The 42,688-nt window shown below is 58.1% G+C and carries 35 protein-coding genes and 1 riboswitch; of the genes, 25 read left to right on the top strand and 10 right to left on the bottom strand.

Annotated features, from left to right (window positions below):
• The first annotated feature begins 50 nt into the window (after window positions 1-50).
• From AC5RE1_RS01075 to AC5RE1_RS01100, 6 genes are all read left to right on the top strand, one after another.
• The gene (locus AC5RE1_RS01075; protein WP_006680547.1) at window positions 51-524 is read left to right on the top strand and encodes an SRPBCC family protein; all 474 of its coding nucleotides are present in this window, start codon (window positions 51-53) and stop codon (window positions 522-524) included.
• A gap of 345 nt (window positions 525-869) precedes the next feature.
• Window positions 870-2,318, top strand: coding sequence for an amino acid permease (locus tag AC5RE1_RS01080; protein ID WP_179370312.1), 1,449 nt, complete (start codon window positions 870-872; stop codon window positions 2,316-2,318).
• 125 nt (window positions 2,319-2,443) lie between these two features.
• A riboswitch (TPP riboswitch) is annotated at window positions 2,444-2,556 on the top strand.
• A 32-nt stretch (window positions 2,557-2,588) separates the two neighbouring features.
• A complete protein-coding gene (locus AC5RE1_RS01085; RefSeq protein WP_101628070.1) occupies window positions 2,589-3,194 on the top strand; it encodes an ECF transporter S component in 606 nt (201 codons plus the stop codon).
• A 95-nt stretch (window positions 3,195-3,289) separates the two neighbouring features.
• Entirely contained in the window at window positions 3,290-5,725 is a 2,436-nt protein-coding gene (locus AC5RE1_RS01090) for an ATP-binding cassette domain-containing protein (protein ID WP_179370061.1), read from the top strand.
• A gap of 2 nt (window positions 5,726-5,727) precedes the next feature.
• A complete protein-coding gene (locus AC5RE1_RS01095; RefSeq protein ID WP_101628068.1) occupies window positions 5,728-6,339 on the top strand; it encodes a nucleoside/nucleotide kinase family protein in 612 nt (203 codons plus the stop codon).
• Between the two features lie 83 nt (window positions 6,340-6,422).
• Window positions 6,423-7,211, top strand: coding sequence for a class I SAM-dependent methyltransferase (locus tag AC5RE1_RS01100; protein ID WP_101628067.1), 789 nt, complete (start codon window positions 6,423-6,425; stop codon window positions 7,209-7,211).
• Window positions 7,212-7,292: 81 nt separating this feature from the next.
• Here AC5RE1_RS01100 and AC5RE1_RS01105 read toward each other — a convergent pair whose 3' ends face one another.
• Together AC5RE1_RS01105 and AC5RE1_RS01110 are read right to left on the bottom strand one after the other, a co-directional pair.
• The gene (locus AC5RE1_RS01105) at window positions 7,293-8,378 is read right to left on the bottom strand and encodes a Gfo/Idh/MocA family protein (protein WP_179370060.1); all 1,086 of its coding nucleotides are present in this window, start codon (window positions 8,376-8,378) and stop codon (window positions 7,293-7,295) included.
• A gap of 67 nt (window positions 8,379-8,445) precedes the next feature.
• Window positions 8,446-11,139: a lysylphosphatidylglycerol synthase domain-containing protein gene (locus AC5RE1_RS01110; RefSeq protein WP_179370059.1), complete on the bottom strand. Its 2,694-nt coding sequence runs from the start codon at window positions 11,137-11,139 to the stop codon at window positions 8,446-8,448.
• 163 nt (window positions 11,140-11,302) lie between these two features.
• Here AC5RE1_RS01110 and AC5RE1_RS01115 point away from each other — a divergent pair, with 163 nt between their 5' ends.
• Genes AC5RE1_RS01115 through pheA form a run of 3 tightly spaced genes read left to right on the top strand, consistent with a single transcriptional unit; the run spans window position 11,303 to window position 15,316 of the window.
• The gene (locus tag AC5RE1_RS01115) at window positions 11,303-11,986 is read left to right on the top strand and encodes a DedA family protein (protein WP_050998781.1); all 684 of its coding nucleotides are present in this window, start codon (window positions 11,303-11,305) and stop codon (window positions 11,984-11,986) included.
• A 3-nt stretch (window positions 11,987-11,989) separates the two neighbouring features.
• Window positions 11,990-14,326: a DUF6541 family protein gene (locus AC5RE1_RS01120; protein WP_179370058.1), complete on the top strand. Its 2,337-nt coding sequence runs from the start codon at window positions 11,990-11,992 to the stop codon at window positions 14,324-14,326.
• Window positions 14,327-14,338: 12 nt separating this feature from the next.
• Complete coding sequence (gene pheA, locus AC5RE1_RS01125) at window positions 14,339-15,316, top strand: prephenate dehydratase (protein ID WP_179370057.1); 978 nt, start codon at window positions 14,339-14,341, stop codon at window positions 15,314-15,316.
• 17 nt (window positions 15,317-15,333) lie between these two features.
• Here the strand turns inward: pheA and AC5RE1_RS01130 are convergent, their stop codons facing one another.
• Entirely contained in the window at window positions 15,334-16,674 is a 1,341-nt protein-coding gene (locus AC5RE1_RS01130) for a diacylglycerol/lipid kinase family protein (protein WP_493938218.1), read from the bottom strand.
• Between the two features lie 186 nt (window positions 16,675-16,860).
• On the opposite strand from AC5RE1_RS01130, the gene serS reads away from it, so the two are divergent.
• The 4 genes from serS (at window position 16,861) to AC5RE1_RS01150 (ending at window position 21,816) form a co-directional block, all read left to right on the top strand.
• Window positions 16,861-18,135: a serine--tRNA ligase gene (gene serS, locus AC5RE1_RS01135; protein WP_179370055.1), complete on the top strand. Its 1,275-nt coding sequence runs from the start codon at window positions 16,861-16,863 to the stop codon at window positions 18,133-18,135.
• A 6-nt stretch (window positions 18,136-18,141) separates the two neighbouring features.
• Window positions 18,142-19,089: an HAD hydrolase family protein gene (locus AC5RE1_RS01140; protein WP_006680534.1), complete on the top strand. Its 948-nt coding sequence runs from the start codon at window positions 18,142-18,144 to the stop codon at window positions 19,087-19,089.
• 76 nt (window positions 19,090-19,165) lie between these two features.
• Entirely contained in the window at window positions 19,166-20,758 is a 1,593-nt protein-coding gene (locus tag AC5RE1_RS01145) for a xylulokinase (RefSeq protein WP_006680533.1), read from the top strand.
• A gap of 176 nt (window positions 20,759-20,934) precedes the next feature.
• On the top strand, window positions 20,935-21,816 hold the full coding sequence (locus tag AC5RE1_RS01150; RefSeq protein ID WP_179370054.1) for a DUF5926 family protein: 882 nt from the start codon (window positions 20,935-20,937) through the stop codon (window positions 21,814-21,816).
• 93 nt (window positions 21,817-21,909) lie between these two features.
• Here the strand turns inward: AC5RE1_RS01150 and AC5RE1_RS01155 are convergent, their stop codons facing one another.
• From AC5RE1_RS01155 to AC5RE1_RS01170, 4 genes are all read right to left on the bottom strand, one after another.
• The gene (locus tag AC5RE1_RS01155) at window positions 21,910-22,743 is read right to left on the bottom strand and encodes a glycosyltransferase (protein ID WP_493938219.1); all 834 of its coding nucleotides are present in this window, start codon (window positions 22,741-22,743) and stop codon (window positions 21,910-21,912) included.
• Window positions 22,744-22,801: 58 nt separating this feature from the next.
• Complete coding sequence (locus tag AC5RE1_RS01160; RefSeq protein WP_179370053.1) at window positions 22,802-25,354, bottom strand: heavy metal translocating P-type ATPase; 2,553 nt, start codon at window positions 25,352-25,354, stop codon at window positions 22,802-22,804.
• Between the two features lie 204 nt (window positions 25,355-25,558).
• Window positions 25,559-25,804 (bottom strand): heavy-metal-associated domain-containing protein, encoded by a 246-nt coding sequence (locus AC5RE1_RS01165; RefSeq protein WP_179370052.1) that lies wholly within the window; start codon window positions 25,802-25,804, stop codon window positions 25,559-25,561.
• Window positions 25,805-25,852: 48 nt separating this feature from the next.
• Window positions 25,853-26,137: a metal-sensitive transcriptional regulator gene (locus tag AC5RE1_RS01170; protein WP_006680528.1), complete on the bottom strand. Its 285-nt coding sequence runs from the start codon at window positions 26,135-26,137 to the stop codon at window positions 25,853-25,855.
• 190 nt (window positions 26,138-26,327) lie between these two features.
• Between AC5RE1_RS01170 and AC5RE1_RS01175 the strand changes: the two genes are divergently transcribed.
• The 4 genes from AC5RE1_RS01175 (at window position 26,328) to AC5RE1_RS01190 (ending at window position 30,906) form a co-directional block, all read left to right on the top strand.
• Window positions 26,328-27,824, top strand: a complete 1,497-nt coding sequence (locus tag AC5RE1_RS01175; protein WP_179370051.1) for an alpha/beta hydrolase family protein — start codon at window positions 26,328-26,330, stop codon at window positions 27,822-27,824.
• On the top strand, window positions 27,814-28,506 hold the full coding sequence (locus AC5RE1_RS01180) for a hypothetical protein (RefSeq protein WP_179370050.1): 693 nt from the start codon (window positions 27,814-27,816) through the stop codon (window positions 28,504-28,506). Before AC5RE1_RS01175 ends, AC5RE1_RS01180 begins: the two co-directional genes overlap by 11 nt.
• Window positions 28,507-28,589: 83 nt before the next feature.
• Window positions 28,590-30,311, top strand: coding sequence for a glycoside hydrolase family 13 protein (locus AC5RE1_RS01185; RefSeq protein ID WP_218840344.1), 1,722 nt, complete (start codon window positions 28,590-28,592; stop codon window positions 30,309-30,311).
• A gap of 58 nt (window positions 30,312-30,369) precedes the next feature.
• On the top strand, window positions 30,370-30,906 hold the full coding sequence (locus AC5RE1_RS01190; RefSeq protein ID WP_285067635.1) for a 3'-5' exonuclease: 537 nt from the start codon (window positions 30,370-30,372) through the stop codon (window positions 30,904-30,906).
• Window positions 30,907-30,930: 24 nt separating this feature from the next.
• On the opposite strand, the gene AC5RE1_RS01195 is transcribed toward AC5RE1_RS01190, so the two are convergent.
• Entirely contained in the window at window positions 30,931-31,509 is a 579-nt protein-coding gene (locus AC5RE1_RS01195) for a hypothetical protein (protein ID WP_131367599.1), read from the bottom strand.
• A gap of 276 nt (window positions 31,510-31,785) precedes the next feature.
• Here AC5RE1_RS01195 and AC5RE1_RS01200 point away from each other — a divergent pair, with 276 nt between their 5' ends.
• A complete protein-coding gene (locus AC5RE1_RS01200) occupies window positions 31,786-32,694 on the top strand; it encodes a DMT family transporter (RefSeq protein WP_179370047.1) in 909 nt (302 codons plus the stop codon).
• 107 nt (window positions 32,695-32,801) lie between these two features.
• On the opposite strand, the gene purB is transcribed toward AC5RE1_RS01200, so the two are convergent.
• The gene (gene purB, locus AC5RE1_RS01205) at window positions 32,802-34,271 is read right to left on the bottom strand and encodes an adenylosuccinate lyase (protein WP_006680520.1); all 1,470 of its coding nucleotides are present in this window, start codon (window positions 34,269-34,271) and stop codon (window positions 32,802-32,804) included.
• A gap of 214 nt (window positions 34,272-34,485) precedes the next feature.
• Here purB and AC5RE1_RS01210 point away from each other — a divergent pair, with 214 nt between their 5' ends.
• Window positions 34,486-36,570, top strand: coding sequence for an acyltransferase family protein (locus AC5RE1_RS01210; protein ID WP_179370046.1), 2,085 nt, complete (start codon window positions 34,486-34,488; stop codon window positions 36,568-36,570).
• Between the two features lie 46 nt (window positions 36,571-36,616).
• Here AC5RE1_RS01210 and AC5RE1_RS01215 read toward each other — a convergent pair whose 3' ends face one another.
• The gene (locus tag AC5RE1_RS01215; RefSeq protein WP_179370045.1) at window positions 36,617-37,387 is read right to left on the bottom strand and encodes a fructosamine kinase family protein; all 771 of its coding nucleotides are present in this window, start codon (window positions 37,385-37,387) and stop codon (window positions 36,617-36,619) included.
• Between the two features lie 140 nt (window positions 37,388-37,527).
• Here AC5RE1_RS01215 and AC5RE1_RS01220 point away from each other — a divergent pair, with 140 nt between their 5' ends.
• The 6 genes from AC5RE1_RS01220 to AC5RE1_RS01245 all read left to right on the top strand — a co-directional run bounded on the left by AC5RE1_RS01220 (window position 37,528) and on the right by AC5RE1_RS01245 (window position 42,648).
• Complete coding sequence (locus tag AC5RE1_RS01220) at window positions 37,528-37,872, top strand: hypothetical protein (RefSeq protein ID WP_006680517.1); 345 nt, start codon at window positions 37,528-37,530, stop codon at window positions 37,870-37,872.
• A gap of 1 nt (window position 37,873) precedes the next feature.
• On the top strand, window positions 37,874-39,544 hold the full coding sequence (locus tag AC5RE1_RS01225; RefSeq protein WP_179370044.1) for a hypothetical protein: 1,671 nt from the start codon (window positions 37,874-37,876) through the stop codon (window positions 39,542-39,544).
• A gap of 147 nt (window positions 39,545-39,691) precedes the next feature.
• The gene (thiM, locus tag AC5RE1_RS01230) at window positions 39,692-40,495 is read left to right on the top strand and encodes a hydroxyethylthiazole kinase (protein WP_103632922.1); all 804 of its coding nucleotides are present in this window, start codon (window positions 39,692-39,694) and stop codon (window positions 40,493-40,495) included.
• The gene (gene thiE / locus AC5RE1_RS01235) at window positions 40,492-41,187 is read left to right on the top strand and encodes a thiamine phosphate synthase (protein WP_006680514.1); all 696 of its coding nucleotides are present in this window, start codon (window positions 40,492-40,494) and stop codon (window positions 41,185-41,187) included. Before thiM ends, thiE begins: the two co-directional genes overlap by 4 nt.
• Window positions 41,184-42,014 carry a bifunctional hydroxymethylpyrimidine kinase/phosphomethylpyrimidine kinase gene (thiD, locus tag AC5RE1_RS01240; RefSeq protein ID WP_103632923.1) on the top strand — a complete coding sequence of 277 codons (831 nt, stop codon included), beginning with the start codon at window positions 41,184-41,186 and terminating at the stop codon, window positions 42,012-42,014. The genes thiE and thiD overlap by 4 nt, the downstream gene beginning before the upstream one ends.
• Window positions 42,001-42,648, top strand: coding sequence for a TenA family protein (locus AC5RE1_RS01245; protein ID WP_257878447.1), 648 nt, complete (start codon window positions 42,001-42,003; stop codon window positions 42,646-42,648). The genes thiD and AC5RE1_RS01245 overlap by 14 nt, the downstream gene beginning before the upstream one ends.
• Window positions 42,649-42,688 lie beyond the last annotated feature (40 nt).

Below are 42,688 nucleotides of genomic sequence, written 5' to 3' on the forward strand. Positions count from 1 at the left end.
ATATTCGCGTTCATCTAGTGACGTGGGAAGATTCCGGTTACCGTTGAGGTATGAATTTCTTCGATGATGATGAGAACACCCCGGAAGAGGACTTCGACCGCGTCGAAGTTGACTGTGGAATTGCCACCTCTGTTGAAAACGTGTGGGCAGTTGTCAGCGAACCCGGCTGGTGGGTTAATGACGGTCCGGTCGACGACCACGAGGTCGCCCTTGATGATGAGGGCATCTACCACGTGACTGACCCTGAAGCGGGCGAGTGGCTGGTTGAAAAAGCAGACGAGGATCCGATGGATGTCGTCGCCTTCCGCTGGTATCCGATCGCGTCCGATGAGCTCCCCGACGAATACGCGACTCGCGTCGAAATCTCCCTCTCTGAAGAGGGCGACTCGGTGAACGTTCACATCGAAGAGTCCGGCCTCTCGTCAGTCAGCGACGATGAAGACGAGGCCCGCCAAATGTGGGATGACGAAGCGGGGATGTGGGCTGAAGCGCTTGATGCGATCAAAGCTCACCTCGAAGCCTGAACCTTTCTTCAGACCGCCCACGCTGCAAGCCCTGGTGCTTTGTGGTGTGGGCGGCCTCGTGATTGAGGAAGAGAAAACGCGAAGGTGCAAGATCGTGTAAATCGACACGTCTGCGCCGGTGGGGCACGGTTGAGTGAATGCGAGGTGACTCGTTTGCCATGTGTCGCGCATGAAAAGGTAACGCGAAGGTGAAGTATCGTAAACAGTTATTGGGGCACTGTTAGCGAATGACGGACCTTGCACAGCAGCAGTGCTCGGCTTACCCGTAGTGTCGGCGTCATCACCGCCGACACACACGTTCGGCGATATCGTCGACGCGGAAGGAGTCTGATGAGTAGTCACGGCATGAGCGCGACCGGAACACCTGCGCCTAGCGCAGGAGCCGACACCGGCGAAAGTGGTCACCTGCAACGCAATCTGCAAAACCGCCACGTCCAGCTCATCGCAATCGGTGGCGCAATTGGCACCGGCCTGTTCATGGGCTCCGGCAAGACGATCGCCACAGCAGGCCCTTCGATCCTGCTGGTCTACATCATTATCGGCGCGATCCTGTTCATGTTCATGCGCGCGATGGGTGAGTTACTTCTGTCGGACTCGCGCTATCACACGTTCGCTGACATCGCCCGCGACCTCATCGGTCCCTGGGCCGGGTTCGTCACCGGCTGGACGTACTGGATGTGCTGGGTCGTCACCGGCGTCGCCGACGTGATCGCCATCACCGGATACGTCAGATTCTGGTGGCCACAAACGCCCGCGTGGATCCCGATTGTCATTACGACAGTCCTGCTGTTCTCCCTGAACGCGATGACCGTGAAGGCGTTTGGTGAAACAGAATTCTGGTTCGCGCTGGTCAAGATCGTTGCGATTCTTGCGCTGGTCGTCGTTGGTTTCATCATGGTCGCCATGCACACCACCTCCGAAGCTGGCACGACCGCTGCGGTATCAAACCTCTGGTCGCACGGCGGTGTTTTCCCGAAGGGCTTCATCGGATTCTTGGGTGGCTTCCAGATTGCTCTCTTCGCATTCGTCGGCATCGAACTGGTCGGCACGACGACCGCGGAAACCGCCGACCCGGAAAAGACTCTGCCCAAGGCGATTAACTCCATCCCCGTGCGCATCATGCTGTTCTACGTCGCGGCTCTCGCCGCGATCATGATGGTGACCCCGTGGGACCAGGTTGACCCCGAGCGTTCACCGTTCGTCACCATGTTCTCCATGACCGGCCTAGCGGCGGCCGCGACGATCGTGAACATTGTCGTTCTGACCTCTGCTGCATCGTCGGCGAACTCCGGCATCTACTCAACGTCGCGTATGCTGTTCGGCCTGGCGTCGCGCGGAGACGCCCCCAAGATCTTTGCCCGCCTGTCTCGCCGTCACGTCCCGAAGAACGCCCTGTTCCTGTCGTGTGTCTGCCTGCTGTCCGGCATTATCGTCATGGCGTCCGGCGGGTCGATCTCCGCGGCGTTCACGCTGGTCACATCCATGTCGGCAACCCTGTTCATGGGCGTGTGGGTCGTCATCATCGTCTCGTACCTGATTTACCTGCGTCGCTACCCTGAGCGCCACGAAGCCTCCGTCTTCAAGGCTCCGTGGGGCGCAGCATCCGCGTGGATCGTCTTCATCTTCATGCTGGCGATGGTCGCCGTCCTCATCCTGTTTGAGGACACGCGTCAGGGCTTGTTCACGTCCCTCGTGTGGATTGTCTTTATCGTCGGTGTTGCGCTGATCAATCGCCATCGCATGTTGAAACGCGCAGAGGAAGGCACCCTCGATCACGCGGTCGCCGATGTTTGACGCACAGGCGCGACTTCTCGCCCCTGTTGTCGACACATCCGGCATCTCCGTATCGCACGTCCTTTCATTTTCTGAAATATCGACCGCCTGAATTCGCAATCTGTGTATCCGCTGATTAGGCTTTACTTCAGTGCCACGGGAACCCGCACGCGTGCTGGGTTGAGAGGAAGGCAAAGTGCCTTCGACCGTCGAACCTGAACCGGATAATGCCGGCGTAGGGAGGCTTCCTACTCGTGAGCACCATGCTGTACACGAGAGGAGTTCTTCAGCATGAGTGACAACGTTGCATCCGCACCCCGCCTGAATTGGCGCGTCGTTGACATGGTGACCACCGCGATTCTTGGTGTTGCATGTGGTTTGCTGTTCCTGATCTGGAACCAGGTTGGTGGCTTGGGCTACGACGTTCTGGATGCAGTGACCCCCGGTTTCGGTGGTCTGATTACCGGTATTTGGCTGATCGGTGGCCCGATTGGTGGATTGATCGTCCGCAAGCCGGGTGCTGCAATCCTGGTTGAAGTCATTGCTGCTTCGGTTTCCGCTGCGCTGGGTTCACAGTGGGGTATTTCGACGCTGTACTCGGGTCTTGCTCAGGGTCTGGGCGCCGATATCATCTTCGCTCTCTTCGTTTACCGTCGCTTCAGCCTGACGGTTGCCGCCCTTTCGGGTGCCGGTGCCGGTGTGGGCGCGTGGATCCTTGAGTTCCTGGCGTTCGGCAACATGGCGAAGTCCTTCGGCTTCAACATCACGTACTTCATCACACTGATCATTTCGGGTGCGATTGCGGGCCTGCTGGCATGGCTGCTGGTTCGCGGTCTTGCGCAGACTGGCGCGCTGGATCGTTTCGCGGCCGGTCGCGAGGTTCGGACTCGCGTCTGATGAATTGACGAGGCCTGGACCCGCTGGCGAAGGCACAAGCCACCGCCAGCGGGTCCAGGCTTTATCGGTCTCTACTCTTTCTGGGGCGTTGCACTATGAGCACTAATCTGCCTGATCCCGGTATTCCTGCTTCTCACTCTGACTCGTTACGTGGGGAGGATGCCAAGGCACCTCGTACCCCCGCGTCGGTAGTGATCGAAGACTGGGGTTGGCGTCATGGCGGTCGTCTGAAGTGGACGCTCGATGGGGTGAATCTGCAGATTAACCCGGGTGAGCGCGTTCTGGTTTTAGGCCCAAGTGGCTCAGGTAAGTCGACGTTGATGGCAGGTTTGGCTGGCCTGCTCGGTGGGGAAGATGAGGGTGAAGCGCGAGGCTCCCTATTGGTCGAGGGCGAAAAGCCGGAGAATCTTCGCGGTCGCATCGGCTTGATGATGCAAGATCCTGAGGCTCAGGTTGTGCTTGCGCGTGTCGGTGATGACGTGGCGTTCGGCATGGAGAACCTCGGGGTTGTGCGCGAAGAGATTTGGCCGCGCGTTGATGCCGCTTTGGAAGCGGTTGGCCTGAATGTCAGCCGTGATCGCAATACGTCGATGCTGTCGGGCGGTCAGAAACAGCGCCTCGCACTCGCGTCGATTTTGGCGATGCAGCCCGGTCTTCTGCTTCTTGATGAGCCGACCGCAAACCTTGATCCGGAAGGCGTTGCGGGGGTTCGCGACGCGGTTGAGCGTGTCCTTGCTGTGAGTGGCGCAACGATGGTCGTTATTGAGCATCGCGTGGATGTGTGGGCATCGCTCGTTGATCGTGTGATCGTGATCCTCGATGGCGCCGTTGCAGCTGATGGTCCGATTGAGCAGGTGCTTGCCGAGCAGGGTGAGACGCTGAAACAGCGTGGCATCTGGCTTCCCGTCGACGATGTTGTTGCCGCGCTCGGAGCTAGCGAAGGAGAGAATCAGGCTCTCGATAACGGAGGGCAGACAGACTCCACTCCCATCCTGTCAGTTCGTGACCTGACGATCGGCTACTCACCGGAGCATCCTGTCCGCACCGGTATCAGCCTCGATATTCCGCGAGGCCAATCGACGTGCCTCGTTGGTGCGAACGGTGCGGGTAAGACGACTCTCGCTCTGACGCTCGCCGGCCTGTTACCGCAGATTGAAGGCACAATCAGAGCCGCTCCGAAGGATGGTCTTCCCAGCGAATCCGCTGACCCGCACGAGTGGCGTTCGAAAGACCTCCTAGGCCGAATCTCTATGGTCTTCCAGGAACCCGAGTATCAGTTCGTCTCTACAACTGTGCGCGGTGAGCTTGAGATCGGCCCTCGTCAAGAGGGAATCGATGGAGACGAATTGGTCGGCCTCGTTGATGAGCACCTGGCCGCACTGGGCCTAGCCGCACTTGCTGACGCGAACCCGATGACCCTGTCGGGTGGCGAAAAGCGCCGACTTTCTGTTGCGAGCGCGCTGATCAGCGCACCCGAACTGCTGATTCTCGATGAACCGACGTTCGGTCAGGATCGCACAACGTGGCTTGAGTTGGTCAGATTGCTTCGCCGTGCGCAGGCTCTCGGTACGACGCTCGTCTCGATTACGCACGACCCCGCCTTCGTCGAAGCGATGGGGCAGAACGTCATTGACCTCGGTAGCGTCGGCGTTGCGCCAGCGGGTGCGAATTCGTCGCTTGCGCCCTCGATCCCAACGGACGAGGCCGACCATGCTTCATCAGACGCCACCTTGGAAGAGAAGGCCGAGCATTCCGCCACGGAGCCGACGCGCCCCAAGCGTTTTATCGAATTGGTGAACCCGGTGACGCAGGTGCTGTCCCTGATTCTGATGACGACGCCGTTAATCCTGTCGATCGACGTCGTATCCGCCGGCATCGCGCTGGTACTGGAACTTTTGCTTCTGCCGGTGACGCATATTCGCGCTCGGACGATTGCGTTCCGCATGATCCCACTGTTCCTCGCAGCGCCTTTGGCTGCTCTGTCGATGTTGCTGTACGCGAACCCCGCGGGCGAAATCTTCTGGTCATTCGGTCCCGCAATCATCTCGGAGCGCTCGGTGTGGATGGCAGCCGGAATCTTTCTGCGCGTCCTGGCAATCGGCATGCCGGCAATCGTGTTGCTGTCACGGATTGATCCGACCGACATGGCGGATGGTCTGGCGCAGATCCTGCACGTTCCCGCCCGTCCCGTGCTGGCAACCTTAGCGGCGGCCCGCATGACCGGGCTGATGACCGCTGACTGGAAGGGCTTGGAGCAGGCGCGTCGGATCCGAGGAATCGGGGACGCTCACAAGGTCGTGTCACTGGCACGCGGTTCGTTCTCACTGCTCGTGTTCGCTTTGCGCCGTAGCGCGAAACTGTCTCTGACGATGGAAGCACGAGGCTTCGGCGCAACCGGACCTCGCACGTGGGCGCGCCAGTCCTCCATGGGCGTTCGAGACATCATCATGCTGATCGTCTCGATTCTGGTGCCGATCATCGCGTTGAGTGCTGCCGTCTATTTCGGTTACTTTGCCTTAATTGGGCGCTGATGATGACGAACAAACAGGCTGAACAACGTCGGTTTTCATCCGCTCTGGGTCAGCCGTTACCCGCCGACCTTGTCGAAGCGACGCTGACCCACGCGCACGCCTCAGCCAGCGAAACCCCGATCATTCTGGTTGACGGGCTGTCGGGCGCAGGCAAATCCACGTTTGCGCTCGCTCTTCGTGATGCCCTGAATGGCATGGCTGGCGGAGACAAGTGGCGAATCATTGGCCCCGACGAGTGGTATCGCGGTTGGCAGGGCCTCGCCGGTGCACAATCCATCACTGAAACGGTGATGGCTGACCTTCGTGCGGGTCGCATCGCCATCTATCGCCCCTGGGATTGGGAAGCATCCACTGAACGTGACCCAAAGCAGGTTCTTCCCGGTGTTCCCACGATCGTCGAAGGGTGCGGGGTGCTGACTGAGCGTAGTTGTGCGCTCGCGGACTACATTATCTGGATTGAAGCTGAGGGTGGCGAACCCGTCCGCTACGACCGCGCGATTGCCCGCGATGGAGACACATATCGGCCACATTGGCGCACCTGGGCCGAGCAAGATGATGCTCGCCTTCTGGTCGATCATCCACAAGAGCTCGCTGACGCGATCGTTCTGACCTGACGTTGCGTGAGCCTATTCGTTACCCAACGCATTCGTCTGTCCCATCCTCGCTTGAGCGTTCGCAGTGACTAGACTTCTCGCTGATGAATCCTTTCGACATTGCCTCCCCCGAGTATGCCTCGGTGCGTCCGGCATACCCAGTTTCGGTCGTTGACCAGCTTGTCGAAATGACGAGGCGAGGCTTGGCAGATCATTCCGCTGGCAAGAGTGATCTCGCTGGCGAGCAGTGCCCCCGCATTGCTGATATTGGTGCTGGAACAGGAAAAATGAGCGCGCTTATTGCCGAGCGTGGCATATGCGTGGAGGCTGTTGAACCATCAGAAGCAATGCGCCAGCAGATGAGTGAAGCACTCGAAGAGCGCTCACCGTGCTGGCGTCACCTCATCGCGATTCACGATGGAACCGCAGAAGATACCGGTTTGCCGACCGGCAGTGTCGACCTCGTTGTCTATGCGCAATCGTGGCACTGGGTCGACGAAGAGCTCGCGAGTCACGAAGCAAGCCGAATCTTGAAGGATCGCGGTGGGATTGGAGTGGTGTGGAACCAAATGGATGTTTCCATCCCCTGGGTTCATCGCCTGACCAGAATTATGAGGTCCGGTGACGTGCACCGACCCGACAAGCCACCGAGCTTTTCCAGCCAATTCACTGAGCCGGTGCTCGGCCTCGTGAACTTCGAAGAGTGCATCACCCCTGAGGACATTCTTCGCTTGGGCACCACGCGATCGTCCTACCTGCGTCAAAACGAAACCGGAAGGGCGCGGATGCAGGACAATCTGCGCTGGTACCTCTACGAACACCTCGCCTACGAGCCTGGAAAACCGGTGACCATTCCGTATATGACGCTCATGTGGACGGCCCATAAGCGCTGAAACACACTGAAAGAAGCGGCCCCGCTTTCCCAAAGAGGAAAACGAGGCCACTCAAACGTGTGAAGTCAGGAAAGCTGACGCTCACTTCTCCCATGGGTAAACGATGTTCGTCTGAGCGCGCATCTCGTCCAGAAGTTCCATCACGCGCAGGGTCGCTGACCTGGGCATCGTGTCGGATTCTTTCTTGCCGGCGGTCAAGCAACGAGCGACCTCGGCCGCCTGGTACTGGAAGCCGCCGGGGACGATGCCCGACCATTCAACGGTCTCACCATTTTCGGGCTTGCCTTCACCGAAAGTGCGCAGGCGCAGAGTCGAGGGACGGTAGAACTGCTCTTCCATCTCAATAGCGCCGCGTTCGAAAACAACTTCGCCGTAGGTCGCGGATCGGCCGTTGAAGTTCGAGGCCGCCATTGCCACCGCGGTGTCGGTCTTCAATAGGGCGGCGGACTGGACGTCGACCCCCAGATCGGTGAGGTTTGCGGTTGCTCCCACAAGCTTCACGTCCGGAAGAATCTGGTGGACGAAAGACATTGAGTAGACGCCAAGATCCATCAGAGCGCCACCACCGAGCTCGGGATCCCACGTGCGACGAATGTGATCCAGCTTTTGGCCGTGATCAGCGTGAACGGTCGAAACTGCACCGAGACCACCATTGGCGACAATCTGGCTGAGTACCTTCTGGTGTGGCAGGTGACGCGTCCACATGGCTTCCATGCAGAACAGGTCCTTTTCCTTCGCCAGATCCAGGACGCGCTTCGCGGAAACGGCATCCATGGTGAAACACTTTTCCACCAAGACCGGCTTGCCGGCGTTGAGGGCGAGGGTCGCCAGTTTCTCGTGCTGCGGGTGGATGGCGGCGACGTAGACGGCGTCAATATCATCGGCTGCAACGAGGTCCTCGTAGGAGTCGTAGGCCTTTTCGACGTTGTAGGTTGCGGCGAACTCTTGGGCGCGCTTCGGATCGCGAGCTGCGATACCTGCCATCACACCGGACGAGTAGGCGGCGACGTCATGAGCAAAAACTGCTGCAATTCCGCCAGCACCGAGGATGCCCCAGCGAATTGCGGGCGCTTCCATCGGATCAAGGAGTTCCACGCCTGCGGCCAGTTCGGCCAGGGGAGCGGGTAGAGGGGCAAGGGCTGTATGAGGATTCGACTGCGTTGTCATACCCTTATTGTTTCATAGCGAACGAAAATCGTCGCGTGGTCGAACAAGAGTACTCACGCACTGAGAATCAGAGCAGGTCCTTGCGCTCCATGTACTTCATCGCCAGCCAACCGAAGGGGATACGACCGTAGAACGTTACCAGACGGTAGAGGACCGCGGTGGGCAGGCCGATTGATAGGGGAACGCCGGCAACCTGAAGACCGGCGGTGAGGGTAGCTTCGACAGGACCAATACCGCCGGGCGAGGGGATGACAGAACCCAGAGAGTTCGAAGCCAAGTAGGTCAAAGCCAGTGACAGGAGGTTCATGGAGCCACCCATCGCGGCAAGGGCCGCCCAGAAAGCTCCGATGAAACCGACGTTCATCAGAACATTTCCGCCAAGAATGGCAAGCAGACGTTGAGGCTGTCCAACAATCCAGATCAGACGGGGGTGCACCTGAGTCCATGTCGGCTCGATCTTCGACCACACCCACTTTCTGAACTGCGGAATCGACAAGAGAGCTGCAATCACTGCAATGACAACGACAACGACCGCAAGGATCGTGCCATACGGCAACTGGACGGAGAAAGAACTGCCGTTGAGTACCATCGCGATCAGCAAGAACAACAGGATGAACGCCAACTGGATCAACTGTTGCAAGGTGACCGTGGTGGCAGCGACAACCGTGCCAACCTTCTTCTTTTTCAATAGTCGCAGGTTGACGACCGCGGGACCGACGCCGGCGGGGGCAACGATCGTCGCGATCGATGCGCCGATCTGGGCGGTGAGAGCCTCCCAGAAGCGCAGTTTCACGGGGCTGAGTGCCATCAGTGGAATTGCGCCACCAACCCATGTCAAGCATGCGAGTCCAAACGAGAGCACCATCCACCACGGGTTCGCCTGCGTCACCGCTGTCGTAATGTCTTCGAAGTTCATCGAGCCCAAAACAACGACGAGCGCCGTGAAAAGAACCGCCACCATGATTACGGTGCGCGGGCGGAAACGCTGAAGATCCGTCAGCTCCACTTCATCGTCAGATTCAACGCCCATCAACTGCGCGCGCAGATTTTCCGTCAGGTCAGTTCGGCGCACGTTTTGTCGGACGCTCGTCGGCAACACCGGTTCCTGTAACACGGCTGCGCACGAGGTCAAAATTTCGGGCGCCACCGTTCTGCGGGCCGATTCCAAAGCTCGTTCACTGCCGGCGGCAAGCGAGAGCAAGACAAGCATCTGGGCAATGTCGATACGGCGGTTGAGCTCAGTGGTTGCGACCTCGCCCTTTTGCCAATCGACAATCCACAGTTCCCCCCTATCGTCTAAGAGCACGGCATCCTGGGAAAGATCCCGGTGGCTAATACCGCTTCGATGGGCGGCACGAAGCTGCGTCCACGCCTCATCGAGCATCGCGTCACTGATCTGGTCAGCCTCGAATGACGTGAGCGGAGCCGTCGGTGGAAGCGCCTGCGATACGGAAATAAACGACTCGCCAGCCTGAGCGATTCCAGCAACGTCGGGGGTGTGAACACCAGCTTTACGGGCTGTAAGGGAAGTCAGCGTAGCGCGTTCCGTTGTTGCCTTCAGAGACGGGGAAATCCATCGCGAAATTCCGCGCAAGCGCACGTTGTTCCACACGTCAACAAGCGTTCCGACAATCTCGCGACCGGGATCCAACGCCACCACTTCATACAGCTGATCATCAACCGTCCACACCTGATAATGACGATTTTCGTCAACGTCAGGCCGACGATTCACCGTGTATTCGACAGTCTGCACGTCACGACTTTGAATGTGGAGCCGGCCTCGTGAATCTTCGATAATCGACCAAGCCGAAAGTGGTTCGCTTGATGTATCCAAATCGGTACGCACCACGCGAACTGGCACCAGACCCAAGTCCAAAAGAGCGGAAACGATATCCGTACCCGAGGCACGACGGTCCTCGAAGCCGAAAAACCACCGCGCAATTGAACCAACGATCCGCCCGATGAACACGGAAATGAACGCGCTTGGCAGAGTCATCGACGAACGCATCACGCCAAGGAAAACAATCACCCACAGGCCGATCCACGCCCAACGGACGGTTCGCATATTCTGCATCTCGCCCGCGACAGTGAACATTGCGCAGAGCGTGATCACGATCAGGTTGATCCCCAGCGCCGTTGACGTCGTATTGCCCAGCAGCGCGACAGCCTTCGCCACGCGAAGAGGAGCCGTGATGTCATCAGGTAGCAGTGAAGTCGCCCAGAGGAGCGCCCACCCCACCAGTACCGCGACGATCGCCGTGCCCACAGAATGAGCGATCGCGGAAATACGCCGACGCAAGGCCAGCGCAACCACAATCGCAATCGGAGCGATCAGGACAACGCTGCCCTCGACCAACGTGATCGGAAGAAGCAGAATTTCACGGATGAAACGAAAACGAAGAACATCCTCTGTCACACCCTGCGTAGTCGCGTTCGCAAAAACGCCGATTGCCCACGTGGCAGCGATTCCGAAAACACAGAAAAGTGCTTGAAACAAGTCCTCGCGACGTCGCCTGCGCGGAGTCTGCCTATCCGCATAGTGAACGGGGACGGGCAGACGGCCAGGTGTGTGGGGTTTCGCTTCATCATCCACGCCGTCGTCCGCCACGTCAGTTTCGGTATCCGCGGTGTCAGCCAGCGCTTCAGATTCCGCATAATTCTGCGGGTCTTCAGTGGTCTCGTGATCTGCGAGGGCAGAATCAGTCTGAGAGGAAACGTCACCGGAACCTGCGGGTGTGACGTCATCCTCTGTGTACTCCATGCTCTCAATCCTAACTGCGAGCGCGTGACGGGTAGGGTGTGAAGCGCGGGAATATGCCGAGCGCTATGTCCCGCCAACGCGCGAGAAAAGCTCGCACGAGTATCAAGGAGACTGAGTGATCATTTCGACCCTCGCCACCGACCTTCTGCCGGCGCTTTCGCCGATGGCCGATTCAAACTGGCTGAGCACGTTCATCGGTTGGTTCCATGATCCGGAGGGCTTGCTTCTAGCAATGGGCCCGTGGGTTTTGTGGGGCACACTTGCGATCGTGCTGATCGAGTCGGGCGTCTTGTTCCCGGTTCTTCCTGGCGATTCCTTGCTGTTCACAGCGGGTCTTCTGCACGACCGTCTGGGTTTGCACCTGCCAACTCTGGTCATCCTGACCTTCATCGCCGCATTCATCGGTGCGCAGATCGGCTATTGGCTGGGTGCGCGCTATGGCCGTCGCCTGTTCTCTGACGATGCGCGCTTCTTGAAAACCGAGCATCTGCACAAAGCGGAGAGCTACTTCCTGAACTACGGCGGTCGCGCGCTGGTGATTGGTCGATTCATCCCCTTCGTGCGTACTTTCATTCCGCTTGCTGCGGGCATTGCACGCTACCCCTACCCGAAGTTCTTGGCGTTTAACTCGCTCGGCTCGTTGCTCTGGGGCGCAGGCATCACCTACCTGGGTTCGGTCTTGGGTGGCGTCGACTTCGTTCACGATCACCTGTCGATAATTATTTTGGCGATCGTGTTCGTGTCTCTGATCCCGATGATCGTTGAGTTCATCCTTCACCGTTCGCACAAGGACCAGGCCGAACCCGCTGTAGACGCTGTAGACGCAGACACGCTTCCGCAGGAGTAAAACGTGTGTGGACAGTGGTGGGCCGCCGGACCGATCTTGGTGGAGATGGTGATGGCGCTGATTCTGCCGGGAGTCTTCTGGGTGCGCTCCTGGGTGCGCTCTTCCGTTATTGCGGTTGGCATTGCTCCTGCGATCACGCTTGGCTTCCTGACCATCCTGTCCGTTGTTTTTGATCGTAGCGATGTCACGTGGTCTCGTGAAAAAGTATTTCCCCTGCTCGGGATCGCTTTCGTTGTGGGATGCGTGAACTGGCTGTTTGCTAGCGCTCGCCGTGCTGGTGGAGGGCGCCTACAGCCGGGAAGCTTGCTGTCACACATTGGACCACGCCAGCCTCTGGGCGCTGAGCAGGCTCGACTACGAGCCTCAATGTGGATAATGATCACCGTCGGTACGTTCGTGGCAGCCCTTCCGATGCTGTTGCACGCAAGCCCGAGAAATCCTGTCCAGCAGTGGGATTCAACATTCCATTTGAATGGCGTATGGACGATTGTGCGAACCGGGAACGCTTCACCCTTCGGCGGTCTTTCTGACCTCTACGGTGGTCGAGACGTTTTCTATCCGACCACGTGGCACGCTTTCACCGCCCTGTTCGCAACCCCGAAGACAGTTGTTCTGACCGCGAATGTGACATCGCTGGTTCTGATGCTGATCTGGATTATTGGTGCGACCGCGATGACCAGCGTCATTACGCGTAAACGTGGAGCGATTCTTGCAGCCCCTGTTCTGGCAGGCGCTCTGTTGGATATGCCTGCGGACAATCTGACGATGTACAACCAGTGGCCACTGGCGACCGGTCTTGCTCTGATCCCAGGCGTTGTTGCGCTCGCGGTGATCGTCGGTCGGCGCTTGTTGGATGCGCGTCGGGTGGGTGTGGGCGCGCTTGCTCATCAGATCCCGTTGACGATCCTGCTACTGGCAGGAATGTTTGGTGCGTCGGTTGCTCACCCGAGTTCTGCGTTCACGATCTACGTCATGCTGATCGCTGCGTTCCTTTCGGGTGTCGGTGGGGGCGCGATTCGCGCCTACCGTCGAGGCTCTCGATCCCTTGCTTTCGTCGGGGGACTTGTCTGCGTGGCGAGCCTCGTCACCCCCTTCTTGCTTTTGACGACGGGCAAAATTCGCGCGATGGGCAACTATCCACGTGCTGGAATTTCGTGGGAGTACGCGTTTAGCCACACGTTCACGCCCGCGCCACCGTTCTCGCAAACGACCGCGATGACAATGCTGATCGCCGTCCAAGTTGTCCTACTGCTGGTCGGCATTGCGGTGAGCGTTGACGCCTTCAGCGTTTTCCGCATCGACGAGGCCGGGCCTGCTCAACATGCCGATACCTCCGATTGGGAGCCCGGTGCGATTTGGCCGATCGTCTCTTACCTGCTGTTCTGCTTCCTGACTTTCTTGGCGTACGCGCCGATCGGGGAATTCCGCACATTCCTTTTGGCCCCCTGGTACTTGGATCCGCGACGGATCATGGGAGGGCATGGGCTGACAATGGTGCCATTGATGGCGATCGGTTTCGAGCGGATTTCCTTCCTCGTTTTTGAGTGGGTAGCCCGCGTTTCACAGGGTGCGACCGCGCAGCTCACCCACGAAGATGACGGCGGAACCGAAGAGATAGCGCATGTCTTGAGAACCGAAGAAGTGGCGCAACCCGGCGGAGCTCAAGAGGGGGTGCAAGCCGGTGAAGCTGAAGAATCAGAATTCTTCGGAGCCAGCGAAACCGACGAACTGGTGGGCGCCAACATGGGTGAAGAACACCTGCCCGCACTGTTCCCACGCTGGTTGATCGACGTTGTTATCGGCGTCCTGCTTCTGCTACTCACCGGCGGAGGTGCTTTGGATGCGCGCCTTCGCGCCACCGACTACGTCTACGACCCAGAAAACCTGGGGAAGCCGGGCATGGCTGACACCGCTGAGCTCGCAATGATTCGTCGAATGCAACTGCTGATTCCCGGAGATTCGCTTGTCCTGGGTGATCCGATTGCGGGCGCGGCGTACACGGAAGTTCTTGGACAGCATGACGCGGTTTTCCCTCAGCTGTCGACCACCAATAACGAGGAACGCTGGCAACAGGTTCTGGTGAAACACTTCAACGAGATCCACGACAATCCCGAAGTGTGCGAGGTCGTCAATCAGATGGGGATCACGCACTACTACGCCGATGAAGACGGAAAGTATTACAACTTCCTGCGTTCGTCTCGATTCCCGGGCCTGTACAACGTTGATACCTCGTATGGCTTTGAATTAGTGGATCAAGGCGGAACCGCGAAGCTCTACAGGATCACGGCATGTGGCGCCGTATCTGAGAACGCCGACTCTGCGTCTGCGGAAAACAAATAACGAAGGACATCAATGTCATTGCGAATCGCATTCCTTGGACCGTTCGGAACGTTCACCGAGCAGGCCGTGCGCCAAGTCGCGCCAGTCGACGCGACACTGATGCCGATGACCAGTGCACCGCAGGCTCTGGCCGCTGTTCGCCAGGGCAAAGCCGACCGCGCGGTTGTGCCGATCGAGAATTCAATTGAGGGTGGCGTGAACGCGACTCTTGATTCACTCTCCCGAGGTGAGCCACTGGTGATCGTTGCTGAAATGGTTGTCCAAGTGGTGTTCCAGCTGGCTGTTCGTCCGGGAACCCAGCCCGAAGATGTTCGTCGCATTGGTACGCACCCGCACGCGTGGGCTCAGTGTCGTGGATGGGTTGAAGCCACTTTCCCGGGCGCTGTTCACGTGCCTGCCACTTCCACGGCAGCCGGGGCAGAAATCCTTTCCGGTGGTGACGCCCCGTTTGATGCGGCTCTCTGCAACGAGGTTTCGGTTCAGACCTATGGTCTTGAAGCGATTTACAAGGACGTCGCTGATAATCCAGGTGCTGTGACGCGTTTCGTCCTGGTGTCGAAGCCGGGTCAGATCCCCGCGCCAACGGGTGCGGATAAGACGACGATCCAGGTTGCTCTTCCGGTGAACGAGTCCGGTGCATTGCTGACCCTGTTGGAGCAGTTCGCTGTCCGCGGTGTCGACCTTTCGCGTATTGAGTCTCGCCCAAGCGGTGACGGTTTGGGTGATTACACGTTCAGCATCGACATTGTTGGACACATTTCCGAAGAACGTGTTCAAGCCGCTCTTGTTGGTCTGCATCGCTATTCGCCCGAGGTTCGTTTTATGGGGTCATACCCGCGCGTTGACGGAGTGGAAGCACATGTTCTGCGTGGAACCAGCGATGAGGATTTCCACGCGGGTCGCGCCTGGGTTGCGTCAATTCTTCAGGGTGGAAATGGCGTTGACGTTCCGGATTACCCGGTTGTGCCGTCGTGGCCGTTGAACGGCTGACTGCTTATTTCCCGGTTTCAGTTTTCGAGGCCGGGAACTGCAATATCTAGAGCCTGTGGATCAAGCCGGACGTGAACGGTTCGCGCAGTTCCGATCGCGTCACCATCAACCTGAATCACCTGGGGTGATTGAGCGGCGACGGATGCGCCCTTTGCCTGCCTGAACTGAATCTTGCCGGCGGAAACCGGAAGATTCATGGTCTTCACACCCAGTCCCTGTCCCATGATCTTCAAGGACAGGTCCGCCCAGCCCAGTACGCCAGCTTCCGTGTTGACGGCAATGACATCAATCAGCCCGTCATCGACGCGAGCACCCGGTGCCAAGGTGATGAATGGAAGTTCCCCGCAGTTCGCAAACATGACAGTGCGCGAATGAACCCACGTGAGAACTGATTCGGGCTGATCAGGGACGCTGACCCCGCTGATCGTTGCGGATTCGTCGACGACGCGAGAGTGCTCATCATCTCCGGGAGCGTCCCCGACAGGATCAGCGATCGGTTTCGGGTTGCGGAGCATCAAGCGAAGTTTTGTTCCTTCCTTCGCGATTGCTCCGAGGGCTGCTACCACATAGGCAACCCATCCAACCTTCTTCTTCAGTTCTGAATCGGTCGCAGCCATCGTTTCGCCGTCGAAGCCAAGACCGGCGATGACGACAAACGAATACTCGTCCGTTCCGGGCAGATTCTGAGCGCGGTGCGCCAGTGAGGAGTCCGCCTGATCGAGTGATGGCGGAGTATCAGTGTCAACTCTGTTCTTCGTCAGAGCCGCCCGCACCAGCATTCCCTCCGCGGGAATCTCGGAAGGCGTGTCGACGTTGTCGACGCGCAACCACCCGCAGTCAAGCGCCCGGTGGTTTTCTCCCAGAGCAATGCGCATTGCTTGAGCTGAATCGTCGATCGGAATTCCTAGGTTACGGGCCAGAATGTTGCCGGTGCCGGCGGGAATAATGCCCATACGTACACCCGACCCAGCAACGCCCGCGGCCACAGCGCGCACCGTGCCGTCACCACCGGAAGCAATGATGACGGATGCGCCCTGCGCCAAAGCGTCAATTGCTTGACCGGTGCCGGGGTCTTCCGCGGTTGTTTCACGCCAATGCACGTGGTCAATGCCCATCTGATGCGCAGCCTGATTGACTTCGGCTTTGAAAGCATCCACATCATCATGCTTGACCGGATTCACGATCACCCACGGACGTGGGCGACCGCGCTCGGGATCGAAAGCGGAACTGGGGGTGAGCATCGCATCTTTGCGCAGTTGCAAGCGTGCTTGACGCGTCTGATACCAACGCCAGAGCCACAGGCCACCAAAGAGAACGAACGCAAGCGTAAGAATGCCCACCACAATCCAGATCATCATGCATCCAAGACTATCCATCGAACGCTTTTCGCGTCCCGCCAGAAAACAAAATTGGTGGATAAATCAAATCCGCAATCCATCGCTGTGGAAACGCCTGTCCACATCCGGAGCCTGTTCACTTGCGTTATCCACACAAGCGCTGGTCGTGAATAACGCCAGGCCGAACCCTGCCCTAAGATTGGAAGCATGATTGATGTTCGCGCACTTCGTGAAAACCCTGAGCCCGCCCGTGCCTCCCAGCGCGCACGCGGTGGCGATGTTGAACTCGTCGACCGCATCCTTGAAGCTGATGCACTGCGTCGCACCAGCCTGCAGGATTTCGAGTCCCTTCGATCTACCCAGAAGGAAGTTTCCAAGTCGGTCGGTAAGGCATCCAAGGAAGAGCGCCCTGCGATTCTCGCTCGGGCGAAGGAACTTGCCGAACAGGTGAAGGCTCTCGAAGCCAAGGCGAACGAAGCAGACGCAGACGCTGACCGTCTTGCACGCCTGTTGCCGAACCTCGTCCTCGATGGTGTTCCGGTTGGTGGTGAAGAAGACTTTGTCGTCCTGCGCCACGAAGGCCCCAAGCCACGTGACTTCGCAGCCGAAGGCTTCGAACCCGCAGACCACCTGGCCATTGGTGAAGGCCTCGACGCGATCGACACCAAGCGTGGCGCAAAAGTCTCCGGCGCACGCTTCTACTACCTCAAGGGCATCGGCGCTCGCCTTGAACTCGCCATGATGACAATGGCACTCGACCAAGCCGTCAAGGCTGGTTTTGTCCCGATGATGACCCCGACCCTCGTGACCCCCGCAGTCATGGGCGGTACCGGCTTCCTCAACGAGCACTCGGACGAGATCTACTACCTGCCCGCCGACGACCTGTACCTGACCGGTACGTCCGAAGTGGCGCTCGCGGGCTATCACGCCGACGAGATCCTCGATCTGTCCGACGGTCCGAAGCGTTATCTAGGGTGGTCCACCTGCTACCGTCGCGAAGCCGGTTCTGCAGGCAAGGACACGCGTGGCATCATCCGCGTCCATCAGTTCAACAAGGCTGAAATGTTCTCCTACTGCCGCCCCGAGCAGGCTGAAGAAGAGCACCAGCGCTTCCTGGCATGGGAAGAAGAGATGCTCCGCAAGGTTGAGCTTCCCTACCGCGTCATTGACACGGCTGCCGGCGACCTCGGCACCTCGGCTGCACGCAAGTTCGACTGCGAAGCATGGTTGCCGACCCAGGAACGCTATATGGAGGTCACGTCGACCTCGAACTGCACCACTTTCCAGGCACGTCGCCTGGGCATTCGTGAGCGCCGCGAAGATGGCATGGCCGCAGTGGCAACGCTGAATGGCACTCTTGCCACCACTCGCTGGCTGGTTTCGATCCTCGAAAATCACCAGCAGGCAGACGGCTCGGTCTACGTTCCCGAAGCAATGCGTCCGTACCTAGGTGGTCTGGAAGTGCTCGAGCCTGTCAAGTGACATCGCATGGCTGAAACTTCCAACGCACCCATCGTTAACCTTGTGTCCCCGCCTCCATCGGGTGAGGCGCCGATCCAGTTTGAATCACTGGTCGAATCGGCATTTCAGGCGTTGCCTGAATCGATGCCGACGGATCCGAAGAAGATCCTGATCGGTCTTGACCTTGATGGAACGGTGCTCTTACCGACGGGGGCGTCGGCGCGTGTGCGCGCAGCAATCGGCGCTGCTGAAGATGCGGGGATGAACGTCGTTATTGCGACGGGGCGTTCGTTGGAAGCGACGCAGCCGGTGCTTGAGCAACTGGGGGATCCTCGTGCGTGGGCGCTCTGCTCGAACGGTGCTATCCGCGTTCACTTTTCTGACGCGTATGCTTCTGGCGTGTTGTCTGCTGGCATTTCCACTTTTGATCCGTCGATCTTGGTTGACCAGGTTGGTCAGGGGATGCCGAATGCTCTGATCGGTGTGGAAATTCCTGGAATGTTCCTCATCTCCGGCGTTTTTCCACCCGGGGAACTGATCGAAGAATTCGCCCTGAAACCGATCGAAGACCTCAAGGTAGCTGACGCGATCAAGGTTGTCATTCGTGAACCAGCGATGAACCGTGAAGAGTTTGAAACTGCTTTGACCAATGCGGGAGTTATTGGGAACTGGGAATGCTCGATCGGTTGGACCAGTTGGGCTGACGTTCTTCCCCTGGGAGTAACGAAAGCCAGCGGGCTTGAAACTCTGAGCGCCGACTTGGGTGTTCCCTTTGAAGGCACTGTCGCGATCGGTGATGGCACGAATGATGTTCCCATGATTGAGTGGGCAAACTTCGGCGTTGTCATGGGTGGCGCCGATGATAATGTGAAAAAATCCGGTGATTTTGTCACGGGAGCCGTCGAAAACGATGGTGCTGCGGCCATCATTTGTGCACTTCTTCGTCATTGTGGGCAAACCCTTACGGACATTTGAGTCAGTGATAGCGTGACGTCGATAACGCGTGAAACAATTTCGACACGTCAACGATGACAAGTGGAGGAATAAACGCATGAGCGCTGCAGTTCAAGAGCTGATTGAAAACGGCCAGACCGCGCTGGGCATCGAGCTCGGCTCAACTCGAATTAAGGCCGTTCTTATTGGCCCCGACCACGAGGTTCTGGCGACGGGTGGTCATTCGTGGGAGAACCAGATTGTCGACGGCCTCTGGTCATACAGTCTTTCCGCCGTCAAAGAAGGCTTGTGTGATGCCTATGCGACGCTGGTTGCGCAGGTGAAGGAACGCTACGGTGTTGTTCCTACGACCTACGGTTCGCTGGGTATTTCGGCGATGATGCATGGCTACCTTGCGTTTGATGCCGATGGCAAGCAGCTTGCTCCGTTTAGGACGTGGCGTAACACGAACACGGGTCGCGCCGCGGCCGAGCTGATCGATGCATTCCACTTCAACATTCCGCTTCGCTGGTCGATTGCTCATCTTCATCAGGCGGTCATTGATGAAGAGATGCACGTTCCTCAGATTGCGTCGATCAATACTCTGTCTGGTTGGGTGCATGAGCAACTGACTGGTCGTCATGTTCTGGGTATTGGTGACGCGTCGGGTATGTTCCCGATTGATTCGGTTGCCGGTGATTTTGATGCGTCGATGGTTGCTGCCTACGACGAGTTGGTTGCTCCGCGTCATCTGCCGTGGCGGTTATCCGACCTGCTTCCGACGGTTTTGAGTGCTGGCGAAGATGCGGGTGTCCTGACCGAGGAAGGCGCGCTGTTGCTTGACCCGACGGGCACACTCCGCCCGGGTATTGCGATGTGTCCGCCTGAAGGTGACGCCGGTACGGGCATGGTGGCGACGAATTCGGTGGCTCAGCGTACGGGTAACATTTCATGTGGCACCTCCGTGTTCCTCATGATCGTGCTGGAGAAGGCGTTGAAACGCCTGCACACTGAGGTCGATATGGTGACGACTCCCGACGGTTCGCCCGTGGCGATGGTTCACTCGAACAACGGTTCGTCCGAGTTGGATGAGTGGGTTGGCATGTTCGTCGAGTTTGCGAAGCTTGCGGGCATGGATATGAAGGTTTCTGACGTGTATGACCTTCTGTATTTCAACGCGCTGAAGGGTGATGCTGATGGTGCGGGACTGCTGGCGTACAACACGCTGTCCGCAGAGCCGATCATGGGCTTGGAAGGCGGTCGCCCGCTGTTCACTCACACCCCGGATGCCACGTTCACCTTGGCGAATGTGTTCCGCGTTCAGCTGATGAGCGTCTTTGCGGCCGTCCGTATTGGACTCGACATTCTTGCCGATGAAGGGGTCGGGCTGGACAAGGTTTTCGCTCACGGTGGTCTGTTCAAGACGCCGGGTGTGGCGCAGAAGATCCTCGCGGATTCGCTGGGGATTGCGGCGTCCGTTGGTGAAACCGCTGGCGAGGGTGGCGCGTGGGGTATCGCGGTGCTCGCTCAGTTCATGAAGTCGCGCGGTGAAGGTGAGACTCTTCCCGAATATCTTGATTCCAAGGTGTTTGCGAACGTCCAGGCTACCGTCATCGACGCGGATCCCGATGATGCTCAGGCGTACGAGAAGTTCCTGGAACGCTTCAAGATAGCTCTTCCGGCTGTTCAGGCTGCCGCGGATAATAGCTGAGTTTTTCCGGGCACTTCCAGGTGCCAGTGTCGCTTGCGGCCCCGGCCTCGTGAATAATAATGACGAGGCCGGGATCATCTGCATTGTCGCACCGCGCTTGATTGTGCCCGATTGGACTAGCGCCGAACCGGACGCGGAATAACGCTGGCGGGCGTGCTACCGCTACGATTTGGACTATGGGTAAAGCAAGCCGCCGCAAGAAGGTAACAAATCCTGCCGCTCGTCCGGCATTCCGCGCTCCGATTCCGTTCGTTGCCCGCCCTTACGAGGGTCTCAAGGGTGAGGTTGAACTGGTCGCCATGCGCGAGATTCTCCCGTGCGCCATCATGAGCGCACGCACTAACGCTGAGCATGGCGCGGTCGAATTCGATTTCGTCACTCTGCTCCCGGACGGTCATCCCGCGATGGTGCGTGGCGATGGTCGAATTCTGGTTGCAGCTCAGACTCGTTTCAACTCGGCCGATCTGTCGCACGACGCTGGCGCTGCAATTCTCGCAGCGATTGCAGCCAAGGCTGACGGCGTCGAGGGCGTTATTGACATTGATGTGCGCGAACCTTCCGATCGTCTCCAGGACATCCTGGATCCGGAAGGCTTCGGCGAAATGAGCCTCGAAGAAAACTTCCACTTCTGGCTGAACCCGGAAGAGGAAATGGACGAGCAGACCACTCGTGCGCTTGAAGAAAACCGCGACGAGGTCATCCCAACCGTCGCAGTTCCTGGTGTTACCGGTATGTTCTGGTGCGAGATGAACCGTAACTTCGTGCGCTACGTGACCGACGTGGAAGAGTCCGCGCTGTTTACCGGCTTGGCTCGCCTGCAGGCGGCTGGCAAGGCTCGCATGGGCGAGGGCTCGCGCTTCGTAGGGGCGTTCCGTGCATGTGGCATCGCAATCCCGGTCTTCGAACTTGCCGAGGGTGCGACCGCTGATGACATCGCCGAAGACGCAGCAACCCTGGCAACTGAGCTTGAAAAGGCTCTTGCCGTGAAGGAGCCACTGACCGCTGATGAGCGTCGTGCTCGCCAGGGCATGGTCTCGCGTCAGGTGACGATCCGCTGATTGATGGTGTGAGTCGCTGACAAGCGTATGGTGCCCTGCTTGGGATCCTCCCAAGCAGGGCACCCAAGTTTTACGGTTGAAATCCTTGAACGGCTAGGCGTCAGTGAGTTCCCGATCACGTGCAACGCATGGGTAGGGGATTCCAACACCCTGGCGAGCATTCGCATACGGGTGCGGGTGATGGTGGCGCGCTTTTACGCGACCGAATACCGTGCGAATTGAAGCGATCGTCGTATCGGTGAAGCGCGTACGCGGGTTCAAATCGCCGAATGATTTATCGGCACCTGTGCGTTCGAAACTGCAGGGAATCTCAATGATCGACAAGCCCGCGTTGAGCACATCAATCGTCATCGCAATTTCCAAGCCGTACCCGTTCATAAAGGGCATAGCTGCCGTGATTCCCTCGCGTGTCACGCAACGCACGGACGCAAGCGGGTAAGCGGGTTCCCAGCCGGTTGCGCGTCGAATAACGCGACGCGCCAACCGCGCGGCCCGTCCCAATTTCGACGTGAGGCTCATTCCTACGGGAATAGAACACGCGCAGTCGGCTTCACCGTTCATCACGGACTCAACAAGCGCAGTAGCCTCAACCGCCGAATCTCCCAAGTCAGCGTTCAGAACAAGAAGAAGGCGCGCAGGCCAATCCGCCCGATCGCGCATCGCGGCCACTTTGACGCCAGTCTCGATGGCGGATGCGCGGCCTCGTTCCACAGAATGGCGGACGACGACTGCACCGGCGGCGCGGGCGGCAGCTCCCGTGTTGTCATCGGACCCATCGTCGACGACGATCAGCAGATCGACGCCGGGGATGGCTCGGCATGCGTGCACAGTACCGGCAACATCGTGGCCAACATTGTGGGCTGGGATGATGGCTGCCACTCGTTGAGGGGCGACGTTTGACCGTGCTGGCAGACTGGGAGGATTCACCCTTACAGTGTAAAACACTGGCAAAGTCTGTTAGGACAGTTGTTCACGTGGTGACCCGCTAGTGTGCTGAACGCAAACGCAACGAATTCAACACAACGAACACGGATGAGAACGCCATTGCAGCCGACGCAAGCATGGGGTTCAGCAGGCCGGCGATTGCCAGCGGAATCATTGCAACGTTGTAGGCACATGCCCAGAACAGATTGCCCTTAATGATGCGCAGGGTACGGCGCGAAATGCGGATGGCAGTGGCTGCGCTGGTCAAGTCGGAATTGACCAACGTAACGTCGGCGACCTCGATCGCAACATCGGTCCCTGATCCCATAGCGATCCCCAGGCCATGGGTGCCCGCCTGAGCAAGTGCCGCAGCGTCGTTTATGCCGTCGCCAACCATGGCGACAACGCGTCCCTCATCCTGCAATCCCTTGATGATGTCGAACTTCTTTTCCGGCATAACCTGCGAAATAACGCGCGAAATACCAACTTGCTGAGCAACATGTTGAGCGGCTGCCTCGTTGTCTCCGGTCAGTAGGATCGGCTCAATACCCAATCCCTTGAACTGCTCGATTGCGGTCTTAGACGTGTCCTTCACGGTGTCACGAACAACCAGAACACCGTACGCGTAGCCTTCAATACGCTCCGGCAGGATCCTCTGAGCGGAGGGCGTTTTCTCTTCGGTGTTCGCTGACATCGACGTCTCTGACGCAGATACGTCGGTTCGCCAAAGCACGGTTCCTTGGTATCCCGCGTTGTTGACGATGGTTTCGAGTTCTTCATCCGTGTGCGGTTCGGTCAGCGTGATCGTCGCGGACTCGGTCGCAAGGTTCACCGAGGCACTGACACCGTCGAGTGTGCCGAGCTTCCTTTCGACCCTGCGCACACACGACGCGCACGTCATGCCCTGGACGTTCATCGTGATCGTGGCCAGAGGAGCGGGCGCGGTCAAGCCGGGGACGTCAAGCGAAGTTTCTGCCGACTCGGAGGTGGAAGAGTCGGCCACCGATTCTACTGCGGTGGCTGAGTGAGCGTGGCCGGCCTCGTTGGAATCACTCCACTGGCCCGTCTGGGCGATCATGATTGCGGTCGCGCCACTTGCTTCGGCGGTGGCAACTGCAGACTCGACCTCGTACGGAATGGTGACGCCCAGGGAATCCAGCCATGACGCGCGTCCAACCAGCACCAGCGAATCGCCACCGGAAGGGGTGTCTACCAGCGCAGATACACCACGTCCTGCGTGGTTCGAGAATCCGCGAATCGACGAGGCCGCGACTCCCCGCGCGCCCGCACCGGCGACAATGGCGCGAGCAATAGGGTGCTCGGACGCGGACTCAACCGCGGCAGCAAGGCCGAGGATTGTGTCTTCCGATAGTCGGTCGCTGTTCGACTCCGGTAGAGTAACGATGCTTTCCAGCGACATCTTGCCGGTGGTGACGGTGCCGGTCTTATCCAGAACGATCGTGTCGATCGTTCGCGTCTGCTCCAGCGTTTCAGCGGATTTGATGACGATACCCAGCTGGGATGCGCGACCGGATCCCACCAGAAGGGCGGTCGGAGTCGCCAAGCCGAGTGCGCATGGGCAGGCGACAACCAGCACGGCGACGCCGGCGGTAAAGGCTGTCTGTAGAGATGCTCCAGCGATCAGCCAGCCGATCAAGGTCAGCAGTGCGATGCCGATGACGATTGGAACGAAGACTCCGGAAAGACGGTCGGCAAGTCGCTGAACAGGGGCTTTACTGGCCTGCGCTTGGCTCACCATCGCGCCGATGCGAGCAAAAGTAGTGTCGGCTCCGACTCGGGTTGCCTTGACCGTGAGGGTGCCCCACGTGTTGATTGTCGCGCCGGTGACCTCGTCGCCCACGCTGATGTCTTCGGGCACAGATTCGCCGGTCAGCAAGGAAGTGTCGAGTGCGGACTGGCCTTCAACAACGATGCCGTCCGTGGCCACCTTCTCGCCGGGCCGAACAATGAACATGTCGCCGACCTGCAAAGATGCTGCCGGAACAACCACTTCGTGACGTTCGCCGGTGGCGGGATCGACTTCGATCTTCGTCGCTTCCTTTGCGCCGAATTCAAGCAGTGCTCGCAGTGCGTTGCCGGCGCGGTATCGGGCGCGCGCTTCCATCCACCGTCCGGTCAGAAGGAAGACGGTGATCGTGCAGGCGCCCTCGAAATAGATTTCCGCGTGATGTGTGGCCGTGGCTGCGCGTGGGAAGAGAGTCATCGACATGCGCATGCCGAGTTCGCCTGCACCACCGAAGAGGAGAGCCCACCAGCTCCACAGGGAGGACGCAGTGACGCCCAGTGACACCAGGGTGTCCATCGTTGTTGATCCGTGGCGTCCAGCCGCAAAGGCGGCCTTGTGGAAGGTCCATGCACCCCAGGTGGTGACGGGGATCGATGCAATGGCGACACCCCACTGCCAGCCGACGAACTGCCAGGTGGGCACCATCGACAAAAGCATGGCGATTAGCCAGAAGGGGATGCAGATGATCAGTCGGCGCTTGAGGTCCTGCGCATGAACTTTGATGCCTTCGCCGATGTGGGTTGTGCCCTCGGAATTATAGGAGTCGGAAACGGGGGCGACGGAGTGAAGAGTGGGGGATATGGACACGGTTGTCTTTCCTTGTCCGCTTGCCGGGACGTGTCACGAAGGCTGAGTTTGTGGGCATGCCGACTGGTGGTGTGCCCGCGGGCGGTCGTGGGTGTCCGGGCGCGGAAGGGAGGTGGTCGAGGACGTGGCGCGTTATGTTGGGCCAGGTGCCGGCCAGTTTTGAGGAACGAGGTTGGGCGCGGGCATCGCCCGCGCCCGAGGGTCTCAGAAGTCGCGGGTGATGCTGACCAGCTCGAAGCCTGCTTCGGACACGGCTTCACGCAGGGCATCATCGTCAAGGGCAACGTCGGATACGAGGGTGACCTTGGAGGTGGCACCAGAGTTGAGGATGACGTCAACGTTCTTCACGCCGGCAACTTCGGATAGTTCCTCGGTGACGGACTGGACGCAGTGTTCGCAGGTCAGGCCATTAACGGCGAGTTCAACGGTGCGATCGATTTCCATGGTCATGGCGTTCTCCTTGTTGTTGTGGCTGGATCGTGCACAGTAGTAGTTGGTTCAGGACTTGATGAGCCGGGCGATTGCCTTGGTGGCCTCTTCAATCTTTTCGTGCGCGGCTTCGTCGGATTCTTTGGCGGCGTGGACGACGCAGTGGTTCATGTGGTCTTCTAGCAGGCCGATGGCAACGGAATTGAGCGCTGATTGGACGGCGGACATCTGCGTAATGATGTCGATGCAGTACTCGTTTTCGCTGACCATGCGCTGGAGTCCGCGAACCTGTCCTTCAATACGGCGGAGTCTGGCCAGATAACGGTCAGTGGAGGCTGAATATCCGTATGCCATGGGTCGCCTTTCCTGCTTGTCCTTCTAAAATGAAGATACCCCTAGGGGGTATGAGTGTCAATGGTTGAAGTTTGCCACGGTACGTGTGGAATTCAGGGAACAGGCAAATAAACAGGGGTTGTCCCCGATTGCGCCTTTTGCTGACCGCACTACGCTTGAAAGATAAGGAACCGCGGGGAAAGGAGAAGCCATGGCGCATCGTCGTACACCACGCATCTATGCGCCTCGCCGTGTTCCCCAGTCGTTTTCTCCCGCTTACACCGCCATGCGCCTGATTCCTTTGGTGCCAGCACTCCTTGCCTCCGGAGCATTAGGTCTTGTATCAGAACTACCCGCCCTCTCTGAAGAGATGCGACAAAAAGCTCGCCACGCCTCTCAATCGATGGGCGACGATTCATCTGAGCGCTCGCAACGCCTTTTCTTCGACGAACCCGGTCTTGATACGCTCTTCGTCCGCTTCCTCGCCGGTAGTGCGCAGGCCGTTTCCCACGTGGCAAAGACGGTGATGCGTGCTCGTATCGCCCTTGAACCCGATAGTCCAATGGGGAAACGAGCAGCTCAAGCACTTCCTCTTGTTCCCAAACGCGCATACGACACATTGATGACCGGAATGCTGTCGATCGGAACGGCCGTGGGCTACATTCATTCCGGCCCTGTTCACGCCCAAGTGATCGCAGATTCAGCCGAAGCCTCGTCCATTGATCCCCCAGCCGGACACGCCACAGCTGCACTTCGTCGCTGGCAAGCCCCCCAGAGTCTGAGTGATCTATGCGTCGATATCGACGACATGTACTGGTCGATGACCGACGGGAACACGGTGAAAATAACCCGCGTCGGTGAAGGGGAAGCCCGCAGGTGGCTGGTATCCCTGCCTGGAACGGCGCATATGGACTTCGAATCGAACGCGAATCCGGCGGATATGGAATCAAACATCCGCGAAATGATCGGTATCGAATCGAATATGCGCAGTGGGCTTGTCATGGCGATCCACGATGCAATGAAACGCGATGGGCTTAACCCGGAAGAGTATGCAACGGAACCGGTGCTGATCTGCGGTCATTCGCAGGGGGGATTGATTGCGACCGTGTTGGCATCGATGAATCCCAAGACGGCCGGCCTAGATGTGCAAGCAATCCTGGCGACGGGAGCACCGGCGCGCAGGTATCGGATTCGCCCGGACGTCACCATGGTGTCGCTGGCTCACGACCAGGACGTTATCCCGTCGATGGATGGAACTCCGGCGCGTCAGGCTGATCACCGAGTCGCGATCGGTCGTAAGTTGGTGCGACCGCGTCGCCAGCCTCTCTATTACGCCCATTCGTCGGCAACGTACACCGAAACAGTGCGCTATTTGGAGCGCATGGTGACGGTCAATCCGTGGGGTCGAACCGCGTCCGCTGTTGCTGCACTGCAGGATTTTCTTCCTCAAGATGACGAGGTCACGCGCGTCATGTTTTACGAAATCTGGCAGGACGTCACAACGCCGACCTCTTTTGAGACATTCGACCCGGTGGTAACGCTTGCAAAAGACGATTCCGTCACTCCCGTGGAATTCGATGTTTCTTGGCCACCCTCCTCATCGTGCGCCACCGTCTCAGTTGCATCCAGTGACTCCGATGAAGGGGCGCTACTCACATCGACTGTGAATGACTTCCCCTCCCTGGAAAGGACACCCAATGACGAGTGAATCCACAGGCCCAGAATTGTCCGAAATCGGACGGAGGATGCGGATGGCTGCCATGTCGCGCCAAAGGGTACCTTCAGCCGGCAACGGCAAGAAATCTCAGATTCCGCAGATCGGAAGCCCTCTGCTGATCGGGGTCTTGGGCGTTGGCGCGTTGGGTGCAGGTATCGCCTTTCGTGCAATGAAGCCGACACGTCGACGAGGCCGATCAGACCGTTTTGAAACTTTGATCGAAGCGGGGATCGATGATGTTCTCACTGAAAAATGCGGGAAAGACATTCACTTCGATGTGTCGGTGAACGTGGGGGAAGGTTTCGGGAAACCGGCGCTGGTGACTTTCGATATCACGCTTGATACCGACGGAGCTGAGTGCCAAGAAGATGACTTGAGAGAGATCCTTGATGGGGCGACCCACGCTGTCTGGGACAATGGTGAACTAGCTCCACTCGCTATCCGTGGTCGTATTATGGCGCAGGTTCTAGCCGATGCCGACTGTGACACAGCGGGGCAGACAGACCAGAACTCTATATCCGCAGATGCTCTGGACATGAGCGAAACGGGTGCGGCCTCGTCGATAGTGATGGCGGATATGACGCTACTGGGATTCGAAGACGGAACCGCTCGACCCACCGACCTGTTCGAGCGATACGGTGCTCCCGCGTCGGATCGGAACTGGCGCCCGTAACAACGAAATTCGGTTTCTCCATGGTCTGATGGACAATAGTGGAGTGCGCGGAGCACAACGGGACTATCAGATCGGGGGTCGGAATGACTGCTCACCAGGAACACAATGGAGCATGGTGGCGCGGTGCGGTCGCATATCAGGTCTATGTCCGCTCATTTCGTGACTCGAACGGCGACGGGATTGGTGACCTGCCGGGGGTTACGCAGTCGCTGGACGATCTGGCGAAGCTGGGCGTTAACGCGATTTGGCTGAACCCCTGCTATCTATCTCCGCAACACGACCACGGCTACGACATTGCGGATTATCGTCAGATTTTGCCCGACTATGGAACTCTGGCCGATTTCGATCAGCTGGTCGCGCACGCTCACACGCGGGATATTCGCGTGCTGATGGATATCGTCCCCAACCACTGTTCCAGCGAACACCAGTGGTTCATCGACGCTATTTCCGCAGGTCCCGGCTCACCCGAACGCGATCGTTTTATCTTTGCCGACGGGGAAGGTGACGGGAGTCAGCCACCGAATGACTGGCCGTCGGTTTTCGGTGGCTCAGCCTGGGATCGCTTAGACGATGGGACCGAAAACCCTCAGTGGTATCTGCATCTCTTTGATTCCAGGCAACCTGATTTCAACTGGCGCAACCAGGATGTTCGCACCGCATTCCTCGATATTCTGCGATTCTGGTTTGACCGTGGAGTCGATGGGTTCCGTATCGATGTTGCACACGGCATGGTGAAGTCCCTTCCGATTCCGCGCGGTACGCACGCGGACCAATCGGGTTTGTGGACCCAGCCGGAGCTCTTCGAAATCTATAGCCAGTGGCGTCAGCTTGCCGAATCCTACGATCCGCCGAAGTATTTTGTCGGCGAAGCGTGGGTCAATGATCCCGAGGTTTTCACTCGTTTTACAGCTCCTGGGCATCTTCAGCAGTCATTTGCGTTTGACCTGCTGGTTCAGCCTTGGTTTGCGTATAGGTTGCGTCGCTCGATTGAGCAATCCTTCGCGGTTGCCGGGCAAGAAGATGGGCCCGCGTGGGCGTTGGCGAACCATGATGTTCACCGCCTGGTTACCCGCTTGGGTCAGGAACGCATCGACAAAGACCCCGATCCTTTCGACATGCTGGCAGATGCCCGTCGAGATACTCCCGTGAATACTGCGCTGGGCAAGCGTCGTGCGCGCGCAGCAACCGCGTTGCTTTTCGCTCTGCCGGGAACGGTCTACGTGTATCAGGGTGAAGAACTCGGACTTCCAGAAGTACTCGATCTTCCCGATTGGGCCAGGCAAGACCCGATGTGGATTCGAACGAATGGCCAGCAACGAGGCCGCGATGGCTGTCGCGTCCCCCTGCCGTGGAAGAAGTGCGGATCGTCAATGGGTTTTGGGCCCGATGGGGCTTCTGCTCCGTGGCTACCTCAACCTGAAGAATTCCGAGCGTGGGCACGTGACGAACAAGGTGAGGATCCAACATCGATGCTGTCTTTGTACATGCGATTGGGTGGACTCCGACGCCAACTTGTTGGGTCAGCGCACCGTGTGCACTGGGCTGATCAGGTTCCCGAAGAAGTTCTGGCGTTCAGCGCGGGAAGACTGTTCTGCGCGACGAATACAGGTGGAGAAGATGTTGAGGTCCAGGTCCCTCAAGGTGCCCAGATACTCCTGAATACTGCGGTTGCCGACTGTGACGTGCACCTGTTGGATAACGGAATGTCACTGGCAGATGTCACCGATTTTGATTCTCGCACGTGGTGTTTGCCCGCCGACTCAACATCCTGGTGGTCACTGAATGGGGGTGCTGACACTGAGTGAACAGAGAACACGGTCGCGCCGGTCTTTTAATGCGAAATACATTCCCAACCTGCACTTCTTGACGCAACCGTCTTTTGTTGCCGTCGATTTCGAAACTGCTAATCGCGGTGGCGGAGTCTCCGCCTGCCAGGTGGCATTGGTGAAAATGGAAGACGGGCAGGTGACTGACGAATTCTCGACCTTCATTCAGCCCCCGCAGGGTTATAGCCGGTTCGAATTCACATGGCTTCACGGAATCGGCCCGCGTCAAGTAGCGACGGCTCCAATGTGGGATCAGATCGCTGACCAGATCGCACGCTTCGTTGGCGATCTCCCCGTCTACGCTCATAACGCGATGTTCGACGCTCGAGTCTGGAAAGACTTGGACGACTACTTTGGGATACTTTCTTTGCCCCAGCATTTTTTCTGCTCGTATTTGACGGCACGACGAATGCTTCCGGGCCTCGAAAACTACAGGTTGCCGACTGTTCTTCACGAATGTGACCCGACCTTTAGTCTGAATCACCACGAAGCGGGTTCCGATGCTCACGCTTGTGCGCGAATCGTCAGGCACCTTGCGTCCCGCGATGATCTGCACGGCGCTCTTGCCCCCTGAAAACAGCCTTCAGCCAGCGCATTCTTAGATGGGGCACCTGCTCAAGGTGTCTTTTACCGTGCTCTTTGAACCGACCCACACGGCAATGCGATGATCGATCGACTCAAGCAACTTGAAGGCATCATGCATGCGCGCGTCAATGTCGTCGTCTAACAGGAACTCCATGTGCGCAACGCGGTTACGCAGATTGTGGAGGCGCGCCACCCTTCCGTAGGTGATTGACCCGTCGGGGTCCTTCTCATTCGGGAAAGCGTGAATCAGACACTGTTTCCACAACGCGCGACGATGCTTCTCTGCCTCCAAGCCGGCCAAATCTGACGGTGTGCTTGTCCCATGATGAGGAAGAAGATCCGCCCACATTCCAAACATGACGCAGGACAGGACGTCATCATGCGATGGCTGGTCTTTGCGAGAGTGAGTCTTCGGTTTTTGTTTAGATTCCTTATTCGCCCAGTTCAACGCTTGGCTTCGCTTTGAAGCAGAGAGCTTATCGAGCGGGGGAGCTGGATCCTCAAGAAGCCAACTGGTCGCTTCAGGGTCCTGTTTGCGGTTCCACGCCTGAAGTTGCCGATCCATCGCGTTGCGAACAAAAACTTCGGTCATTCCCAGAATGAAATGAACATCGGACGCCAGTTCGGCGTGCCAACAGTATAGTTCCAGGCTTTTGGGAATGTCCCCTCCCGTGCGCTTCAAATACGGCTTGAGCCTGGCCATGGAAATGTGGCTCACTAGGAGTTCTTGCTGCGACACTGTCATAAATTGATGGTGTCAATCAGTGCAACGCCTGGCAAGTGGTTTCGTCGCAGTGTTGTGTTTCGATACCGAACCTTCAAGTGGACGTGCGCGCGCCGGTGCAAGCGCCTGGTTTAGGCTGGCGTGATGAAAACCCGAGTTGATGGCATTGCAATGCTGGCCCTGATCTGTGTGACGGCGATCTGGGGCTCGACGTTCTTCATCATCAAGGGGATCCTGACGGCGATTCCGACGCTGGACTTCCTGGGCGTCCGCTTCTTCATTGCAGCGCTGGTGATTTTTGTTTTACGAGGCCGCACACTTCTGCGAGCTCCTGTCACCACGTGGAAGCGCGGATTGATGGCGGGCACGGTCTTCGCCGTGGCGCAAATCGTGCAGACGATTGGCCTGGAGACGGCAGATGCGTCGGTGTCCGGTTTTATTACGGGCATGTACGTGATCCTGACGCCACTGTTGCTTTTCATCGCGTTCCGGACGCCGGTTTCAAAACCCGTCGTGTTTGCGCTGGTCTTGGCGTTTACTGGACTGTCGATTTTGTCTCTGAACGGTTTGAGCGTCGGGCTTGGTGAGGGACTGACCTTCATTTCGGCTGTGTTGTTTGCCGTTCATATTGTGCTTCTTGATCAGTGGGCTGGTCAGGAATCCGGTCTTGATTTGGCAACCATTCAGCTGATTGCTCTTGGTGTGATCTGTGGTGTTTCAGCCTTGCCAGGTGGAATCGTCCTGCCGTCGGGAATCAACGGCTGGACGGTCATGATCTACATGGCGGTCATTGCCGGCATCGTAACTGTGGGACTTCAAACATGGGCGCAGTCAAGAATTCCTGCGACTAGTGCCGCGGTCATTATGACGACGGAGCCCGTGTTCGCAGCGATCTTCGCGATCCTCTTTGGTGGCGAGCATTTGACGTGGCGACTGTTCGCAGGTGGTTCGCTGGTGGTGGGCGCGATGCTCTTGGCAGAGCTCGCTCCACGGAAGTCTTCGACCGCAGATGAGGGAGTGGTGGTCTCGGAAGATTCGAGTTCCGTGTCCTGATTGTTTCGATCGCGCCCAGTCGCTAGCGCATCGATTCAAAGGTCAAGGTGTAAAAGTTTCGGGAGTGAGCAGATTGCTCACTCCCGAAACTAATGCGATCAGTCGGATCAGCGTTCGTCGTTCACCCAGTGCGCCATTTCGGTCGACAGACCGATGTAGGTTGCGGGTGTGAGAGCACAAAGGCGAGCTTCTTCTTTAGCGGGCAACCCAAGGCCGGCGATAAACTCACGCATTTCGGTGGCCCCGACCTCGTGGCCACGGGTCAGCTCCTTCAGGCGCTCGTACGGGTTCGTCATTCCGGTCGCGCCGGCGATCGACGCTGTGCGCATGACCTGCTGAACCGCTTCGCCGAGAACTTCCCAGTTCGCATCCAGGTCGGCAGCCATACGGTTAACGTCAATGTCGATGCCGTCAAGGCCACGAACCAGGTTGAAGAACGCGAGGATCGAGTGCCCAAGGCCAACACCGATATTGCGCTGGGTCGTCGAGTCGGTCAGGTCACGCTGCATACGCGAGGTGACCAGCGTCGATGCCAAGGAATCGAGCAGTGCGCACGAGACTTCCAGGTTCGCTTCGGCATTCTCGAAGCGAATCGGGTTCACCTTGTGGGGCATAGTCGACGAACCGGTGGAGCCCTGGGCTGCGAGGTTCTGGTGGAAGTAGCCCATCGAAATGTAGGTCCAGCAGTCGGTTGCCAGGTTGTGTGCGATACGTCCGGCGCGCGCAACATCGGAGTAGAGCTCTGCTTGCCAGTCGTGAGATTCGATCTGTGTGGTCAGCGGATTCCAGGTCAGGCCCAAACCTTCGACGAAGTTGCGAGCGAGGACCGGCCAATCAGCGTTCGGGACGGAAACGACGTGCGCTGCCCAAGTTCCCGTGGCGCCGTTGATCTTGCCCAAGTATTCGGTGTTTTCGATGCGTGCCAGCTGACGAGCGAAACGGTGGGCAAACACGGCCATTTCCTTGCCCATGGTGACGGGCGTTGCAGGCTGACCGTGCGTGTGTGCCAGCATCGGAGCGTCTGCGCCGGCTTCAGCGAGGCGCAGCAGTCGAGCCTGCAGTTCGCGGGCGGCGGGCAGCCACACCTGCTCGATGCCAGCCTTGATGGTGAGCGCGTAGGCGAGGTTGTTGATGTCTTCCGAGGTGCAGAAAATGTGGACGACCTCGCGCAGGTGCGGAAGCGAGGAATCGGGGCCGAGGACCCCGGTGGCCTTCTCCAGATGCTCGCGGATCAGGTACTCGACGGCCTTCACGTCGTGACGGGTGACGGCCTCGAATTCGCCGAGACGTTTGATGTGGTCGGCGGAAAAATCGCGGGGCAGTGCGCGCAGGTAGTCGCGTTCAGCGTCGGTCAGGGTCGGCGCGCCAGGAAGGACGGTGTTGTCGAGCAGGTGGATCAGCCACTCAATCTCGACGTGTATGCGCGCACGATTCAAGCCGGCTTCGGACAGGTAATTCGCAAGAGGTGCAACGGCTGCGCGGTAGCGGCCGTCAAGCGGAGACAAAGGTTCGCCAGATGCTGCCAGATCGGCGTAACCATGATCGGTAGAGAAAAGGGAAATCCAGTTTGCGCTCATAGTGTCATCTTTTCATGTTGGCGCGTGGTTAAGAAACGGTGTTGCGTAACGAAAGTGATGATGCCGGACATATTCGGGTGCGCGTGAATAGTCAGCGGGACAGTGTATCCGCAGGTCGATAGGGGATGAGGCCACTCAACGTGAGAGGGTCTGACCTTTTGAGGTGCGTCACCCGATGGGGTGTCCCGATGGTGGATACTCTAAAATCTTGGGCGTGACGAACCCCCATACTCCGAGCCCGAGTGCTTTTGAATCCTCCGGTCAATCCGGTGGTGGTTTTCAGTCCGCGCACTCGGACAACGAAGGGGATTCGTCAGTAGGCGCGGCCTCGTCCACCCCATCGGAACCGACGCCAACTCTGACAACTCGACGACGCTTGCAGGGACTCGACGGCATTCGTGGCATCGCAGCGATGTTTGTTCTGGTCTATCACCTGCTCCCGCAGTATGCGAAAGCCGGGTTCGCGGGCGTCGACATTTTCTTCGTCCTATCGGGCTTCCTCATCACCTTGTTGCTGATAGACCGATTGGATTCAACTGGTTCACTTGGGATCGGTCATTTCTGGATTCGACGTTTCAGGCGTCTTGTCCCGGCGGCGGTCACGACGTGTATTGGTGCGGGAATCCTTGCTCTGCTCAGCGGGACGGATGCGCTAGTTGCGCTCCCTCGCCAAGTCGTCGGCGTGCTCACCGGCACGTACAACTGGCTTGAAATCATCTCCGGCGCCTCTTACTTCGAGCAACAGTCGCCACTGCTCCTGACCAACGCATGGTCATTCGCCGTTGAACAGCAGTTCTACGTCATCTGGCCACTGATCCTCCTTCTTCTGGTTCGGCTACCGAAACACCTCAGAATCTGGATCGCTCTTGGAATCGGCGGAGCATCGACCGCATGGCACGCTGTCCTAGTCGGCCAAGACCTTTCGCGCGCATACATGGGAACAGACACTCACCTGTGGGGTCTGATGATCGGCGCGGCCCTCGCATTCGCCGTCCCCAACGCCATGCAAATGGTCGATGAACGCGCCAAACATGCCGGATATATAGGCTTCTTCGGCGTCATCTCATTCTTTGCCACGATGTTCCTGATGACCGTGTTGCCGGAGTCTTTCATGTACCCGTGGGGCATGGTCATCGTGTCTTTGACGACGGCGTTCACTATCCGTGGCTTGCTTCCCGACGTGTCCTACGCCGGGACTGCCCGCCTGCTTCGCAAGGTGCTTGAACTACGTCCCCTGGTGTGGCTGGGAGAACGATCCTACGGAATCTACCTGTGGCATTGGCCGTTGTGGGTGCTCGCTTTCTACGTGGCTCCCCAGATGAGTCTGTCAATGTCGGCAACGCTCGTGTCAGTGGCATCGGTTCTTTTCGCCGCGCTGTCGTACAGGTTTATTGAGACTCCAATTCGTCGCGTCGGCTTCCTTCAGTGGTGCCGTATCGTGTGGTCAGGTTTTCTGACACTCACTGGAAAAGTACGCATCGTCATCGCCGTGATTGTACTGGTGATTGCCTCCCTGTTTGCGGTTGCACTTTGCTTCTCGCCGAATCAGTCGAGCGCTCAAATCGCCATTGAACAGGGAGCAATGTCGGCTCCTGCCAGCGATGCGATGACGTCCGGCTCGCAGTCCGCGGATGCGGCCTCGTCGGGCGACCAGTCGCAGAGCGAGACCCAAAGTGACGCACAGTCTGGCGCACAAAGTGGTGAACCAGAGTTCATCCGCCGCTACGACTACACGCAGCCACAGGTCACTGGCGAAGAAATCACGATTATTGGCGACTCGGTCACCCTGGGTTCTTCGGCTGCGCTCAGCGAAGCATTCCCGGGTGTCTACGTTGACGCCGAGGTCTCGCGTTCTGTTCTTGCTGCTGGTCCCATCATCGATTCTTTGAATGCGCAGGGCTTGCTTCGCGAATACGTCGTCATCTCACTGGCAACGAATGCTGTCGTGACAGACGACCAGATTGACGCACTTGTTGCCCAGATCGGGCCAGAGAGAAAGCTCATCCTGGTCACTGCATTCGGTCCTGCTCGCACAACGTGGATCCCGCCGGCGAATGACACGATTTGGCGTGCAGCAACACGCTACCGGAACGTGTTCGCGGCCGATTGGGCGAACCCCATTTCCCGTCACCCCGAGGATCTTGCCGGAGACTCCGTGCACCCGGCAACGGATCAGGGGCACCAGATTTACGTTGAAGCAATCCGGAGTGCTCTGAACGAGGCCCTTCAGATCTCCCTGCGCGACAGTGAAGCGAGTGCCGAAACGGATTCTCAATTCGGAGCACAATCGGCGTACTGATTCAGCACGTGGCACGTGTTCGACCCGGGGGCTCCCACCTGTTGTACTAGCCGTATTTCTTCACTATCTGCATCACATCTGACCGGTAGGACGCGCCAAAAAGATAGGCGTGAATGATCAGAATATGAAGACTGTGAAGCCCGATGCGTTCGCGCCAGCCATCCTGAAGAGGTGACGCTTCGGCGTACGCATCGCGGATTGTTTCCAGATGAGGGCAACCAAAAACACCGAGCATCGCCAAGTCTTCTTCGCCGTGACCCCCTTGGGCTGCTGGATCAATAAGGGTGACACCATCGGGTGTCCACATGACGTTTCCGCTCCACAGATCTCCATGAAGTCGAGATACTTCCCCGGAACGGACAAGAGCGGGTTGGTCATGATCAAACACCCCGGACGCGAGTTTTTCAGCGAATTGATGCAGGCGCTCGCGGTCTGTCTGGCTAAAAGCTGGGCAGTCAATATAGGGCTCAACCCGGTATTTGGCGTAGTACTCTCCCCAAGATGCACTGCCCCCATCGGCTAAGAGAGGCAATGGAGCTTCACCCATCCACCCGTCGGTTGTATGCCCGGGCGGTGGAGCGCCTAAATGAGGCGCGCCCGCTGCGTGCGTATACGCCAGGGCTCGTCCAAATTCCTCAGCCATTCGCGGGGTTGCGTGGATGCGAGACAGGACTGGCTCTTCGAGCCAGGTCTTCCCGTAATCGAGCACGGGAACAATCCGCGTTGCCTGATCGCCCGCATCCGCGAGCCATAAGAGCGCTGTCACTTCATAGGAGATCTTCTGAGGTCGATGGTCGGTTTTCCGGAACGTTTCCACGGTGTTACTCCTTAGGGGCTGCAATTGTTACGAGGATATCCACAGGTGCTCGTCCCTGAAATTGGTTATCCACAATTTTGCTTCCCTCGATTTTCCTCGTTGTCACTGTCCTTCTAGCGTGGGGAGTGGAAGGAGGATCCGTGGATGAAGTAGGCAATATGCAGGTCGCTCGCGAATCAATGCGGAGCGTATGCAAAGTGCTTGAAGACATACACGGCGACGTTGCATGTGAGCGCTTCGAAGACTGGCAGGGTGGAGCTGCAGATGCAGCTCGAGATGACCTCTTGGTGCTTTTAGGACAGCTCGGAGTGGTCATGGACTCGGGAGATGATGCGCTTTTAGCACTCGACACGGCGATTGCTGAGTGTCAGCTAGCCAGCGTTGTTCTGATGCCCGGACAAACAACAAATCCGTTATCGCTGGGCGCATATACGCCTGCCTCTTTTGCTTCGCATACGTTCTCTGAGTCATCAGGTGTGTTCTGACATGAACAGAATTGTTGTGACAAGCGGGCCAACGCACGTTGACACGGATGCGTTGATCATGGCATGTACCCGGCTTCGCAAGAGTGAAGAGTCGCTATCCGCATTGATCGCTTCCACTCGGTCGGCTCAGGATCATGCACGCCTGGGTATCGGGCTCAGCCCCACCGCATACACGGCTGTTAGTGCGATAGAAGAAGTGGCCTCGTTGATGACGTATCTTCGCGCCAAACTGTCCGCATTCGCCGACTCGATCGCCTACTGTGCAGCCATCTATTCGGGCGCAGACTCGCGAGCGGTTGCGCTTTTGTCATCAACCCACAACGACAGTCCCATCTTCAACCTGAATCTTTCGCAGCCGAACCTCAAAGAGCCTGCACCGGGCTTTCCGATGATTGCACAGTGGCTAAGGGAAAACACATGGGATGTGCGCTCGCGGAACCTTGATGTCCTATCAGCGATCCTGGCGTTCATGTTCGGGCGCTCAGATGGTTTAACGGCACTTCGTTTTGAACGCGATCTTGACGCGTTCTCCTTCGGCGTTCTGCATCTTTTCGGCGCTCGGCGCGGTGTGCCCGGAAGCTCAACGAAGCAGGTCGCCGGGTACGCCGCATCGTGGTCGTCCGGAATTGGTGCACTGTTCTTCGGAAATGTCACGGGCGTGGAAATTCAGACAGGCTCCTCGTCGGGAGCCGGCAGAGGACATCGGATTATCAAAGCAGTGAAAGAAGGATTCGCTCCCATATTGGCGGCGAGTCCGCATACGCCTTTCGCGCTCTCCGTTCTGTCGATCGTCGGTAGAGTGGGGCAGGGGGTTGGTGCGATCCGTTCGCATCCGACTCAGCGCGTGGTCACCCCTTCTACCCCCGATACTCGACTTGCAATGAGCACCCCTACTCCTATGTCCACGGTTGAAACTCCGCGAAAACCATCACAACTGTTGGAGTCACTTTCAGGACTGAATTCAGGAGGCGAAGAAGGGCAAATCAAGATCATCCGACACAGCACTCCGATTCCCTCCGATGCGTCATCGCCAGGTGGATCACGAACACGTTCGTCCTGGTCAGTCGTCATTCGAGGTACTCAGAAGTGGAGCGTCGGGGGAAGTAACCCGCAGGATATGCTCACCAATTTTGAGGGGGTAGCAGGGCGTGAATCCGACCAATCGCGCGCGGTCCTAGAGGCGATGAAAATGGCTGGAATCAAAGCGGATGAACCCGTCGAATTCGTTGGTCATTCGCAAGGAGGCATTATTGCCGCTCAACTGGCGACCAGTAGCGACGTGAACCAGAACTACCACGTCGTATCAGCCCTGACAGCGGGGTCCCCGATTGGCGGATCGCAGACTCCTTCGCACGTCCACGTCCTCGCATTAGAGAACACCAGAGACCTGGTGCCAGCACTCGACGGGGGAGCGACTTCCCAAGGAGTGACAACCGTTCACTTTGACGGGCAAACGTACATCCCGGCCGAAAAACAGGGACAGAATCTGGTTGCGCACGACATTGGAACCTACCGCAACCTGCTAGGAGATATTGAGAATCGCCAAAATGAGCCGGGGCTTACCGAGGTTAAAGAATGGGAAGAACATCGGATCGAATCGCTCGGTTTGACCGAGCAGACGACCTCTCAAGCGTATGTCTTCGATACTAGGCGCATCCATGACGAGGGCTGAACAATCGGATAAACACCGGTGGACAGATGCAGACGACCGTTCTGAAACCGCGTCCAACCTGCTAACGTGATGGCGTGACACGGGGTGCCACAGGCTGAGAAAAAACCCGTTGAACCTGTCGAGATAATTCTGACGAAGGGAATGTCAATGATGGATCGTGCCATCGTATCTTCGGCTCTTGAAGCTGTCCGAGAAACAAGCCCATTGGTTTCGTGCATTACCAATTCAGTGGTCACAAACTTTACGGCAAACGTCCTTTTGGCCATCGGCGCTGCCCCTGCAATGGTCGACATTGTTGGCGAAGCGGGACCGTTTGCGTCGATCGCGTCCGGTCTGCTGATTAACTTGGGAACGCCGACCCCCGAACAGCGTGAAGCTGCTCGTGAAGCCGCGTCAGCTGCGGTCGCAGCGGACGTTCCGTGGGTATTGGATCCGGTTGCGGTTGGTGCCTTGGTGCATCGCACCGATCTTGCGCGTGAGCTGGTGACAATGGGGCCGACTGTTGTTCGAGGTAACGCCTCGGAAATCATCGCGCTTGCGGGTGAGGGAGCTGGTGGTCGTGGTGTCGATGCCTCCGACGAGGTTGAATCAGCGTTCGAAGCAGCCCAGCTCATTGCGCGCAACTACGGCAGTGTTGTTGCAATCTCCGGCGCAACCGACGCAATCGTCAGCGCAGATCAGATTATTCGTGTTGGTGGTGGCGCAGAAATGCTGACTCGCGTCACCGGTGGTGGTTGTGCGCTGGGTGCGTTCCTCGCTGCTTTCGTCGGTGCGGCGAAGACGCGTGCGGTGACGCCGCTGGAAGCGGTTGCTGCCGGTCACGCCGTCTACTCTGCTGCGGGTGAGATTGCTCAAGAGAAAGCGTCGGGCCCGGGTACGTTCCAGATGCACTTCCTTGATTCGCTCTACTCGGTCTCGACAGACGACCTTGACAGGATTCCGCTGTCATGAGGAATGCTCCTGACCTGCGGGTCTATTTGGTGACGGATGCTGAGCAGTGCGAATCGATGGGGCGGAGTGTTCTTGAAACGGTTGAAGCCGCCGTCGAAGGTGGAGCAACGTGCGTCCAGCTTCGCGCGAAGACTTCCGATGGCGGTCCCTTCCTTGATGAGGTCTGCGAAGTAGCGAATGCGGTCGGCGACCAGGTTCCCGTGATCGTCAATGACCGGGTGGATGTGTTCCTCGCAGCTCGCGCATTGGGTGTCCCAGTTGCGGGTGTGCACGTTGGTCAATCGGATCTTCCCGCGAAGGTTGTGCGTGAAATGATCGGCGAGGTCGCGTTCCTTGGATTGTCTGTTGGGACTGATGAAGAGGCGCGGATTGCGGCAAGCGAAGGGGTTGCAGATCACGTTGGCCTCTCGGTTCTGCGCACCACGGCAACGAAGACGAATACGCCCGATGTCCTTGGCTATGACGGGTGTGAACGGCTTGCGCGCCTTGCCGTTATGCCAAGTGTCGCTATTGGTGGTGTTGGTATCGATGACATGGCACCTTTGAAAGCGCGTGGTGTGAATGGTGGTGCCGTGGTTTCGGCAATCTGTTGCGCAGAGGATCCGAAGCAGGCTGCTCGCGATCTTCTGAATGCGTGGAGCAGCGCTCCCGACGCTGGTCGTCAGGAAGCGACGGGGGTGAGTGATCGATGATTCCTACAGTGACCGCTTTGACGATTGCCGGATCTGATCCCTCGGGTGGAGCAGGTATTCAGGCTGATATGAAAGCGATGAGCGCCAATGGTGCGTACGCGATGAGCGTCATTACCGCTCTGACCGCACAATCAACGAAGGGCGTGGCCGGAGTCCACGCGGTTCCCGTTGATTTCGTCAAACTCCAGTTAGACACGGTTCTTGACGATATTGCTCCCGATGCAACGAAGATCGGGATGCTGGCAACTGCAGACTTGGCACGCCTTGTTGGTGAATACCTTCCGCGGTTGCCTTACACGGTGCTTGATCCGGTGATGGTGGCAACTTCGGGTGATCCGCTATTGGACAACGAGGCTATCGCCACTGTTCGGCAGCTGTGCACTGTCGCAGATTTGATTACACCGAATCTTGCTGAGGCAGCGGTTCTTCTTGAATCCGATTGGGCAACCAACGTCAATGAGATGACGGAGCAAGCGTTCGCTTTGCGCGAGCTAGGCGTGAAGAATGCGCTGGTGAAGGGTGGTCACCTGGATGAGAAAGCGTGCGATGTCTTCCTCGGCGAAGGTGACTCAGAACCGCATATTCTGACCGCTCACCGTATTCACACGAAGAATACGCACGGAACAGGATGCACGCTCTCATCATCGATTGCGGCTCTTCGCCCGCGTTGCGACTCGTGGCTCGAAGCTGTCACGCGCGCGAAGGCGTACTTGACGGGCGCGATCGAACAGGCTGATGAGCTTGGAGTCGGACACGGGCACGGTCCCGTCCACCACTTCTACGCGCTGTGGAATGACGACATGATGAAGGACAATGATGTTCACTGACGAACTGTGGGAAGAGATCGCCCCCATTAAGAAAGCGATTGACCAGGGGCAATTCGTTCGAGGTCTCGGTGACGGGAGCCTCAGCCAAGACAAATTCAACTACTACATGGTCCAAGACGCCCTGTATTTAGCTGCATACGCGAAGGCTCTTGCTGGTCTCGCCACTTTTGCGCACGATCCGGATGACCTGGTGTTCTGGGCCGAAGCATCGGCGAATTCGATCAAGGTTGAGCGAGAGCTCCACGCGTCGCACGTCGACGTGATGGCAGCGGCAACGCCTTCGCCAACGTGTCGTGCCTACTCTGACTTCTTGGCTGCCCAGCTTGCCAGCGGTGAATACGGGATTGCTGTCGCAGCGGTTCTGCCCTGCTTCTGGATCTACCAAGTGGTGGGGACTGAGCTCCTCGACACTGCCGGTGACCTTGAAAAACACCCCTACGGTGACTGGATTGGAATGTACGCAAACCCCGTGTTTGCGGAAGAAACCAAGATCGTCCGCGGGATCGTTGACCGCGTGGCCGAAGGCGTTGTAGAACTCCAGCGCCAGCGCATGAGGGACGCGTTCGTTCAGGCCAGCCGATACGAATGGATGTTCTGGGACGCGGCATGGCGAATGGAGACGTGGCCAATCTGAAAGAGCCTCGGTCACCGCCTGCATCGACCTGAGATGCGAA

Source organism: Actinotignum sp. usb-actsch-rep-73 (assembly GCF_059082735.1).

Bases quoted from the DNA above. Each gene is read 5' to 3' on its own strand.
- AC5RE1_RS01185 (WP_218840344.1), top strand. From the start codon at position 28,590: ATGACTGCTCACCAGGAACACAATGGAGCATGGTGGCGCGGTGCGGTC.
- AC5RE1_RS01180 (WP_179370050.1), top strand. From the start codon at position 27,814: ATGACGAGTGAATCCACAGGCCCAGAATTGTCCGAAATCGGACGGAGG.
- AC5RE1_RS01170 (WP_006680528.1), bottom strand. From the start codon at position 26,137: ATGGCATACGGATATTCAGCCTCCACTGACCGTTATCTGGCCAGACTC.
- AC5RE1_RS01200 (WP_179370047.1), top strand. From the start codon at position 31,786: ATGAAAACCCGAGTTGATGGCATTGCAATGCTGGCCCTGATCTGTGTG.
- AC5RE1_RS01075 (WP_006680547.1), top strand. From the start codon at position 51: ATGAATTTCTTCGATGATGATGAGAACACCCCGGAAGAGGACTTCGAC.
- thiM (WP_103632922.1), top strand. From the start codon at position 39,692: ATGATGGATCGTGCCATCGTATCTTCGGCTCTTGAAGCTGTCCGAGAA.
- AC5RE1_RS01165 (WP_179370052.1), bottom strand. From the start codon at position 25,804: ATGACCATGGAAATCGATCGCACCGTTGAACTCGCCGTTAATGGCCTG.
- thiD (WP_103632923.1), top strand. From the start codon at position 41,184: ATGATTCCTACAGTGACCGCTTTGACGATTGCCGGATCTGATCCCTCG.
- AC5RE1_RS01085 (WP_101628070.1), top strand. From the start codon at position 2,589: ATGAGTGACAACGTTGCATCCGCACCCCGCCTGAATTGGCGCGTCGTT.
- AC5RE1_RS01140 (WP_006680534.1), top strand. From the start codon at position 18,142: ATGGCTGAAACTTCCAACGCACCCATCGTTAACCTTGTGTCCCCGCCT.
- AC5RE1_RS01150 (WP_179370054.1), top strand. From the start codon at position 20,935: ATGGGTAAAGCAAGCCGCCGCAAGAAGGTAACAAATCCTGCCGCTCGT.
- AC5RE1_RS01195 (WP_131367599.1), bottom strand. From the start codon at position 31,509: ATGACCGAAGTTTTTGTTCGCAACGCGATGGATCGGCAACTTCAGGCG.
- purB (WP_006680520.1), bottom strand. From the start codon at position 34,271: ATGAGCGCAAACTGGATTTCCCTTTTCTCTACCGATCATGGTTACGCC.
- pheA (WP_179370057.1), top strand. From the start codon at position 14,339: ATGTCATTGCGAATCGCATTCCTTGGACCGTTCGGAACGTTCACCGAG.
- AC5RE1_RS01130 (WP_493938218.1), bottom strand. From the start codon at position 16,674: ATGATGATCTGGATTGTGGTGGGCATTCTTACGCTTGCGTTCGTTCTC.
- thiE (WP_006680514.1), top strand. From the start codon at position 40,492: ATGAGGAATGCTCCTGACCTGCGGGTCTATTTGGTGACGGATGCTGAG.
- AC5RE1_RS01095 (WP_101628068.1), top strand. From the start codon at position 5,728: ATGACGAACAAACAGGCTGAACAACGTCGGTTTTCATCCGCTCTGGGT.
- AC5RE1_RS01090 (WP_179370061.1), top strand. From the start codon at position 3,290: ATGAGCACTAATCTGCCTGATCCCGGTATTCCTGCTTCTCACTCTGAC.
- AC5RE1_RS01100 (WP_101628067.1), top strand. From the start codon at position 6,423: ATGAATCCTTTCGACATTGCCTCCCCCGAGTATGCCTCGGTGCGTCCG.
- AC5RE1_RS01175 (WP_179370051.1), top strand. From the start codon at position 26,328: ATGGCGCATCGTCGTACACCACGCATCTATGCGCCTCGCCGTGTTCCC.
- AC5RE1_RS01115 (WP_050998781.1), top strand. From the start codon at position 11,303: ATGGCCGATTCAAACTGGCTGAGCACGTTCATCGGTTGGTTCCATGAT.
- AC5RE1_RS01105 (WP_179370060.1), bottom strand. From the start codon at position 8,378: ATGACAACGCAGTCGAATCCTCATACAGCCCTTGCCCCTCTACCCGCT.
- AC5RE1_RS01145 (WP_006680533.1), top strand. From the start codon at position 19,166: ATGAGCGCTGCAGTTCAAGAGCTGATTGAAAACGGCCAGACCGCGCTG.
- AC5RE1_RS01225 (WP_179370044.1), top strand. From the start codon at position 37,874: ATGAACAGAATTGTTGTGACAAGCGGGCCAACGCACGTTGACACGGAT.
- AC5RE1_RS01245 (WP_257878447.1), top strand. From the start codon at position 42,001: ATGATGTTCACTGACGAACTGTGGGAAGAGATCGCCCCCATTAAGAAA.
- AC5RE1_RS01110 (WP_179370059.1), bottom strand. From the start codon at position 11,139: ATGGAGTACACAGAGGATGACGTCACACCCGCAGGTTCCGGTGACGTT.
- AC5RE1_RS01080 (WP_179370312.1), top strand. From the start codon at position 870: ATGAGCGCGACCGGAACACCTGCGCCTAGCGCAGGAGCCGACACCGGC.
- serS (WP_179370055.1), top strand. From the start codon at position 16,861: ATGATTGATGTTCGCGCACTTCGTGAAAACCCTGAGCCCGCCCGTGCC.